Annotated in this window: 63 protein-coding genes and 1 riboswitch (2 of these 64 only partly in view); of the genes, 34 read left to right on the top strand and 29 right to left on the bottom strand. The window is 65.0% G+C overall.

Annotation, left to right across the window (positions count from 1 at the left end):
- From KQ305_RS02930 to KQ305_RS02920, 3 genes are all read right to left on the bottom strand, one after another.
- A protein-coding gene (locus KQ305_RS02930) for a histone deacetylase (protein ID WP_259723950.1) crosses the window boundary here: on the bottom strand, positions 1-80 show its 5' portion. It extends 916 nt beyond the left edge of the window; 80 of the gene's 996 nt are visible here — the first part of the coding sequence; the start codon lies at positions 78-80; its stop codon lies off the left edge, out of view.
- The gene (locus KQ305_RS02925; protein WP_399230401.1) at positions 62-337 is read right to left on the bottom strand and encodes a DUF1830 domain-containing protein; all 276 of its coding nucleotides are present in this window, start codon (positions 335-337) and stop codon (positions 62-64) included. Before KQ305_RS02925 ends, KQ305_RS02930 begins: the two co-directional genes overlap by 19 nt.
- Positions 338-486: 149 nt before the next feature.
- On the bottom strand, positions 487-762 hold the full coding sequence (locus KQ305_RS02920) for a hypothetical protein (RefSeq protein ID WP_259723949.1): 276 nt from the start codon (positions 760-762) through the stop codon (positions 487-489).
- 276 nt (positions 763-1,038) lie between these two features.
- Here KQ305_RS02920 and KQ305_RS02915 point away from each other — a divergent pair, with 276 nt between their 5' ends.
- Entirely contained in the window at positions 1,039-1,410 is a 372-nt protein-coding gene (locus tag KQ305_RS02915; protein WP_259723958.1) for a DUF393 domain-containing protein, read from the top strand.
- Between the two features lie 34 nt (positions 1,411-1,444).
- On the opposite strand, the gene KQ305_RS02910 is transcribed toward KQ305_RS02915, so the two are convergent.
- The 3 genes from KQ305_RS02910 to KQ305_RS02900 all read right to left on the bottom strand — a co-directional run bounded on the left by KQ305_RS02910 (position 1,445) and on the right by KQ305_RS02900 (position 3,386).
- Complete coding sequence (locus tag KQ305_RS02910) at positions 1,445-2,071, bottom strand: M23 family metallopeptidase (protein ID WP_259723948.1); 627 nt, start codon at positions 2,069-2,071, stop codon at positions 1,445-1,447.
- Between the two features lie 138 nt (positions 2,072-2,209).
- On the bottom strand, positions 2,210-2,917 hold the full coding sequence (locus KQ305_RS02905; RefSeq protein WP_259723947.1) for a hypothetical protein: 708 nt from the start codon (positions 2,915-2,917) through the stop codon (positions 2,210-2,212).
- Between the two features lie 46 nt (positions 2,918-2,963).
- A complete protein-coding gene (locus KQ305_RS02900) occupies positions 2,964-3,386 on the bottom strand; it encodes an RDD family protein (protein ID WP_259723946.1) in 423 nt (140 codons plus the stop codon).
- A gap of 109 nt (positions 3,387-3,495) precedes the next feature.
- On the opposite strand from KQ305_RS02900, the gene KQ305_RS02895 reads away from it, so the two are divergent.
- Both KQ305_RS02895 and KQ305_RS02890 read left to right on the top strand, forming a co-directional pair.
- Positions 3,496-3,738 (top strand): hypothetical protein, encoded by a 243-nt coding sequence (locus KQ305_RS02895; protein WP_259723945.1) that lies wholly within the window; start codon positions 3,496-3,498, stop codon positions 3,736-3,738.
- A 46-nt stretch (positions 3,739-3,784) separates the two neighbouring features.
- The gene (locus KQ305_RS02890; RefSeq protein WP_259723944.1) at positions 3,785-4,189 is read left to right on the top strand and encodes a molecular chaperone DnaJ; all 405 of its coding nucleotides are present in this window, start codon (positions 3,785-3,787) and stop codon (positions 4,187-4,189) included.
- A 5-nt stretch (positions 4,190-4,194) separates the two neighbouring features.
- Here the strand turns inward: KQ305_RS02890 and KQ305_RS02885 are convergent, their stop codons facing one another.
- From KQ305_RS02885 to KQ305_RS02855, 7 genes are all read right to left on the bottom strand, one after another.
- Positions 4,195-4,821 carry an isoprenylcysteine carboxylmethyltransferase family protein gene (locus KQ305_RS02885; RefSeq protein ID WP_259723943.1) on the bottom strand — a complete coding sequence of 209 codons (627 nt, stop codon included), beginning with the start codon at positions 4,819-4,821 and terminating at the stop codon, positions 4,195-4,197.
- Between the two features lie 42 nt (positions 4,822-4,863).
- Positions 4,864-5,889 (bottom strand): lytic transglycosylase domain-containing protein, encoded by a 1,026-nt coding sequence (locus tag KQ305_RS02880; protein WP_259723942.1) that lies wholly within the window; start codon positions 5,887-5,889, stop codon positions 4,864-4,866.
- Between the two features lie 74 nt (positions 5,890-5,963).
- Positions 5,964-7,916 (bottom strand): amylosucrase, encoded by a 1,953-nt coding sequence (locus KQ305_RS02875; RefSeq protein WP_259723941.1) that lies wholly within the window; start codon positions 7,914-7,916, stop codon positions 5,964-5,966.
- A 4-nt stretch (positions 7,917-7,920) separates the two neighbouring features.
- Complete coding sequence (locus KQ305_RS02870) at positions 7,921-8,820, bottom strand: PfkB family carbohydrate kinase (protein ID WP_259723940.1); 900 nt, start codon at positions 8,818-8,820, stop codon at positions 7,921-7,923.
- Positions 8,821-8,830: 10 nt separating this feature from the next.
- Complete coding sequence (locus KQ305_RS02865) at positions 8,831-9,709, bottom strand: HAD family hydrolase (RefSeq protein WP_259723939.1); 879 nt, start codon at positions 9,707-9,709, stop codon at positions 8,831-8,833.
- Complete coding sequence (locus KQ305_RS02860; RefSeq protein ID WP_259723938.1) at positions 9,693-11,834, bottom strand: HAD family hydrolase; 2,142 nt, start codon at positions 11,832-11,834, stop codon at positions 9,693-9,695. The genes KQ305_RS02865 and KQ305_RS02860 overlap by 17 nt, the downstream gene beginning before the upstream one ends.
- Positions 11,835-11,989: 155 nt before the next feature.
- Positions 11,990-12,247 carry a chlorophyll a/b-binding protein gene (locus KQ305_RS02855; protein WP_259723937.1) on the bottom strand — a complete coding sequence of 86 codons (258 nt, stop codon included), beginning with the start codon at positions 12,245-12,247 and terminating at the stop codon, positions 11,990-11,992.
- Positions 12,248-12,372: 125 nt separating this feature from the next.
- Here KQ305_RS02855 and KQ305_RS02850 point away from each other — a divergent pair, with 125 nt between their 5' ends.
- The gene (locus KQ305_RS02850; RefSeq protein ID WP_259723936.1) at positions 12,373-12,645 is read left to right on the top strand and encodes a hypothetical protein; all 273 of its coding nucleotides are present in this window, start codon (positions 12,373-12,375) and stop codon (positions 12,643-12,645) included.
- On the opposite strand, the gene KQ305_RS02845 is transcribed toward KQ305_RS02850, so the two are convergent.
- Both KQ305_RS02845 and KQ305_RS02840 read right to left on the bottom strand, forming a co-directional pair.
- A complete protein-coding gene (locus KQ305_RS02845; RefSeq protein ID WP_259723935.1) occupies positions 12,599-13,582 on the bottom strand; it encodes an isopenicillin N synthase family oxygenase in 984 nt (327 codons plus the stop codon). The two genes, KQ305_RS02850 and KQ305_RS02845, sit on opposite strands and share 47 nt — an antisense overlap.
- An 11-nt stretch (positions 13,583-13,593) precedes the next feature.
- The gene (locus KQ305_RS02840; protein WP_399230389.1) at positions 13,594-14,397 is read right to left on the bottom strand and encodes a prohibitin family protein; all 804 of its coding nucleotides are present in this window, start codon (positions 14,395-14,397) and stop codon (positions 13,594-13,596) included.
- 82 nt (positions 14,398-14,479) lie between these two features.
- On the opposite strand from KQ305_RS02840, the gene KQ305_RS02835 reads away from it, so the two are divergent.
- From KQ305_RS02835 to KQ305_RS02825, 3 genes are read left to right on the top strand one after another with little or no spacing between them, the layout of a single operon-like run.
- On the top strand, positions 14,480-15,430 hold the full coding sequence (locus KQ305_RS02835; protein ID WP_259723933.1) for a malate transporter: 951 nt from the start codon (positions 14,480-14,482) through the stop codon (positions 15,428-15,430).
- Positions 15,431-15,467: 37 nt separating this feature from the next.
- Complete coding sequence (locus KQ305_RS02830; RefSeq protein WP_259723932.1) at positions 15,468-16,049, top strand: rhomboid family intramembrane serine protease; 582 nt, start codon at positions 15,468-15,470, stop codon at positions 16,047-16,049.
- A gap of 7 nt (positions 16,050-16,056) precedes the next feature.
- Positions 16,057-18,441, top strand: coding sequence for a type II CAAX prenyl endopeptidase Rce1 family protein (locus KQ305_RS02825; RefSeq protein WP_259723931.1), 2,385 nt, complete (start codon positions 16,057-16,059; stop codon positions 18,439-18,441).
- Here KQ305_RS02825 and ppk2 read toward each other — a convergent pair.
- The 3 genes from ppk2 to KQ305_RS02810 all read right to left on the bottom strand — a co-directional run bounded on the left by ppk2 (position 18,432) and on the right by KQ305_RS02810 (position 19,884).
- A complete protein-coding gene (gene ppk2 / locus KQ305_RS02820; protein WP_259723930.1) occupies positions 18,432-19,394 on the bottom strand; it encodes a polyphosphate kinase 2 in 963 nt (320 codons plus the stop codon). The genes KQ305_RS02825 and ppk2 overlap by 10 nt on opposite strands.
- A gap of 102 nt (positions 19,395-19,496) precedes the next feature.
- Entirely contained in the window at positions 19,497-19,655 is a 159-nt protein-coding gene (locus KQ305_RS02815) for a hypothetical protein (RefSeq protein ID WP_259723929.1), read from the bottom strand.
- Positions 19,656-19,725: 70 nt separating this feature from the next.
- On the bottom strand, positions 19,726-19,884 hold the full coding sequence (locus KQ305_RS02810) for a hypothetical protein (protein WP_259723928.1): 159 nt from the start codon (positions 19,882-19,884) through the stop codon (positions 19,726-19,728).
- Positions 19,885-20,110: 226 nt separating this feature from the next.
- Here KQ305_RS02810 and KQ305_RS02805 point away from each other — a divergent pair, with 226 nt between their 5' ends.
- From KQ305_RS02805 to KQ305_RS02765, 9 genes are all read left to right on the top strand, one after another.
- Positions 20,111-20,389 (top strand): DUF3136 domain-containing protein, encoded by a 279-nt coding sequence (locus KQ305_RS02805; protein WP_254958104.1) that lies wholly within the window; start codon positions 20,111-20,113, stop codon positions 20,387-20,389.
- Positions 20,390-20,457: 68 nt separating this feature from the next.
- Positions 20,458-20,603: riboswitch (guanidine-I (ykkC/yxkD leader) on the top strand.
- Positions 20,604-20,634: 31 nt separating this feature from the next.
- Positions 20,635-21,849 carry an agmatinase gene (speB, locus tag KQ305_RS02800; RefSeq protein ID WP_259723927.1) on the top strand — a complete coding sequence of 405 codons (1,215 nt, stop codon included), beginning with the start codon at positions 20,635-20,637 and terminating at the stop codon, positions 21,847-21,849.
- 19 nt (positions 21,850-21,868) lie between these two features.
- Entirely contained in the window at positions 21,869-22,255 is a 387-nt protein-coding gene (locus KQ305_RS02795) for a hydrogenase maturation nickel metallochaperone HypA (protein ID WP_399230382.1), read from the top strand.
- A 6-nt stretch (positions 22,256-22,261) separates the two neighbouring features.
- Positions 22,262-22,963: a hydrogenase nickel incorporation protein HypB gene (gene hypB / locus KQ305_RS02790; protein WP_259723925.1), complete on the top strand. Its 702-nt coding sequence runs from the start codon at positions 22,262-22,264 to the stop codon at positions 22,961-22,963.
- Complete coding sequence (gene glnT, locus KQ305_RS02785; protein ID WP_259723924.1) at positions 22,963-24,327, top strand: type III glutamate--ammonia ligase; 1,365 nt, start codon at positions 22,963-22,965, stop codon at positions 24,325-24,327. The genes hypB and glnT (KQ305_RS02785) overlap by 1 nt, the downstream gene beginning before the upstream one ends.
- A 126-nt stretch (positions 24,328-24,453) precedes the next feature.
- The gene (locus KQ305_RS02780; protein ID WP_259723923.1) at positions 24,454-25,464 is read left to right on the top strand and encodes an ABC transporter substrate-binding protein; all 1,011 of its coding nucleotides are present in this window, start codon (positions 24,454-24,456) and stop codon (positions 25,462-25,464) included.
- A 5-nt stretch (positions 25,465-25,469) separates the two neighbouring features.
- Positions 25,470-26,246 (top strand): ABC transporter permease, encoded by a 777-nt coding sequence (locus tag KQ305_RS02775; protein WP_259723957.1) that lies wholly within the window; start codon positions 25,470-25,472, stop codon positions 26,244-26,246.
- A 6-nt stretch (positions 26,247-26,252) separates the two neighbouring features.
- Positions 26,253-27,020 (top strand): ABC transporter ATP-binding protein, encoded by a 768-nt coding sequence (locus tag KQ305_RS02770; RefSeq protein ID WP_259723922.1) that lies wholly within the window; start codon positions 26,253-26,255, stop codon positions 27,018-27,020.
- A gap of 10 nt (positions 27,021-27,030) precedes the next feature.
- Complete coding sequence (locus KQ305_RS02765; RefSeq protein WP_259723921.1) at positions 27,031-28,101, top strand: aromatic ring-hydroxylating dioxygenase subunit alpha; 1,071 nt, start codon at positions 27,031-27,033, stop codon at positions 28,099-28,101.
- Here KQ305_RS02765 and KQ305_RS02760 read toward each other — a convergent pair.
- Together KQ305_RS02760 and KQ305_RS02755 are read right to left on the bottom strand one after the other, a co-directional pair.
- A complete protein-coding gene (locus tag KQ305_RS02760; RefSeq protein ID WP_259723920.1) occupies positions 28,050-28,259 on the bottom strand; it encodes a hypothetical protein in 210 nt (69 codons plus the stop codon). The genes KQ305_RS02765 and KQ305_RS02760 overlap by 52 nt on opposite strands.
- Before the next feature lie 22 nt (positions 28,260-28,281).
- On the bottom strand, positions 28,282-29,136 hold the full coding sequence (locus KQ305_RS02755) for a sugar phosphate isomerase/epimerase (protein WP_259723919.1): 855 nt from the start codon (positions 29,134-29,136) through the stop codon (positions 28,282-28,284).
- Between the two features lie 171 nt (positions 29,137-29,307).
- On the opposite strand from KQ305_RS02755, the gene KQ305_RS02750 reads away from it, so the two are divergent.
- The 4 genes from KQ305_RS02750 to KQ305_RS02735 all read left to right on the top strand — a co-directional run bounded on the left by KQ305_RS02750 (position 29,308) and on the right by KQ305_RS02735 (position 35,279).
- Positions 29,308-30,279, top strand: a complete 972-nt coding sequence (locus KQ305_RS02750) for a fatty acid desaturase (protein ID WP_259723918.1) — start codon at positions 29,308-29,310, stop codon at positions 30,277-30,279.
- Positions 30,280-30,290: 11 nt separating this feature from the next.
- Positions 30,291-31,322: an alpha/beta fold hydrolase gene (locus KQ305_RS02745; RefSeq protein ID WP_259723917.1), complete on the top strand. Its 1,032-nt coding sequence runs from the start codon at positions 30,291-30,293 to the stop codon at positions 31,320-31,322.
- A gap of 46 nt (positions 31,323-31,368) precedes the next feature.
- A complete protein-coding gene (glnT, locus tag KQ305_RS02740) occupies positions 31,369-32,616 on the top strand; it encodes a type III glutamate--ammonia ligase (RefSeq protein WP_259723916.1) in 1,248 nt (415 codons plus the stop codon).
- A gap of 659 nt (positions 32,617-33,275) precedes the next feature.
- Positions 33,276-35,279, top strand: coding sequence for a glycosyltransferase (locus KQ305_RS02735; RefSeq protein ID WP_259723915.1), 2,004 nt, complete (start codon positions 33,276-33,278; stop codon positions 35,277-35,279).
- On the opposite strand, the gene KQ305_RS02730 is transcribed toward KQ305_RS02735, so the two are convergent.
- On the bottom strand, positions 35,188-35,544 hold the full coding sequence (locus KQ305_RS02730; RefSeq protein ID WP_259723914.1) for a helix-turn-helix domain-containing protein: 357 nt from the start codon (positions 35,542-35,544) through the stop codon (positions 35,188-35,190). The two genes, KQ305_RS02735 and KQ305_RS02730, sit on opposite strands and share 92 nt — an antisense overlap.
- Before the next feature lie 146 nt (positions 35,545-35,690).
- On the opposite strand from KQ305_RS02730, the gene KQ305_RS02725 reads away from it, so the two are divergent.
- From KQ305_RS02725 to KQ305_RS02680, 10 genes are all read left to right on the top strand, one after another.
- Positions 35,691-36,758 (top strand): alkene reductase, encoded by a 1,068-nt coding sequence (locus KQ305_RS02725; protein ID WP_259723913.1) that lies wholly within the window; start codon positions 35,691-35,693, stop codon positions 36,756-36,758.
- A gap of 1 nt (position 36,759) precedes the next feature.
- Positions 36,760-37,278, top strand: a complete 519-nt coding sequence (locus tag KQ305_RS02720; protein WP_259723912.1) for an NAD(P)H-dependent oxidoreductase — start codon at positions 36,760-36,762, stop codon at positions 37,276-37,278.
- 13 nt (positions 37,279-37,291) lie between these two features.
- Complete coding sequence (locus KQ305_RS02715) at positions 37,292-37,984, top strand: pirin family protein (RefSeq protein WP_259723911.1); 693 nt, start codon at positions 37,292-37,294, stop codon at positions 37,982-37,984.
- 70 nt (positions 37,985-38,054) lie between these two features.
- Positions 38,055-38,420 (top strand): hypothetical protein, encoded by a 366-nt coding sequence (locus tag KQ305_RS02710; protein WP_259723910.1) that lies wholly within the window; start codon positions 38,055-38,057, stop codon positions 38,418-38,420.
- A 13-nt stretch (positions 38,421-38,433) separates the two neighbouring features.
- Positions 38,434-38,862, top strand: coding sequence for a Hepatitis C virus core protein (locus KQ305_RS02705; protein ID WP_259723909.1), 429 nt, complete (start codon positions 38,434-38,436; stop codon positions 38,860-38,862).
- A gap of 106 nt (positions 38,863-38,968) precedes the next feature.
- Positions 38,969-41,137 (top strand): glutamine synthetase III, encoded by a 2,169-nt coding sequence (locus KQ305_RS02700; RefSeq protein WP_259723908.1) that lies wholly within the window; start codon positions 38,969-38,971, stop codon positions 41,135-41,137.
- 140 nt (positions 41,138-41,277) lie between these two features.
- On the top strand, positions 41,278-41,544 hold the full coding sequence (locus KQ305_RS02695; RefSeq protein WP_259723907.1) for a DUF3136 domain-containing protein: 267 nt from the start codon (positions 41,278-41,280) through the stop codon (positions 41,542-41,544).
- A 110-nt stretch (positions 41,545-41,654) separates the two neighbouring features.
- A complete protein-coding gene (locus tag KQ305_RS02690) occupies positions 41,655-42,074 on the top strand; it encodes a tellurite resistance TerB family protein (RefSeq protein ID WP_259723906.1) in 420 nt (139 codons plus the stop codon).
- Positions 42,071-43,231, top strand: a complete 1,161-nt coding sequence (locus KQ305_RS02685) for an NAD(P)/FAD-dependent oxidoreductase (RefSeq protein WP_259723905.1) — start codon at positions 42,071-42,073, stop codon at positions 43,229-43,231. Before KQ305_RS02690 ends, KQ305_RS02685 begins: the two co-directional genes overlap by 4 nt.
- Before the next feature lie 60 nt (positions 43,232-43,291).
- On the top strand, positions 43,292-43,543 hold the full coding sequence (locus tag KQ305_RS02680; RefSeq protein WP_311134310.1) for a hypothetical protein: 252 nt from the start codon (positions 43,292-43,294) through the stop codon (positions 43,541-43,543).
- Positions 43,544-43,548: 5 nt separating this feature from the next.
- On the opposite strand, the gene KQ305_RS02675 is transcribed toward KQ305_RS02680, so the two are convergent.
- From KQ305_RS02675 to KQ305_RS02665, 3 genes are read right to left on the bottom strand one after another with little or no spacing between them, the layout of a single operon-like run.
- Positions 43,549-43,827, bottom strand: coding sequence for a DUF427 domain-containing protein (locus KQ305_RS02675; protein ID WP_259723903.1), 279 nt, complete (start codon positions 43,825-43,827; stop codon positions 43,549-43,551).
- Positions 43,828-43,873: 46 nt separating this feature from the next.
- Positions 43,874-44,449: a DUF2808 domain-containing protein gene (locus KQ305_RS02670; RefSeq protein WP_259723902.1), complete on the bottom strand. Its 576-nt coding sequence runs from the start codon at positions 44,447-44,449 to the stop codon at positions 43,874-43,876.
- A 26-nt stretch (positions 44,450-44,475) separates the two neighbouring features.
- Positions 44,476-45,771: a glutathione S-transferase family protein gene (locus KQ305_RS02665; RefSeq protein ID WP_259723901.1), complete on the bottom strand. Its 1,296-nt coding sequence runs from the start codon at positions 45,769-45,771 to the stop codon at positions 44,476-44,478.
- 120 nt (positions 45,772-45,891) lie between these two features.
- Between KQ305_RS02665 and KQ305_RS02660 the strand changes: the two genes are divergently transcribed.
- The 3 genes from KQ305_RS02660 to KQ305_RS02650 all read left to right on the top strand — a co-directional run bounded on the left by KQ305_RS02660 (position 45,892) and on the right by KQ305_RS02650 (position 48,382).
- Positions 45,892-46,410: a phycocyanin subunit beta gene (locus KQ305_RS02660; RefSeq protein ID WP_259723900.1), complete on the top strand. Its 519-nt coding sequence runs from the start codon at positions 45,892-45,894 to the stop codon at positions 46,408-46,410.
- Positions 46,411-46,581: 171 nt separating this feature from the next.
- A complete protein-coding gene (locus KQ305_RS02655; protein WP_259723899.1) occupies positions 46,582-48,030 on the top strand; it encodes an ammonium transporter in 1,449 nt (482 codons plus the stop codon).
- A gap of 13 nt (positions 48,031-48,043) precedes the next feature.
- The gene (locus tag KQ305_RS02650) at positions 48,044-48,382 is read left to right on the top strand and encodes a P-II family nitrogen regulator (protein ID WP_259723898.1); all 339 of its coding nucleotides are present in this window, start codon (positions 48,044-48,046) and stop codon (positions 48,380-48,382) included.
- Positions 48,383-48,576: 194 nt separating this feature from the next.
- On the opposite strand, the gene hemN is transcribed toward KQ305_RS02650, so the two are convergent.
- The 5 genes from hemN to KQ305_RS02625 all read right to left on the bottom strand — a co-directional run bounded on the left by hemN (position 48,577) and on the right by KQ305_RS02625 (position 53,310).
- Positions 48,577-49,947, bottom strand: coding sequence for an oxygen-independent coproporphyrinogen III oxidase (gene hemN / locus KQ305_RS02645; RefSeq protein ID WP_259723897.1), 1,371 nt, complete (start codon positions 49,945-49,947; stop codon positions 48,577-48,579).
- A 45-nt stretch (positions 49,948-49,992) separates the two neighbouring features.
- Positions 49,993-50,682 (bottom strand): biliverdin-producing heme oxygenase, encoded by a 690-nt coding sequence (locus KQ305_RS02640; protein ID WP_259723896.1) that lies wholly within the window; start codon positions 50,680-50,682, stop codon positions 49,993-49,995.
- 160 nt (positions 50,683-50,842) lie between these two features.
- Complete coding sequence (locus tag KQ305_RS15400; protein WP_399230365.1) at positions 50,843-51,082, bottom strand: hypothetical protein; 240 nt, start codon at positions 51,080-51,082, stop codon at positions 50,843-50,845.
- A gap of 571 nt (positions 51,083-51,653) precedes the next feature.
- On the bottom strand, positions 51,654-52,934 hold the full coding sequence (locus KQ305_RS02630) for a hypothetical protein (RefSeq protein WP_259723895.1): 1,281 nt from the start codon (positions 52,932-52,934) through the stop codon (positions 51,654-51,656).
- A gap of 172 nt (positions 52,935-53,106) precedes the next feature.
- Complete coding sequence (locus tag KQ305_RS02625; RefSeq protein WP_259723894.1) at positions 53,107-53,310, bottom strand: hypothetical protein; 204 nt, start codon at positions 53,308-53,310, stop codon at positions 53,107-53,109.
- Between the two features lie 554 nt (positions 53,311-53,864).
- Here KQ305_RS02625 and KQ305_RS02620 point away from each other — a divergent pair.
- On the top strand, positions 53,865-54,075 hold the 5' portion of the coding sequence (locus tag KQ305_RS02620; RefSeq protein WP_259723893.1) for a hypothetical protein. 86 nt of this gene lie beyond the right edge of the window; only the first 211 of its 297 coding nucleotides appear in the window; its start codon is at positions 53,865-53,867; the stop codon falls past the right edge of the window.

The raw sequence follows: 54,075 nt of genomic DNA, 5'->3' as shown, positions 1-54,075 counted from the left end.
TCCCGGTAGGCGGCGCTGCAGACAATCCCTGTCGCATGGACAGGCGTCTGCGGGGCTGGCTTCAGCGGGGCAGCAGGCACACCGAGCTGGCGTTTCCCCTGACCCCCACCGCTCGGCTCGGGACCTGGGGCAACCATTCCGGACGGGGCGACAGCTCACTCTGCTGCATGGCCATGGCGTCGGCAGACAGGAGCTCGGTAAGCACAACGCCCAACGAATCCCTTGCCCAGACCTCTACGTCACTGGCTGGGGGACAATAGAACGTGAGAATCTCGAACGGGAAAACCACCCGCTCAAGGAAGAAACCACCCGGTCCGCAGCAGCGGATGATCCGCATGCGTTCCGAACAGTTGCGATAACTACAAAGCAAAGCATCCATGACAACCTCCATCCCGTCCCGCTTATCCAGGCATGGGCCGCCGTGGTTGTCAGTTACCGATGCGACGAAGACCCGACGATGAGTGCTTCTACTACTTCAGCAAAGGCTCAGCTCCGCTTCAGCCAACCAGGCGCTCCAGAGAACCAGTCGCCCAGATCCTCCCGGTTGGAATCAAAGCCTTTGAAATCGATGGAACCCATCAGGTCCATCTGATCCATGAACCGTTCGAGATCGGTTTCGGGCTCTCCCCGCCGTTGCTCACGCTGAGCCCGCCGCAACCAGCTCCAGACACTGGCGTCGCGGTCGGCGAACTTCTGAACATAGATGCGCTCGCGTAAACTGACGGGCCGGGAATCGGCAATTCTCCCGATGATGTCCTGCAACCGCAGGCGAGTGTTGGGTGTAAGCATCTCTTTCATCACCAATGGTGGAAGATCTAGCGGTTCTGAGAAATCGAATGGTGCCGAGGATCACAGAATCCTGCCGCCTGTCAGGACATGCCGAAATGAAACCTCGGGGTCCCCGACCCGTTGAGCGTTCTGCGGCGACAGAATCGAGATCTTGATCCATAGAGCCGATTCCCAGGCTTTCGTCCCGTGCTCTCCCCTTCCGCAGCAGGCGGGACCGCCGCCCGATCGGCCGATCCGGACCACCAGCCGCTGCTGCTCGTCTACGACGGCGGCTGCCCGTTCTGCCGCCATTTCGCCTTGAGCAGTGAAGTGCGGGGCGGGATTCCAAACCTGCGCATCGTGGATGGGCGGGCCGACGCGGGTCTGCGCCGGGATCTGCGGAAGCGGGGCCTGGTGCTGGCGGAAGGGGCGGTTCTGCTCCAGGGGGACAGGGCCTGGCACGGTGCTGAGGCGGTGCGGCACCTGTGCGGCCTGATGCACCCGAGTGATCCCCTGCTGCAGCTGCTGGTGCCCCTGTTCGATGGGCCGTCCCGCAGCGCTCGGCTCTACCCGCTGCTCCTTGGGGCACGGCGAATGGCCCTTGCTCTGAAAGGTTTGCCGTTGGATCCGGACAGGCCCTGAGCGGCAAAAGCCCCAGAGGGTCCGGCGCGTTGGCTCAAGGGAGCGGCGGCAGGGGCGCCCGCCCCGCCAGCGCGGGGGACGTCCCCGTCGGCTGAAGCAGGGGTGAGGGGTCCACCGCCACCAGTCGCCCCTGCCGCATCTGACGCCACTCGAAGTGCAGATGGGCGGTGCTGGCCGACCCGCTGCTGCCCACCCGACCGAGGCTCTGCCCCGCAGCAAGACTCTCCCCGGGCAGCACCGCCACATCCAGCAGGTGGGCATACAGACTCTGCCAACCCAGACCATGGTCAACCACCACGGTCAGTCCGTAGCCACCCACCTCATCCACCAGGCGCACGGTGCCCGGCAGTACTGAAAACACAGGCGATCCTTCCGGGACGATCAGGTCAAGGCCGGTGTGCATCCGCCAGGCGTTGCGGGAGTCGGCCAGCCGCCATCCGAAGGAGGCCTGTTCCGTGGGCCGCTGCCCGAGGGGATACCCCAGGGCACCGGCCTGCAGGGCCGGGGCTGCCCCGGCCGCAACCGGCAGATAGCGGGAGCGCAGCGACTCCGGCAGCCGTTCGTTCTGTCCGAGATCCCCTACCGGCACCTCAAGGGGAACCTCGGACGGCCGGGGCGGGAGCTCGCCGGTCGCCAGCACGGGCAGCGGTACCAGTGACAACGGCAGCAGCCATGGCAGCGCCAGAACCGTCAGGGACCATCGGAACCGGGATGCCATCCGTCTGCTGCTTGGGCCGTGCAGACCTTGGTAACGCCCCGGGGCGTGACTGCCAAGGCGCCAGCGCCGGTGGCGAGCCGCTCATGTCCCAGCGGCAGACTCCTGGCTCTCCGGAAGGATCACCATGGCGTTGGCGATGGCGGTGTCCATCACGATGCGGAGGCCCAGACAGGGATCAATCACCTCCCGGCCCATGGTGATGACCTTCTGGGTCAGCAGACCAAACAGGATCGGCCACTCCTCCGGGTCTGGGCAGAACCGCAGCACCATCGGCAGCAGGGCCGGCCAGAGGGTTGGCAGCGACTGGAGGGACTCCGGCGAAGGCTGGTGCCGGCTGGGCACCTGCGGCACGCCGAAGGCCTCCTGGCCCAGGCTGTCCATCCCGTGACGCCACAACGCCATCGGGTCAGGCAGAGCCATGCAGCCCGCCTGCTGGGCGGCGGCGGCGGCCAGGCCCCAGGTGGAGTACCGATCATGGAACAACCCATGGGCCAGACCTTCACCGACCAGATAGGCCGCCCCGTTCTGGGTGCCGACAACGTGCAGTCCCACAGGCTCCGTCTGGCCGGCCGCCCGGGCGCGGGCCCTCAGGCAAGCCTGCCAGGCGTGGCCCGCCAGGGAGCCGCACACCGCCAGGAGTGATTCGACATGCACGCCTTTGTCCGTGGCCATGGCCTGGAGCAGACGGCGGCTGACCTCTTCGGCGCCGATCTTGGCGCCGACCAGGGGGTCCTGGGCCCGGCGAGCGGCAATGGCCTCATCCAGGGGATCTAGGGGGTGAGCTGTCATGGCCGGTGACGGGGGAGTCAGGGGATCCCTTACCAGCATTCCCGGATTACGTCCTGGAGGCGGTGATCGGGGATTCCCTGCGGGTGGGATGGATCACCACCGTGCCGGCGAGCTTGTCGTGCCAGCCCTGGCCACGGGGATCCCAGAGCACCCAGAAGAAACCCAGCAGCAAAGGCAGGCTGGAGAGGACATAACCGATGTAGCGCAGGCACCACTGGCGCAGGCAAGGTTCACCTCCGGAGTCGGCATCCACGATCCTCAGGCGCAGCATCAACTTGCCGGGGGTGCCCTGTTTCCAGCGCCAGAAGAAGATCACCAGCAGGGCCGAGATCGCCGTGCTCAGGATCAGAACAGCCGTTTCGCTGGGGAGGATGAAAAGAAGCAGCGGTAACGGTGCCGTGACGAGCAGCAGCAACACCGAATCAATCAGAGAGGCTGCCGTGCGGACCCAGAATCCCGCGTAAGCCATGCCCGGGGCTGGGGGAGGAACGGGTCTGGGCATGGAGGCATCCTTGCGTGCCGACAGCGCAATCGACCAGAGCAGTGTTAGGACAGTGGCGCTTTGCTCTGAGTGTCCGATGCGAGCCCTTTCCTTCCTGTTCGCCCTGATGGTGGGTCTGGCCCTGGCCTGTATCGCCCCCGCGATGGCTGGCGGCCGTGGCCTGGCACCCGAGGCGATGATGGCTCCTGAAGTCGCCGAGATCAGCACAGAATCCGCCGATCTCCTGGCTTCGGACGTTGCAACCACCGATCTGCTGACCGCCGATCTTCTCGCCGAACTGAGCATCGACATGGCCCCCAGCCTCGACGCTTCGGTCTGAGACACGATCACCCTCTGACGCACCGGCCGAGCTGGCACCTGAACCCATGGCTCGCTCCCTGCTCGAACCGCGCCTTTCCCTGGTGTCACTGAGGCCTGCAGAAGCCAGCAGTGCCGCAGGAGAAGGGGGCCAGGAATCTGAGACCAAGGGCTTTGCCAAGTCCCGCTCTGGGGGCAAAGGCAAACCTGCGGGAACCAAGGGTCGGCGAAAGAAGGGCACAGGCCTCTCCGCCGCCGACCATGGTCCCCTCGGCCGCAGCCCCAGCCTTGAGGCGATCGAAGCTCGCTCCAGGCTTGGCTTGGCCTTGGCGGGTCGGCTGCGGGAATCGGACGTGACCCTGGCCTGGAAACGGGCCGCTGCCGAACATCACCCCGACCGTGGCGGTCGCCACGACACCATGCAGGCTGTCAATGGAGCCAGGGATGTGCTGCTTGGAAGGGGCCTCGACTGAGTTACTTACAGCAGACCGGGCAGCAGCCACCAACTGGTCTGGCGATAGGCCTCGAAACCGGGGTAGCGGTTTGCCATGGAGGCTTCCTTCTGGATCATGCGAGGCAGGTACAGCGCCAGCACCGAAGCGGGCAGCAACCAGGCCCACGGCGAACCGGCGATCACCGCAAAGCTGCTGTAGCGGAGCAGGTCGCCCAGGTAATTCACATGGCGGACCCGGCGCCAGGCACCATCCGCCACCAGGGTGGCCCCGAGCTCTTTGGCCGTTCCCTTCTGCACGTCAGCCGCCGTGTTCAGAAGCGATCCGAAGATGTAGAGGGTGAGCCCCAGGGCGATCGTCAGCGGCCTCAGGGGCTGGTCATTGGCCATCGCGAGCCACCCCGGCAGGGCATAGAACACGCCGACATAGAGCACCACTGCGACGGCCTGCAGGGGCTTGACCACGTCGGTGAAAAGCTGACGCGACCGCCAGGGGAACAGCACCTCTTCAAGCAGCCACCAGAGGCAGTAGGTGAGATGCAGAGAGAGGTAAATCACCACCCGAGGTGAATCGAGCCCCAGCACCAGGGCAGGGACCAGCAGGGCCACCATGGTGGTCACCTTGGCGATGTTGATCGCTTGCAACTGGGTCATCCAGGGCCGCGGACGAGGGGGCTTTCATGCTGGCAGGGTGCTTCAGCGTCCGGGAGGAGCCGAGATGGGGAAGCGTTCCAGGTAGGTGGTGACCGCCAGCGGCCTGGGCTGGTTGTATCCCACCGGCAGCCAGAGGTCGCCGGCGGCGGAGACGTAGTGGATTTCCCAGTGGTAAAAGCCTGTGAACGCCTGGGGATCCATGCGGAGCAGTTCCGCGTAGTGCAGAACGGCCCTGACATAGCGGTTGCTGTTGTTATATCCCCAGAGCCCTTTGCGGATGTCCTTGAGGCCGCCCCGACGCACCAGATAGCGGGCAGCGGCATGGATCGCATCCTCTGGATCACGGATGTCTCCTTGTCCGATGCCTCGCTGGGCCCAGGTGCTGGGAAGGAACTGCATCGGTCCCCTGGCATCGGCAACGGAAACACCATCGATGCGGCCCATACCCGTTTCCACCAGATTCACAGCGGCCAGGACCTCCCAGGGGATGCCCGTGGCAGCGGCCGCCTCGCGGTAATAGCGCAGCAGGTTGGCGGCTGGTTCCGGAGGGATGATCCGCCAGGCGGGAACGACTGCGGAGCGAGGCCCACCCCGATGCATGGCCAGGAACTCCCGGCGGGCCCCCAGGTGATGGTCCATGACCCCTTGCCAGCGGACGGGGAGGTACCCCCGCACCCGAGCGGCCAGGGACGGATCGAGGGCAAGCCGGCGATAGATCACCTGCTGGCGGTGGCCCAGGTCGGGCAGCTGATCGGCCGGCGTGGCCGTTGCGCGCAGGGCCGGCTCCAGGACCGCAAGCTGGGCGGCGATGGCCGCAGGATCCCGCGGCAAGCGTGGGTAGGACCGGGGAGCCCCATCGGCGGTACCGGTCGGCGCGGTCAGCGGGGGCGTCAGCGGGGGCGACGACGGCTGGGACGGTGGCTGGGAAGGCGGTGGCTGGGACGGTTCGGCAGCGGCACTGGCACCGGGGGGCCGCTCCGCCGTCACGGTGGTCACCGCCACGGCGGTGGAGGCCAACAGCAGAACCAGCAGAACCGGGGTGACCACGCGCATGGGCAAGGGAGCCATCAACCGAAGGGGACAAGAACGCTGAGGGAAAGGAGGCCGGATCCGGTGCGTTAGGCAGGACGACCTGCTGGGCATCAGGTTTTGGTCAGCCAATAGAACTGGTAAGCCTGAAGCACGATGCGGCTGGAGGACTGGGATGGACTGCGGCCCGAATGGAGATCGATGAGGCGGTCGTGACTGCTGAAGACCGAAGGCGTCAATCCGTCGAGATCGAAGAATCTCGGCTGGTCGTTGAAGTTGGCCACCACCAGGACCAGCTCCGAAGGCCGCAGATGGTTAAAGCGCACGAAGGCCAGAAGATGCTCACTCTCCAGTTGCAGGATTTCACGGTTATTGAAATCAGCAAAAGCAGAGATTTCCTTGCGGATGGAAATCATCTTCCTCATCGCCGTGAAAATGGTGTTCTCAACCGTTCCCTGCTTTCTTCTGAGCTCTGCCTTGTCCCAATTGATCTTCGGACGATGCACCCAGCGATTATCAATGCACTTACTAGGATCTTCATAGAAGCTGTAATCATTCAAAACCCCAAGAGCGTCACCGTTATAGATGAGCGGAATGCCGCCGAAGGAAAGAATGATGCCGTGCATCAGCAGAATGCGGCTGATCGCCGTGGCGATGAGTTTCTGATCCTTCGATTCCAGCGCCGTCTCCAGACCGACCAGGGAGGCGAGCGAGCCACAGACCCGCGCATCACCAGTGGTGTCGTTGGGCATGAACGCGAGGCCCCGCGGAATCGCGTCAAACGTACCCTTGAAGTAGTCGATCAAAAAGCGGCGATGGGCCCGTGGTTCATAACCCACTTGCTCGATGTCCTTGTCGTCAAAGCCAAAGCCGATATCATCGTGACAGCGCACATAGTTGAGCCAGGTGGCCCGCTCAAGTTTGCTCGGCAGACTCTTGAGGCCCTGCAAGAGCAGCTTGGTGTTTCTGGTGGCCACGCTGTCCCACAGCAAAGCCATCAAAGTGGCGTTGTAGGCGATTTCACACTCCTTAGCCACGATGGCATCTTCGCCAAAGTATTTAGTGATTTCGGTGGGTGCCACGATGGCCTCGGCAATGAACAGCACGCCAGGCGCCGTCACCTGGCAGCAATCCTTCATCAGCTGCAGGATCAGATGGGCCTTGCGCTCGTTCTGGCATGTGGTGCCGAGCTTCTTCCAGAGAAAGGCCACGGCGTCAAGACGCAGAACGTCCACACCCTGGTCGGCCCAGAACAGCAACACATCCAGCATTTCAATAAAAACGGCTGGATTCGAATAGTTCAGATCCCACTGATAGTCATGAAACACCGTCATGACCCATTGCCCCATCGCCTCATTCCAGGTAAAGTTGCCCGGGTCTGATTCAGGAAAGACTTCGGGCATACTCTGCTCAAAGACATCAGGAATATCCCTGTTCTCATAAACATAGTAATAATCCCGATAATGCTGCTCTCCCGCAATCGCCCGCTGGGCCCATTCGTGCTCATCGGACGTATGATTCAAGACAATATCGAGAACTAGCAGGATGTCTCGCTTCCTGAACTCGTCCGCTATTCGGCGCAGATCATCGATGGTACCAACTCTTTCGTCAATCTGGCGAAAGTCACTGATCGCATAGCCGCCATCACTCTTGCCGGCTGGACATCTCAAAATGGGCAGGATATGCACCATGTTGATACCAAGCTCCTGAAAATAGCCAATCTTGGTCTCTAAATCAGGCAGGTTCTCCGCAAAGCCATTGGAGTACACAGCCATTCCCACCCACTTCTGGGAGAGAAACCAATTATAGTCATCCTCCCTCTGGATATCGAGTGATTCGAGTTCAGGCGATCGATCGATATAGCCACGGGCCATGGTCTCAACGAGGCGCAGCAGCTGGAACTTGAAATCGTCCCGGTGACCATACAGGGTGACAAACAGGGAATGGATGGCGTAAAAGTTGGCACCCAGCCTGGTATAGAAGTGACGCAGATCCTGGCGACGAATCTCCGGACGAAGATCATCGAGAATGGAGTTCAGCAGAGAGTGGGAAATTTGCTCGTACATCGACTCAGTTCAAACTCCATGACGCCAGAAACGCCTTGTAAACATGGGCGTCATCGATGGTCGCACCCCTGCGCGACACCAGCTCAGCAGCGAAGTCTCTGGAATGTTCCAGGCTCTCCTGCGGAGGCCACTGCTGGCTGAGCCCGAGCAGGTAGGCGGCGGCAAATCCATCCCCTGCACCCACCGTATCGACGACGTGGGTATCGGCAGCAGGGCCGACGGCCAGAATCTCGCCACAGTTCCATAACATGGCTCCCAAGGCGCCGCGGGTGACGATCAAAGACTCCAGTTGGTAGCGATTGGAAAAGTGGTGCATTGATGCCGCAAGACTGGCATCGTCTGCCCTATCGGACAGGTCCGTCGCCAGCAGGCCGAGCTCCGCTGCGTTGAGCTTGACATGGTCAGCATCCTCCACCAACGGGAGGACCGTTTCCGGCGACCACCAGGGACTGCGCAGGTTCACGTCCAGAAAGATCTTGCCTCGATGCCGGGCCTTGAGGGCTGCCAATGCCGCGGCAGAAGCGGCATGGCGCAGGGCCAGGGAGCCGTGGTAGAGAAGTCCCGTGGCCGGAAGCCGCTCATCATCTGTCGGCAGAATGAAGTCATAGGCACTTTCCGGCACAATCTCATAGTGGGGTTCGTCATCCTCAAGGGTGACGCTCACCTTGCCTGTGGGATGGCAAGGATCGGTCTGCAGAAATGAATGATCAAGGCCCCATGACTGCATGGAGGAACAAATAGCTTCGCCGAGAGCATCTGTGCCAACCCTGCTGATGAAACTGGGAGACAGGCCAAAACCTCTCAGATGCCAGGCCACGTTGAAAGGGGCGCCACCAAGAACCACCGCGCCATCAGGAAAGCAATCGAAAAGAACTTCTCCAAAGATGGTGATCGGACAGCACATCTGCATCAGCTCAATCCATCCCCCTTAGGACATCGGCATGGAAGTGGCCCATCCCTTCCAGGATGCCCGCACTGTAGTTGCCATTCATGCCCAGAAACCCACCTCTGGCGAGATATAAGCGATCCGCCGTACCGTTTTGCCTAGCCTCCGCAGTAGCCTGCTCGACCACAGCAGGATGGGCATTGGCCACCAGCACCGCAGGCAGCGAACTGGTGAGCACGGAAAGATCATTGCCGCTGTCACCGGCAAACAACGTCTGGTCAGCGTTAAATCCCTGCTTCCGCATGAGGAATTCGATCGCATGGAGCTTGCTGGCCCGCTGCGGCAGAATGTCAAGCAGCCCGATCGCTCCTTGCTCATCCACGCTGTGGATCAGGTTGGCCGCAAGAGCCCCTTCATCCAGCCGGCTGTTGATGGCCCGCATCAAGGCCGGCAGATCAACATCCAGGGAAACGAAGTAACTCAACTTATGCGTGTTCTGCCTGTCTTCCGGCTGCAACGTCATGCCCTGGAGTCCTGAGAGAAGAACGGCCAGATCTTTTGCTGCGAGCCCCCGCCAATCGGAAGCGATGTGCCGTGACCATCGGTCCAGCAGGGACCAGCCATGGGTGCCTCGTTGAACAATGGAGCTGCCGACATCCCCAAGGATCCAGTCAGGTTCCGGAAGTCGATACACCCGAATCGACTCTTCAACCAACGCCAGATGCCGGCCACTGACATAGGCCAGAGAAATGCCTTGCTGAGCAACCACACGAGCGAACATCGCTCGGGCTCCTTCGGATTCCAGAGCCTCACCGTTGGGGAGAAGGGTGCGATCCAGATCCGTGCAGAGGAGCAGCCGTTGCTTCAACGTTGGCGTGAGATCCGGGTGATCAGCGGAAAAAGTCATAGTGTTCAATCGCCTCCAGGATACCGGAGGCTTGGGATGCGGAGGAGAAATACACGCGTTCGGATTCGCTGAGCTGGGCCAGTTCCTCACGGTGTCGACTGTCCACCACCACGCCCAGGGTTTGGCCCCGCAACATATCCTCATCACCGCGGGACTCGCCGTTAACCAGAACACGCTCCAGGGGGATCTTCCACCTATTGGCGACATAGCGCAGGGCCTGCCCTTTGGAGGCACGGGCGGGGATGAAATCAAGGAAGTGCCCGAAGGAAACGCTGGTATGGGCAGAAAGCTCGTGCTGACGCAACAGCGTGAGAATCTCATCCATTGAAGGTGCCTGTTGCTCGTCGTAGAAGTAGGACAGCTTGAAACGGCTCTGATGTTCCTTCGGCTGCAAGGTCAGTCCCGGCAGTGAATCCATGTAGCGCTTGATCACCTGCGGGGTCCACAGATGGTCGATGTGATAAGTCCAGGAGATATCTGTTGTCAGTTGGGGTGGCGTATAGATTTCCGTCCCCAGGCTGGTGATCAGCACATCTGGCATCGGGATGGAATGAACCTTCAGAATCTTGAGAACTGAGTTCAGGCGTCGGCCTGTGGCAATGCCAAAGAGGACCCTGCGATGCTGCTGCCGCATCACTGTCACAAACTGGGCAAGAGCTTCAGCATCGCCAAGCAGGGTGTTATCGATAGCGGTGAAGATCGCACAGGTTCGAGTCTGGACAGCCGGGGGGTTGGACAGGCGTGACGGTCGGGAAACGTCCCGGCGCTGAAATACCAGAGTCTGCAATCTCTCAAGATACCTTTGGGCATGGGCTTCCCAGGAATAGAACCTGGCGACATTCTTGAGTCCATTGGCCGAAAACCTCGACCAAAGTGCCTGATCTTCCAGTATCTGGAGCAAGGCGCTGGTGATCGAAGCTTCATCAAGAGGATCAATCAGCAATCCATTTCTGCAATTACCGATGATGTCCACGGGTCCGCCGACCTCCGTCGCCACGAGCGGCAGTCCACTGGCCGCCGCTTCAAGCAGGGTCAGACCGAAGGGTTCGGTGAGGGCAGGATTGACGAACACACCCTTCGAAAAGGCTGCCAACCGATAAATCTCCGCCACATCACTGGAGGAATGGTGCTTGGGCAAAGCCACAAGCCCGTTCAACTCGTGGCAGTCAATGACAAGAAGAAGCTCCGTCAGGACAGCCTGAGCGCCCTCATTAAGTTCACGGATATCGTTTCGATTGCCTGCCACAATCACAAGATTGGCTATCTTCTGGAGATGCTGTGACTGCCCGTAGGCTTCCAGGAGTGAAACGATATTCTTGCGTTGATCTGGCCTTGAGAGTGCCAGAATCATCGGCTTGTCAGGCTCCCTTAGGTGCTTGCTGAGGGTGCTGGAAAACGCGACAGGTTCATCCCTGGAGGCAGGAGGATGGAATTGATTTAGATCGGTTCCCGGTGGGATGACCGACATCTTGTCTGGTGTATAGCAGTCATAAAGCTCATATTGATCCTCGATCTCATTGTGAGTGCTGGTGATCACGAGATTGGCGCAGTTCAGCACATCTTCTTCCGCACTGATCCGCTCGGACATCTTGTAGCGCTGCTGGATCTCTTCGACGGACAAGCCGAGGGCAAGCAGGCGGCGAACCTTGTCCCGACCGAGGGAGTGGCCGGTGTGGATGAGGGGCAACCCCGTGAGGTGGGAGAGGCGAACGCCCACGTAGCCGGCGTCGGCGTAGTGGCTATGCAGCACATCCGGCAGACTGGGCTGGCGATGGAGCCAGGCGAACAGCTCGTCGGTGAAGGTATCGAGATGGCTCCAGAGCTCTTCCTTGGGGATATAGCCGTCTGGTCCGGCAGTGATGCGAATCAGGCGTGCCTTGCGGTCCAGCACCTCCATCGGCGTCGCGTAATCCGTTGAAACACCAGCATCCCTGACGCATCGGGTGACCAGATCCACTTGACGAACGGCTGACTGGCGAGCCAGGGCCCTGGTCAGTTCCACAACATATTTGGTCTGGCCACCGGTATCAGCATCACGACCCAGCTCAAGATCTTCTCCCCGGATCAGGCCATGAATGCTGATCATCAAGATGTAGAGAGAATGCTTCTTGGCTCCCGTCGTCATGGATCGCGTTGCCGTCCTTCTCCCTTCCAGTGTGACCACGGGACTCTTCATTGAGCCTTTCCATGGAGACTCCCGTGCCATTTGTGGTGGTGGGTTTCAACAGGAGCGGGTCGCCGGGCCAGGGGCCAGCGGTCGATCGCCCAGCGATTGGGCCCTCAGCCCAGCAGCCAGCGCAGCATCAGGGCCAGCTGGCCGAGGGCTCCTTTGCCAGTGAGCTCCTCGCCAATCAGGGCCGCCACGAACCCCAGCATCGCCACACGCCCGTTGAGCCGCTCCACCCCCGCCAGGGCGGCCAGATTCCAGGGGCGGGACGTGGTGAGCCCCTCCCCGAAACGCTCCACGGGCTCGTAGCGGAAGGCCTGATCACCACCTTTCTTGGTGCCTTCGCCCATGGCATTGGTGCCTTCGCCCATGGCTTTCTCCCCGTGTCCAGCTCAGCCTATGCGCCATTCAGCCGCCACTGGCACTTCAACGCGCCGCAGCTACAGTACGGATGTACCAGAGCTCAGCCATGGCGCCCGGTCAGATCGATCCTGCGTTGGCCCCCCTCAGGCGGGCCAACCCCCAGCGCTTCCGGGACGCCCGCCCGGGCCACCTGGCCGTGGTGGCCATGGCCGGCAAGCCTTGGTTCATCGGTCGGATCTGCGACCTCAGCGGCCCTGCCCCAACGGACTTCGCCAGGGTGCTGAACATCGACACTGGCGATATCGAGCGGATCCCGGCCCCATGGATCGTTGAACTGATGGGCGACGGTGGACTCGTGATTAGCCAGTTGTCCCGCCGGGCACCGGTTCGTTCTCCAGCAGGTTGATGCGGTACAGCACCTCCTCAAGGGCATCGGCGGCACGGATGGCGCTGAAGCGCTGCGGGTGATCGGGCCCGCAGCAGGACGGCACGGGCGCCAGGATCGTCCAGGGCCTGGCATGGCAGAACTGGACGACGCTGAAGCGCTCACCGCAGGCCCCGGCGGGAGCCACCACCCGGTGCCAGCCGGTGGGGATGCGGCCGTTGCTGAGACGTTCCAGCATCAAGCCGGTGTTGATGATCACCCGTCCCTCCGGCGGTGTGGCCTCCAGCCATTCCCCGGCCACACGCACCTGCAGTCCTGGTCCCGTGGCTCGCGGCAGGGCGGTGATGAGGTTGATGTCCCCATGGGCCGCCGCCCAGAGATGGCCCCCCGCCGGGGCCTGGGCCATGGGCGGGTAGCGCAGGGCCCGGGTGAGGGTGGGGGCCTCACTCACCATCTCCTCGAAGAACTCTTCGGCGCAGCCCATGGCTAGGGCGATCACCCGCAGAAAGCGTCGCTGCAGATCGGCGATCGCCCGGTGGAACTCCGCCAGCAGGGCCGTGATGCCCGGTATCACCGCTTCCGGCAGGATCGGTTCGGGATAGAACTCCGGGAACCGACGCCGCAGGGGATGGCCCAGGGGCAGAGGGGCCGACCAGTTCAGCATCTCCTTCCAGTCGGGATGCGCGCTGCCGGCGGCGGTCTCCACCAGCAGGTCCGTGTAGCCGGTCTGGCCGCTGGCGCCGGGGGCGCCGAAACGCCGTTTGACCTCAATCTCCAGGGCGAAGAACCGCTGCAGGAGGCCGTAGGCCGAATCCAGCAGATCGACGGGGAGATCGCAGCTGGTGTAGACGAAACCGGTGGCCAGACTGCGCTTGACGCCATCCACCACGGCGTCCCTGGCCCGTTGGCTGCCCCGCTCGAAGGCCAGCAGATCCACATCAAGAATGCCGGGAGCCATGGGCCGTCAGTTCAGCGGCGACCGTTGACGATCACCGGGTTGCCGCCCCCCGCCGCTCCTGGCAGGGCGGGCACCACCGACGTCTGACCATCCCACTTATCCAGGAACAGCTTGTAGAGGACCTGGTCGTCGAGGCTGGAGTTGAGGGTCTGGTAGCGCTTGGCCTCCTGCTCGGCGATCAGCACCTCCGTCTGAGCTCGCAGCAGTTGTTGCTCGGCGATCTGCTTCTGTTCAATGGCGGCGCGGTACTCCTCGGCGATCTGCAGGCCCGTGAGATCCAGACCCTGGACGGTCACGTAGTCGAACTTGCGCAGCTCCTCCGCCACCTTCTCCTGCACCAGCTCAGAGATGGAGTTCCACTCGGTCGCGATGGTCACCAGTTCGTACTGGGAGAACACCGACTTGAGGGCCTTGAGCAGGGACGGCTGGATCACCCGCGGATAGATCTGCTGGTCGTCGGTGGCGATCGTTTCGTAGATGCGGCCAGCCTCGGCGGGCTTCATGGCGTACTTCACCGTGGCGGTGGCCTGGATCACCTGCAGGTCCTTGGTGAGGGTGGAGAACTGCTCCGGACGCACCTGGGTGCGCACATCGAAGAGGGAGGTGTTCTGGGCCAGGGGGACCTTGAAGTTGGCCCCCGGCTGGCGCGGTGCGCCGGTGACCTTGCCCAGGGTGGTGACCACGGCGACGCTGCCCGCCGGCACGATGAACACCGTCTGGGTCAGCAACACCAGTCCTCCCAGCGCGGCCGCGAAGATCAGCTGCCAGAGGCCACTGAAGCCGTTGTCTGCGCCGGAGCGCATGGGGGATTGCATCGGAAGCCTGGACACCATGGGAGTGCGACGACCCTAGGCAGCGCCGGTGGCCCGGGGCCGTCATCGTGGGGGCGCCCCACGGATGGGAGGAGGGCTGGTGCTGCGGTTCCTGCTCGAACTGGTTCCCGCCCTGGGGATTGGGCTGCTGCTCGGGATGCGCTTCCCAGGGCTGCCTGGAAAGCTGGCCCCACCGTTGATCTCCTGGGGCATTCCCATCGGGCTGGTAGCCCTGCTGCTGCGCGCGGGCTTCCAGCCCAACCTGCTCACCGCGGCGCTGATGGCCGCGGCCGCCTCGGGCCTGGGCCTGCTGCTGTTGCGCCTGCCGGCCCTGCGCCGCCAGATCCCCGGCGGCGGCCTGCAGCTGGGCTGCATTGTGGGGAACACAAGCTATTGGGGGCTGCCGGTGGCCCTGGCCCTGCTCCCCTCTGGGGCCATCGGCTTCACGATCGCCTTCGATCTGATGGCCACGCTGATCACCTGGAGCCTCGGCCCGCTGCTGGTGGACCGGCACGCCGGCAGCGTCAACCAGCTGCTGCGGGGCCTGGCCACCAGCCCGGCCATCCGGGGCCTGGGGCTCGCCGTGCTCGTGTACCAGACCCCCTGGAGCGCCACGCTGGCCCAGTGGCTGTGGTGGCCGGCACGCCTGGTGGTCCTGGTGGCCCTGTCCATCGTTGGGATGCGGCTGGGTCTGATGCTCAGGAGCCGCCATCCCAGCCCTGTCAGGGCACCGGGGCTGACGCTGGCCTTGGTGGGCAAGCTGCTGGGGCTGCCACTGGCCATGCTGCTGCTCGCCAGCCTGCTGGGATTACCCACCCTGCTGCGGAATGCGGTGGTGCTGCAGGCGGCGGCACCCACCGCCATCTCGGTGTTGCTGCTCACGGAAGCCGCCGGAGCCGGGCCGGAGGGGGCAGCCGCTGCCGGGCAGCAGGAGGCCGCCGAAGCAGTGGCAACTCTGGTGTTGTGGAGCACGGGGCTGGCCCTGGTCTCGGTTCCGCTGTGGTGGTGGCTGCTGAGCGGCCCGCTGGGGAGCTAGGACAGCCCCGGAACGCTCTGCCCACCCATCGGCGGCCATGGCCGGAACCCTTGCCCAGCGGCTCGACCGCAGCCTGTCCCGTCTCAAGGGAGTGGCCCTGCTGCCCCTGCTGATCCTGGCGGTGCCCTGGGTTCAGGAGATCGTTGACCAGCTGGTCTTCGGGGGGCGCTGGAATCTGCCGATGGTGCCCGGGGGGCCTTTCCTCGGCGTCCTCACCGCCCCCTTCAGCCACGGAGGCTTCGGGCACCTGATCAGCAACAGCCTCTGGTTCCTGCCCCTGTCCTGGCTGGTGCTGGCCAAAAGCCGGGGCGACTACCTAGCCGTGTGGCTCGGGGTCTATGCCACGGCCATTCCGGTCTGGTTGTTCTGGCACCAGGCCAGCCACGGCCTTTCCGGGGTGATCTACGGACTGCTGGGCTACCTTCTGCTGATCGGCTGGCTGGAGCGGCGTCCGCTCTCGATTCTGTTGTCCCTCACAGCCCTGTTCGCCTACGGAGGTGCCCTTCCCAGCCTGTTGCCCTTCCTGAGTCCCCCAGGTGTGAGCTGGATCGGCCATGCCTCCGGTTTTGCCGGTGGCGTTCTGGCTGCTCTGGCGATCCAACGCGATCGGGGGGCCTAAGCCTCTGATGCCCCTGCAACGGCCAGTGCCGATGTGGCGTCCACGCCAGCGCCGCCACTGGCTTGCCGGCCTGATGGCCTTCGGCGTCATGGCACTGCTGACCCTGCCGCTGGGGCGGGCGGTGACGGCCCCGCTTGGCGGCACACCGCCCACCAGCTACGACCTGGCCTGGCGGGCCCCCTTCAACCGTCCAGAGCACTATCCCCTGGAGCGTCGGCCGGATCCGGCCCTCTACCGGCCCCATGGCGAGTGGTTCGGACGGCTGATCCTTCCGGCAGCGGCGGAGATGGCCACAGGCAGCGGCGACTGGGTATGGCTGGAGGTGGAGCAGGCCCCGGCTGGCCAGGAGGACCTGATCGGCCGGCGTCTGCGCCTGGGCTGGCAGGACGCGCCGAGGCTCCGGGCCCTCGTGGGGAAAGTGCGAACACCGGTGCGCCTCGGGGCCGAGTCCCGCCTTGCGGCTCAGCAGGGCAATGTGGTGCCCACCCGCCTCGACGGTCGCGATGACGTGGGGCCGCTGCAGACCCTGGCCGGGGCCCATCCCCACGACGACATCACCGTGGCGCTTGAGGAGGTGGAACGTGAGCAATGGGATGGGGAACCCATGCTCCGCATCGGCCGTCCACCCCTGCAGAGCACCGGCCGCTGGGTGGGGCTGGTGCGGCTGCTTTCCCGCGATCCTGCGGATCCGGAACGCTTCCAGGTGCAGCACTACGACCGACGCCAGGAGGGATTCAGCGGCGCGATCGAGAACGTGCGGCTGCCCCGCCAGCCTCCCGATCGCCACGGCCGGAGCTTTTTCGACCCGGAGGGACTGCTGGCGACGCCAGCAGGCGCCGACGGCTGGTACCTCTACGGCGCCCCGGATGGCGACGGGACCTTCACCGCCCAGGCCCTGGAGCCCCGCCTGCTCACGTCCCTGGCCAGCGACCGGCTCCTGAGCGGCACCACCGCCGGCTTGAACGAGATCAGCCGGGTCAACTGGAGCGACGGCCAGACCCGGCGCGGACATGTCAGCCGAGTGGGTCTGAGTCCCGACGGCGCAGACGCCCCATGGCAACCCGATGACCGGTCCCTGGTGATCCACAACTTCGGCGGCATCGGTGGCCCCGATGGTGAAGCGATCAGCGCCTTCACGGTCACCGGCCATTTCGCCTTCGGGGACGCCCGGGTGGTGATCGATCCCTTTACGGATCAGCCCCGTTTCGACCTGCGCTACCACCAGATCTACGCCAACAATCCCAACGGCATCGTCTCCGGCAGCCAGGACTGGAGCGCCTACACCGGCAACCTGCAGCGGGGCTGGCTGGGAACGCGGCCCATCTCCGACGTGCTGGTGCGGACCGACCCCCTACTGCTGGAGGAACTGGCGATCCAGGCGGAGGTGCTGATGGCTCGCTATCGCAGCGGCGACGGCGTCGGGGTGTCCCTGGTCAGCCCGGCCATCTCCTGCGTGCAGGACTCCAGCCAGGCCCTCTGGATTGCCATCGACCAACTGCGTCGCCGTCGCCGGGAGCTGGACGGCAGCGAGCTGCCCCGGCTGGCCTCACTGGCCCAGGCCCTTGATTCCCTGCTGACCCCCTTTGGAATGGTGCGCGGCGACTGGCGCCACAACGCCTCCCTGATGGACAGTCCAGGCGATAGCCCCGACCGCTTCAAGGCCAGCCGGAGACTGTGGGATGGGGTGCTCAGCTGGCGTTCCATGTTGCCCCGCCGGGCCCATGACGAGATGGCCGGGGTGTTCCTGCGCCACGGTGACCGCCTGCATCTGGTGCGCACCAACCAACTTCCTGGAGCTGACCAGCGCCTGGCCCCCCTGGCGCCGACCCAGCTGCTGGGCCAACTCCCCTTGGTGGGAGTGGTCCTCCCCCGCCTGATGGATGCCGTCTTCACACCGCTCACCGGCCGTGGGCTGGCCCTGGTCGCCCTGTTGCTGGGGGGCTACACCGCCATGGCCCTGGCGCTGGGGCGCTGGACAGGCTTCCTGCCGCTGCAACGGCCACGGGTGCGGCCCCTGGTACTGGTGCGCCAGGCGGTGATCCTGCTGCTGACGCCGTCCCTGATCGAAGAAACCCTGTTCCGGGCCGCCCTGCTGCCCCACCCACTCGATGGGTTGGGCGGATGGGAGAGCGCTGCCTGGGGGGCCCTGAGCGTGGGGCTGTTCGTGGTCTGGCATCCACTGGCCGGACGGCTCTGGTATCCCCAGGGACGGCGCCTGTTCGACGACGGCCGCTTCCTGCTCCTGGCCAGCCTGCTGGGGGTGGTCTGTGTGATCGCCTACCAGGCCACCGGTTCCCTTTGGCCGCCGGTGCTGATCCACTGGCTGGTGGTGCTGATCTGGCTGGAGCTGCTGGGGGGCCGCTGGCGGCTCGGCCAGGGGTCTCAGAGATAGGCGTTGGGGACGAAGAACTGCTCGTTCATCGGGGGGCGCTGGTAATCGCCACCGCTCTTGCGGGGGGGCAATTCGATCGCCGCCGGGGTCATGTCCTCGTAGGGGACCTTGCTGAGCAGGTGACGGATGCAGTTGAGCCTGGCCCGCCGCTTGTCATTGGCCTCCACCGTGAACCAGGGAGCTTCCGGGATGTTGGTGTGGGCAAACATCTCGTCCTTGGCACGGGAGAACTCCACCCAGCGATCGCGGGATTCCAGGTCCATCGGGCTGAGCTTCCAGCGCCGGGCGGGATCCTCGAGGCGGGAGCGGAACCGGATCTCCTGCTCGTCGTCGCTGACCGAGAACCAGTACTTGATCAGGGTGATGCCGCTGCGCACGAGCATGCGCTCGAATTCCGGACAGGACAGCATGAACTCCTCCACCTGCTCCGGCGCGCAGAACCCCATCACCTTCTCGACACCGGCCCGGTTGTACCAGCTCCGGTCGAACAGAACGATCTCCCCGGCCGAAGGGAAATTCTCGACGTAGCGCTGGAAGTACCACTGGGACTTCTGCTGGTCGGAGGGGGTGCCCAGGGCGACCACGTTGCAGCCGCGGGGGTTGAGGGGCTCGGTGATGCGCTTGATGGTGCCGCCCTTGCCGGCGGCGTCACGGCCTTCAAACAGCAGGATCATGCGGTAGCCCACATGCTTCACCCAGTACTGCATCTTCACCAGTTCCACCTGCAGCCGGGCCAGTTCCTTCTCGTAGAACTTCCGATCCAGCTTGGTGGGACGTCCTTCTGGATGGGTGGCGAGGTCGTCGAAAAAGGGTGAGGGGTGGTAGAGATCCGACTCACTGATCCCCCCGGATCGGTGGCCATTGCCCGATTTTTTTTCGGACTTAACCTTGCCGCTCAGCGCCTTGGACGTGTCGGCCTTGACCTTGGCACCACTTTTGTCTTTCTTACCCATGCCAGTGTGGAAGGTGAGCTGTTGACGGAATAGCCCATCCACGGCCGAGAGACGGCAACAATGGTCACCCTGAGACAAATGGGCAACGTCGCTGACTCACCCTCAGGTGGGAAAATCGGAGGTCTGGACCCACTGGGCGATCAACTGCTCCTGTCGTACCAGCCGATAGCGGCTTGTCTCGCAGGGATTGCGCCGGTACTGATCCTTGAGGCTCTCAAGCCTGGAGACCAGCGAGTGGTAGACGGGATGATTTTTGTTCATGGCCTCGCCAGAGAAGTATCGATATCTTATTGGAAATTAATCAATGCAGGGATTGTGGGCTGTGGGCCGCTCAGGCAGCAACGCTGAAGCCTGGGGCCCACTGGGCGATCAGCTGCTCTTGCCGCACAACCCTGTAGCGGTTGATCTCGTTGGGGAGACAGGTGTATTGCTCATTGAGGGAGCGGAGCTGCTCCAGCAGCGCATTCAGAACGGGATGGTCTGCGTTCATGCCGAGTGTTGATCCGTTGCCAAAACCTTAACTGAATCGGAAGGGACGCAGCACCGGCGCGGCGTTCTGGTCAGCGAAACCCCACGGTCAGACCATCGGCACAGCCGACAGCAGCGGTCCCCTAGCGGTGCGTCCAGCGGCAATGTCCCCGTTTGGGGGGCGCGCGATGGCCGGCCATGAACGAGAGTGAAACGATCTCTGCGGGGCCTGCCCCGAAGGATGGCCGATGAGCGCCCGATCGCTTCCAGCGTCCCTGCCGAAGGCCACGATTCCGAAAGTCACCATCGGTGAACTGGAGGCCAACTATTCGATGTACTGCAAGGCCCTGCGCCTTCTGGTCCGCGAAGGACGAACCCTGAAGAAGATCCAGCGCACGGTCTGCTGGCACCGCCTCGAGCAATTGCACCAATGCCTGCCGAGCCAGTACAAGGACCCCGACTACCTCTTTCTGTTGCTGCGGCGCGAAACCAACCGCAAGGCGGCCGGTCTCCCCTGCCCCACCTGAGCCGATCGGATTGATCCGGTAGCAACCGTCACAACAGTTAGTCCCAAGGGGCTTCAGCATCCGAAAGCGGAAGTTGCTTCTAGGGTTCCGGTCCACCAACGCTGGCACTGCCGGCAATGGAATGGATGTCTGGTCCGAGAGGAGCGCATTCGCTGTTCCGGGGACATCACGTCCTCAGCAGTGAATGGCACGGAGGGATAAAAGCCCGGGAGACCGCCCCATTCCCACCGTGCCCAGAGGTCTGCATGATCGAACCGTCCAGCGGCAGCGCGGCCGATGCGGCCGACGCCTTTGATCGGGGTATTCACCCGGCTGGCAGTGAAGGGGCCAGGGCCCTGGAGAAGGAAGCGGCCCTCCCCCTGACGGGCTGGCAGCAGGAGGTCGACCAGGGCCTTCGCTATGGACTGGAGGCTGCCAGCAGCATCGTCGACCGGCGCATCTCCACCTTCTCCCGCGGCGAGCTGCCCCACTACGCCGGCATCAACACCTTCATGAAGGCTCCCTACCTCGAGGACGTGAACCGGGTCGGGGAATTCGACGTGGCGGTGGTGGGCGTTCCCCACGACAGCGGCACCACCTACCGCCCCGGCACGCGCTTCGGCCCCCAGGGCATTCGGCGCATTTCGGCCCTGTACACCCCCTACAACTACGAAATGGGGGTCGACCTACGGGAGCAGATCACCCTCTGCGACGTGGGTGACATCTTCACCATCCCCGCCAACAACGAAAAGAGCTTCGACCAGATCTCCAAGGGCATCGCCCACGTCTTCGCCAGCGGGGCCTTCCCGATCATCCTGGGCGGCGACCACTCGATCGGCTTCCCCACCGTCCGGGGCGTCTGCCGCCATCTCGGCGACAAGAAGGTGGGCATCATTCACTTCGATCGCCACGTCGACACCCAGGAGACCGACCTCGACGAACGCATGCACACCACCCCGTGGTTCCATGCGACCAACATGGACAATGCCCCGGCCCAGAACCTGGTGCAGCTGGGCATCGGCGGCTGGCAGGTGCCGCGCGAAGGGGTGAAGGTCTGCCGTGAGCGGGGCACCAACGTGCTCACCGTCACCGACATCTGCGACATGGGTCTGGAGGCGGCGGCCAAGTTCGCCATCGAACGGGCCACCGACGGCACCGACTGCGTCTACATCTCCTTCGACATCGACTGCATCGATGCCGGTTTCGTGCCGGGAACCGGCTGGCCCGAGCCGGGGGGGCTGCTACCACGTGAAGCCCTCAAGCTGCTGGAGCTGATCGTGCGCAACGTGCCGGTCTGCGGCCTTGAGGTGGTGGAGGTCTCCCCCCCCTACGACGTCAGCGACATGACCTCCCTGATGGCCACCCGGGTCATCTGCGACACCATGGCCCACCTCGTGGTGAGCGGCCAGCTGCCCCGCAAGGCGGTCCCTGCCTGGCTGCACAGCGACTGCAACATGCAGGTCGACCGCGCCTGGAGATAGGGGCGTGCACGAAGTCGACATGACCCGCTGCCTGCTCCTTTCCATGCACGAATGGAAGCAGCAGCACGCCCCCCGGCTGCCCCGGGTGGATCGGGTCCACCTCGAGGTGGGCACCTTCACCTGCGTCGAACCCGACCAGCTGGTGGTCACCTGGTCCGATGCCGTCAAGGGCACCTGGCTCGACGGGTCCGAACTGGTGATCGAGTCGGTGCTCCTGGTGGGGCGCTGCGTCCGTTGCCAGGCCACCTACAGCCCCGAGCCAACCGACGGTTTCCGCTCCCCCTGCTGCCGGCACCCGATGGAGGAGATCGTCAGCGGCCGCGAGCTGCGGATCCGCTCCGTCGCCTACGGCTTCGAGACCGCCACCACACCGCCCACCGCACCCTGCCCCACCCCCGCCTGCTGATCCGCCATGCACATGCCCCTAGAAGACAGCCTCGGCCTCAACCTGCTGGCGGCCAACCAGCACCGGGCCGACCACAACCGCGCGCACTTCGACGCCTGGAACCTGCTCTGCCTCAACGTGATGAGCAGCCCAGGCGCCGGCAAGACCTCGCTCCTTGAGCGCAGCCTCGCTGCCCTCTCCAGCCGCTGGGCCATGGCCGTGCTCGAAGGCGACATGACCACCCTGCTCGATGCCGAGCGGCTGGAGGCCGTGGGGATTCCGGTGGTGCCGATCACCACCGGCCGGGCCTGCCACCTCGATGCCGCCATGGTGAGCGGCGGATTGAAACTGCTGCTGCAGCGGCTGGATCCGGCCGGACTGGATCTGCTCTGGGTGGAGAACGTGGGAAACCTGGTCTGCCCCGCCGAATTCGCCATCGGTGAGCATCGCAAGGTGGCGCTCCTGAGCGTCACCGAGGGCGACGACAAGCCGCTCAAGTACCCGGTCATGTTCCGGGAAGCCGACTGCGTGCTGATCACCAAGGTCGATCTGCTGCCCCACCTGCCGGTGGATGTGGAGCGGATCGAAGCCCACATCCGCCTAGTGAACCCCCACACCGCCGTGTTCCGCCTCTCCGCGACCAGCGGCGAGGGCTTCGACGCCTGGCACGACTGGCTCGGCGCCCAGCTGAACACCATTCAATCCACCCCCGCCCTGATCCACGCCTGATGAGCCACCAGCATCCAGCCTCCGACCCGACCGCAGCCCTGCAGGCCGACCTGCGGGCCAAAGGCGTCCGCTACGCCCTGGCGAGCTTCGTCGATCTGCACGGGGTGAGCAAGGCCAAGGCCGTGCCCCTGGAGCATCTGGCCCAGATGATGGCCGGCTCCGAATTGTTCACCGGGGCGGCCCTCGACGGCGTTCCCCAGGAGGTGAGCGATGACGAGGTGGCCGCCGTCCCCGATCCCGCCAGTGTCACGGTGCTGCCCTGGCAGCGGGAGGTGGCCTGGTTCGCCAGTGACCTGCACCTGCACGGCCAGCCCTTCGACGCCTGCAGCCGCCACATCCTCGGCCGTGTCCGCCAGGAAGCCGCCGCCATGGGCTTCCGCTTCAACCTAGGCATCGAGACCGAGTTCTTCGTGCTCAAGAAGGGGGCGGCGGGTGGCTGGGTTCCCTACAGCGATCGCGACACCCTCGACAAACCGGCCTACGACGTGCGCGGCCTGCTTGACAACCTGCCCTGGCTGGACGAACTGGTGCAGGCGATGAACGATCTGGGCTGGGGGGTCTATTCCTTCGATCATGAAGATGGCCCTGGCCAGTTCGAAACCGACTTCGATTACGCCGAAGTTCTCACCATGGCCGATCGGCTGACCTTCTTCAAGCTCATGGCCAAGGAGATCGCCCATCGCCATGGCCTGCTGGCCACGTTCATGCCCAAACCCTTCGGCGATCGCACCGGCAGCGGCGCCCACTTCAACATGTCCCTGGCGGATGGGCAGACGGGTGCCAACCTGTTCGCCACCCCCGAGGCCACCCCGGGGAAGGTCACACGGCTGGCAGAGCACTTCATCGCCGGCGTGCTCCGCCACGCGCCTGCCATTTGTGCGGTGATCGCGCCCACGGTCAACAGCTACAAGCGGCTGGTGGCCCAGGGGAGCATGTCAGGATTCACCTGGGCACCGATCTTCGTTTGCTACGGGAACAACAATCGCACCAATATGCTGCGCATTCCCTCACCCGGAGGAAGGGTGGAATGCCGAGCTGCCGACATTTCCTGCAACCCCTATCTTGGCGCCGCCCTGATGCTCGCGGCCGGGCTGGAAGGGATCCGCGAAGAACTCGATCCCGGCGCGCCCAATCTGGTCAATGCCTACACACTCAGCGCAGCGGAACGGGCCGAACGCGGCCTGACCATGCTGCCGCGAACCCTCGGTGAGGCCGTCGAGGCATTCGCCCGGGATCCACTTGCCGAAAGCGTATTCGGTGATGCCATGTTCAAGGCGTTTATCACCTACAAACGTGAAGAGTGGGAGTCCTACCACTCCGCCGTTTCCGAATGGGAACAGCAACGTTATCTGGAGTTCTTCTGACCCCCTCTCAAAGGCGCTTCAACAATCACCACCCCCGCGAACACCATCGCTCGGAGTGATTGGCCAAAACGCCGAAGTCAGCCCTGAGCCCCATCTCCAGACGCCATCCTTTCCCCGAATCTCCTGATGTTGAAACCCTCCTTCTTCCGTCGTCAACGCCGGGCCATTTCCCTGGTCCTTATGGCCACCCTCGGGGGAGGATTGCTGGCCGGTTGCCAGCAACCGGTGAGCCAGGAAGCGCCCGTGAAAATCGGCTACAGCGCCTGGCCGGGCTGGTTCCCCTGGAAGGTCACCGAGGTCAAGGAGCTGTTCAAGGCCGAAGGCGTGGCGGCCTCGATGCAGTGGTTTGATGGCTACCTCGACTCGATCAACGCCCTCAACGCCGGCCAGCTCGACTGCAACAGCCAGACCTTGAACGACACCATCAGTTCCGTGGCTGGCGGTGCCGACCTGCAGGTGGTGCTGCAGAACGATTTCTCCACGGGCAATGACCAGATCATCGCCGCGGCGGAAATCACCTCGATTCCAGGCCTGAAGGGCAAGAAGGTCGCCGCCGAAGAAGGCACGGTCGACCACTTCCTGTTGTTGAAGGTGCTCAAGGACGCGGGTCTTTCCGCCAAGGACATCACCTTCGTCCCCCTGGAAACCGGCGCCGCCGCAGCGGCCTTCTCCGCCGGCAGGGTGGATGCGGCGGGCGTCTACGCCCCTTTCACCACCCAGGCCCTGAAGCGACCGGGCAGCAGGGCCCTCGCCACTTCCAAGGACCATCCAGGCGCGATCAGCGATCTGCTCGTCTGCCGCACGGAGTTCGTCGCCAAGAATCCCGAGAAAGTCCAGAAGATCGTCAACGCCTGGTTCGCCACGCTCAAGACCATCAAGGACGATCCAACCGGCACCCTGCCGATCCTGGTGGAGCGCTCCGGTGTCAGCGAGGCTGAGTTCAAGGAATACAACGCCGGCACCACGATTCAGACCCTCGAGGAGAACCGCAGCAACTTCAAACAGGGGACCACAATGCTGTCGCTGCCCTACGCCGCCGAGCAGATCAGCGTCTTCCTGGTGGAGACGGGCCTGGCCAAGGGCAAACCTGACCTGACCAACCTGCTGAATTCCCAGTTTGTCAACAACGCTCCTTGACCACCATGGCCTGGTCTTCCGCCCTGCGCCGCATTTTCTCCCACCCCTGGGTTCTGGGAGTATTGGGCATCCTCACGGTTTTTGGAGTGTGGCTTCTGGTCACCTCCAGCGGCTTGGTCGACAAGCTTTTCCTGCCGGGGCCTGGTGCAGTTTGGTTGGCGGGGACTGAGCAGTTTCAGCGAGGGATTCTGGTGGCGGACGCCGTTGCCAGTATCAGGAGGGTGTTTCTGGGTTTCATGATCTCCGCCGGTCTGGCCTTGCCGATCGGCATTGCCATGGGCACGAATCGCACGATCTGCAACTTTCTAGAGCCCCTCATGGCTCTGATCCGCTACATGCCGGCACCAGCCTTCATCCCTCTACTGATCATCTATTTCGGTTTGGAAGAGCTCCCGAAGGTGATGCTCATTTTCATCGGCACCTTCTTCTTTAACACCTTGATGATCATGGATGCGGTGAAGTTTGTTCCCTCCGAACTGGTGGAAACGGCCCTCACTCTCGGGGGCCGTGGCTTGCCGATCCTTACAAGGGTGGTGGCGCCCTTCGTCGCCCCGCAGGTACTCGACACCTACCGGATCAACATGGCGTCGGCCTGGAATCTCGTGATCGTTGCTGAACTGGTGGCGGCCAACGAGGGCCTGGGTAAGCGCATCAGCCTGGCCCAGAGATTCCTGCGCACCGATGAGATCTTCGTGGGCCTGATCGTGATCGGACTGATCGGTCTACTCATCGATCTCGGCTTCCGGTTTCTGATGCGACGGGCCTGTTCCTGGGCTAACTGAAATTCCATGCATCTACAGGTTTCCAACGTCTCCAAGAGCTTCGGCGAGGGGCGAGATTGCAAGCTCGTGCTCCAGGACATCAGTTTCGAATTGGTTTCGGGCCAGTTCATGGCCTTGGTGGGGAGCTCTGGATCCGGCAAATCCACCGTCATGCGTCTGATCGCCGGTCTGGAGCGGCCCAGCGCGGGCAGCATCCATCTCGACGGCGAGCTGGTGCGGCGCCCTGGCTCCGACCGGGGCATGGTGTTCCAGAAATACAGCCTCTATCCCTGGCTCACGGCCGCCCAGAACGTCGCCTTCGGGCTGTCGCTCCAGGGCAGGGGCAAGGCGGAGATCCGGGAGCGGACCGCCTACTTCCTCGACGTGGTGGGCCTGGCCGATGCGGCCCGCCTGCTGCCGAGGGAACTCTCCGGAGGCATGCAGCAGCGGGTGGCCATCGCCCGGGCCCTGGCCACCGAGCCGAAGGTGCTGCTGCTGGATGAACCGTTCGGGGCCCTGGATTTGCAGATCAGGGAATCGATGCAGGAATTCCTCCACGACCTCTGGAAGACCACAGGACTCACGGCCCTGCTGATCACCCACGACATCGAGGAAGCCCTGCTCCTCGCCGGCACGGTACACATCATGGCGCCGCGGCCGGGCAGGATCGTTCATACCGTTGATGTGCGGCTGGACCGTTCCGATCTGCGCCACCTGAGGGTGTCCCAACCCTTTCTTGAGTTGCGTGAGGAGCTGGCAGGCCGTCTGCGCAGCCTGGATGGCTCCCTGCTCTGAGCGCCCTGTCATGGAGTCGACCGCCACAGCCGCCTTTCTGCCCACGGAGCTCTACCGCTCCGAGGCCGTCGCCGCACTGGAGAGGGAGCACTACGCCTCCCGGTTCTGGCATCCCGTCGCCGCCGCCGCCGATCTGCCCCCGGGCCATGTCCGGGCGGTGGAGCTGCTGGGGATGCCTGTGCTGCTCTGCCACAGCGGCAGTGGTGTCGTCAGGGCCTTCCGCAACCGTTGCCCCCACCGGGCCGTGGCCTTCCGCGAGCCGTCCGAAGGGACCGTGGCTTGCCGAAGGCTGGTGTGCCCTTACCACGGCTGGACCTATGACCTGGACGGCGCGCTGCTCGCGGCCGCCCGGGAAGCGGAGTTCGTCGAGCCGTTCGATCGTGGCGCCTGGCCGCTCGAGGGCCTTGGCTGCCAGGTGCGGGCCTCCCTGATCTGGGTGGCGCCCGGGGCCGATCCGATCCCGCTGGACGAGCAGCTCGACCTACCGCTTCGGGAAGCCGCTGCTGCCCTGGCCCAGCCCCTGGTACCCCTGGCCTTTCACGGCCAGAACCTTGCCTGCAACTGGAAGATCGCCCACGACAACACCCTCGACGATTACCACGTCGCCATCGCGCATCCCACCACCCTGCACAGGATGCAGGGCCCCGTGCGCGGCTACAGCCATCGCTTTGGCACCTGGGCCAATGTGCTCTCCACCCCTTGGCTGGAGACGGCAGCCGACTCGGCGAGGGTGGACGCCGAATTCCTCACCTTCGGACTGCCACCCTGGAACCACCTGCTGGTGTGGCCCGACGGGCGGCTGGCCATGATCCAGTTCCTGCCCAAGGAACTGAACAGCTGCACCATGCAGGTATGGCTGCTGGGTCCTGAAGCGCGCAGAGTTGAGGGGGAGGCCCTGATGGCGGAGATGGTCCGCTTTCTCAACGAAGACCGCGCCTTGGTGGAATCCGCCCAACAGGGATACGGGGAAGGGTTCCGCACCGGACCTCCCCACCGACTGGAGGCCCGGATCCTGCACCAACAGGCGATCTACGCGGCGCTGCTGGGGCCCTGGTACGCGTCAGGACGGATGCCCAGGTAGGCGGCTTCCTTGAACAAGGCCCGCTTGGCGTCCGCATCCTGGCGCTGATCCGCGATGGCGTAGCGGGCGCGCAGGGAGGCAACCAGCACGGCCTGGCGGGGATCGGACCCTTCGGAGGCAGGGGTGGCTGCCGGGGTCGGGGCTTCGATCAGATCCATCACGGTTTGACTCTTTTCTCTATCAACACATGCTATCGCCGACGGCGGCAGGGAACCGGCGGCGCAACCACTGCGCCATCGCCGTGTTGATCGTCAGCAGATCGGCCACCGGCTGGTCGGTGAAGGGAAGGGTGGGCATGTAGCCGTCCGGGCCGAATTCGGGCGTGAAGCTCGGCGGCGGCGCCCCCCGCCCCAACGCCCGTTCGGTGAACAGTTGCCAGCAGGCCAGGTGGGCCGCGAGCGCCTCAGCATGCTCAGGAGCGAAGGGGTGGGACACCTGCGGACCCTGGGCATGGCCCACCCGGGCGTGGATGTGATCCACCCGATCGGCCATCGCCTGAACTGGGTCCAGCTCGGGGGTCATCAGCCGTTCAGCGACAACGCACCAGTGGCTCAGATCCGCCGTGAGCCGCAGCCCGGGCAGGGCGTCCAACAGGGGGGCGATGCTCCACGGCATGCCCAGGCAACGGGATCGGTGGGTTTCGAAGCTCACCGCCAGGCCGGTGGCCTCAGCCACCGCCAGCGCCGCGGCCAGGAAGGAGCGTTGCCGCTCGAGCGGCCAGGCATCGCTGCCGGTGAGCACGGTCACCCGCTGGGGCCGCAGCCCGACGCAGCCGTGCAGCAACTCCGCCAGTTCCGCGAGGTGCTGCTCCGGCGTGCACCCCAGCTCCGGCACGTAGCCGCCGCCGGTGACCACCTCCAGCACCACGGGCCTGCCACAGTCCAGTAGGCGGGCGGGGCTGTCTGGGTCAGCCAGCAGACAGGGATGGCGGATGTTCAGCTCCAAGCCGTCGAAGCCGCCACGCCCGGCGGTCTCCAGGGCCAGGTCCAGGGAGCCCTGGAAACCCCACAGGGAAAAGAACTGAAGGGACGTCACCGGATCCGCCTCAAGCGAGACCCACTCTTCCCTGCCGCAGATCGGGGACGGGTAACCAGATGCACCAGACGCCACACCCGATTCAACTGTCCACCACGAACGGTGTCGGGTCGACCGCGAGCGGGACAGTGGGGTTCGGTGTTCCCATTCGGCAAGCCAGCTGCCCCCCTCGTGACCGCTTCACCCTCCTCCGCACCACCGGCAACCGGCCCGGAAACCGCCTCTCCGTTGCTCTCAGGCCCCCTGCTGCAGCGTCTCAACGAACGCAGCGATGGTCCCGCTTGGCGGCAGCTGGCCTTCCATCTCACACTGCTGGCGGTTGGTGCCCTGCTCTGGAGCTGCCCTGCGTTTCCCGCGCTGCCCACCGCTGTCCTCTGGGCCTTGCGGCTGGTGGGTCTGCTGCTGCTCGGCTGGGGGCTGGCCTTCGGCTTCTGCGCCATGCACGAGTGCGGTCACCGCACCGCCTTTGCCAGCAAGGGCGCCAACGACATCGTGGCCTGGTGGGCCGGTGTACTGAGCTTCTACAACGCCGACTACTACCGCCGCTACCACCAGTGGCACCATCGCTTCACCCACCAGCCGGGCCTCGATCCCGAGCTTGAGCAAGCGCCCCCCAGCTCCCTGGGTGGTTATCTGCTGGAGCTCAGCGGCCTGCCCTGGTGGATCGGCAAGATCCAGGGTCACGCCGCGGGCCTGCGCGGTGACTTCGGCGGCAGGCCCTACATCCCCGCCGAGGCCACGGCGGCCGTCACCCGTTCCATCCGGCTTCAGTTCGCCGTCTACGCCGTGCTGCTGGCGGCCTCCCTGTGGCAGGCCAACGGCGCCCTGTTCTGGTTCTGGCTGCTGCCCCTCGCCGTCGGCCAGCCCCTGCTGCGTTTCGTGCTGATGGCCGAGCACGGCGGCTGCAGCACCGGCACCGACGGCCTCAGCAACACCCGCACCACCATTACCCTGCCGCCCCTGCGCGGGCTGATGTGGGAGATGCCGTTCCACGTCGAGCACCACCTCTACCCCTCGTTGCCCTTTCACGCCCTGGCCGAGGCCCACGGCCATCTGGCCCCCCATGAGGTGCATCTCGATCCTGGTTATCTGGCCGTGCATCGCGGCTTCCTGAGCGATCCCGCCCGGCTCGCCCTCCCCTGAGTCCTGATCCCTTGCCACCCTCCCTCGCTCCCCCGCGCCGCTTCGCGCTTGGGGATGTTCCCCTCGCCGGTGGGGGATTGCTTCCCGCCGCTTCGCTCGACTACCGGGTCTACGGAACCCTGGCCGAGGACCGCTCCAACCTGGTGCTCTACCCCAGTTCCTATGGCGCCTGGCCCGAGGACATCGACTGGGTGGTGGGTCCGATCCTGGATCCGGAGCGCTGGTGCGTGGTGCTGGTGAGCCAGTTCGGTAACGGCCGCTCCAGCAGCCCGAGCACCGGTGCTCCAGGACTGGCCGGCGGCCGCTGGCCCGTCGATCACCGCGACAACGTGGCCGCCCAGCGCAGGCTGCTGGAGGAGGAGTTCGCCGTGCGTTCACCGGCCCTGATCTACGGCTGGTCGATGGGCGCCCAGCAGGCCTACCACTGGGCCGTGCTGGAGCCGGAGCGGACCCAGAGGATCTGCTGTGTTTGCGGCACGGCGCGCACCACCCCCCACAACCGGGTGTTCCTGCTCAGCCTGCGCCAGGCCCTCACCGCCGATCCCAGCTGGGATGGGCTCCGCTTCCGGGGCGTGCCGGAGCAAGGGTTGCGCACCTTTGCCCTCATCTACGCCAGCTGGGCCGCCAGCCAGCCCTTCTACCGCCGTGGCGCCCATCAACAGCTGGGCTACGCCAGCGTCGAGGCCTACGTCGAGGAGGCCTGGCTGCCGGCCTACCGCCGCCACGACCCCCATGACCTGCTGGCGATGCTGGACGTCTGGCTGGCGAACGACGTGGCCGCCGCCGCCGGAATCGCCACGGCGGACGCCGCCGCCGACCTGGCCGCAGCCCTGGGCCGGATCCGGGCCCGCACGGCCGTGATCGCTGGCCGCCACGACCTCTATTTCACCCCCGAGGACTGTGGGGCCGAAGCCGCCCTGATCAGCGGTGCCCACTTCGAGGTCCTCGAATCCGACCTGGGCCACCGGGCCGGCAATCCCCGCGACGCCCCGGCCGAACAGCGCCAGCTGCGGGCCGCCGTGGACCGGCTCTGCGCCGGCTGACAGCCTCCAGGCCCCTTGGCCCCCAATCTCCTCTCACCACTTCCCGATGACCGACCTGGCCCGCTTTGCCGCCACCCATGGCATCCGGCACTTCCTCTTCTCCTTCTGCGATCTCTTCGGGGTGCAGCGGGCCAAGCTGGTACCGGCGGCCGCGGCCGCCGAACTGGCCCGTTCCGGAGCCGGCTTCGCCGGTTTCGCCGCCTGGCTCGACATGACGCCGGCGGACCCGGACGTACTGGCGCTCCCCGACCCCACCAGCCTGATGGTGCTCCCCTGGCAGCCCGAGGTGGCCTGGGTGGCCACCGATCTGCAGGTGGAAGGGCTGGCGCTGGAGCAGTCCCCCCGGCGTGTGCTGCAGCGCCAGATTGCCCGGGCGGCCGCCCTGGGCCTGCAGTTCCGCAGTGGCGTGGAGGCGGAGTTCTTCCTGATGGACCCGGAGAGGGACGCCATCGCCGATGGCCTCGACCGGCAGTCGAAGCCCTGCTACGACCAGCTGGCCCTGATGCGGCACTACCCCCTGATCAGTGAGCTGCTGGAGGGCATGGAGACCCTTGGCTGGGGGCCGTACCAGGCTGATCACGAAGACGCCAACGGCCAGTTCGAACTCAACTGGACCTATGCCGAATCGCTGCTGACCGCCGATCGCCATGCCTTCTTCCGGGTCATGGCGGCCTCCCTGGCCGAACGCCATGGGGCGCGGGTGAGCTTCCAGCCCAAGCCGATTGCGGCCCTCACCGGCAACGGCGCCCACCTGCATGCCTCCCTCTGGGACGAAGCCGGGCACAACGTGTTTCACGACCCGGCGGGGGAGAAGGGTCTGTCGGAACTCGCCTATCAGTTTGTCGCTGGCCTGCTGGTCCATGCTCCGGCCCTTTGCGCCCTCACCAATCCGGTGGCCGGCAGCTACCGGCGGCTGGCCAGGTCCGTCACCAGCTCCGGCGCCACCTGGTCGCCCTCCTGGATCAGCTACGGCGGCAACAATCGCACCCACATGGTGCGCATCCCCGACGACCAGCGGATCGAACTGCGCCTGGGTGACGGCGCCGCGAACCCCTACCTGCTCCAGGCCGCCGTGCTGGCGGCGGGGCTCGACGGCATTGAGCGCCGCCTCGAACCCGGCCCCCGCAGCGATCTGAACACCTACGTGCAGGCACCGGACGGTGCTCCCTCCCTGCCCACCTGTCAGGCCGATGCCCTGGAGGCGTTCCGCCACGACGGACCGCTGCGGGACTCCCTGGGCGAGGCGTTCTGCTCGGCCTACGAAGCCCTCGTGGCCCAGCGCAGCGATGGCTGAGATCGCCAGGGGTACGTCATCCCGAGGCCGGTGGAAGATCAGCAGAACTGCCTATAGCCAGGGAAGGCCAGAAGGGAGAGAGTAAGTGCATCAACCAGGAGGCTCCAGCGATGGAAGAGACACCACCCGGTCAGATTTCAGGAGTTCGTTGACGGCAGGCCCCTGCTCCAACAGTCTTGTTCCCACAACAGGTTTCCCGTTCTCTTGCAGATCACCCGATGCATCGTTCAGGTGCCCACGGGTCTACGGAAACCAGCCCCTGGATGCCTCGGCCCCAGGTGCCACCACCAGCAGCTCCGACTCCGAAAACCACCCCCCGGGGACTCCTACGGATCCCCAGCCCAGCTGACCTCTTTTCGATGGCGCGTTCATAACGAAGTTGGCATCCTCGGCCCCCTTCGTCATCACCCATCAACGGTCCCCAAGGACCTGATCGTCAGCCCTTCTGATCGTCCAATCACACACCGACATCATCAGACTCAACAACACAAGACAGGAACGATCGCCGTTCCACCCAAGCCCGGCTCCCATGAATGCCGGGCTTTTTCATGGGCTCCGCTGGCATCGAGGGGGGAGTTCTGACCCTGGAACGTGGCCAACGGCCCTGGCCCGTGGTCCGTGGAAACCACCTAGGTTTGCTTAACAATTGGTCAGGGTTGATGACGCGCTTGCCCTGGGCCGTGTTGTTGCTGACGCTGCTGGGGGCCCGCTACCTGAGCTGGCGCCTGAGCGCGAGCCTGAACCTGGCCACCCCCCTGGCTGCCAGCTTGAGCCTGCTGACGCTGGCGGCTGAGCTGGTGCTGCTGGCCGGCTTCTTCCTGCAACTCTGGTTCACCCTGCTACCCGAGCGGCCCGCGCCTGAGGCGACCCCGGTCCCCCTGCCGTCCCCGGCGGTCGATGTGCTGGTGCCCAGCTGCGGTGAACCGGCCGACCTGGTGGAGCGTTGCCTGCGGGGCTGCCTGGCGATGGACTACCCGGAGCTCACGGTCTGGCTGCTCGATGACGCCGGGCGGCCGGAGCTGGCGGAGCTCTGTGACCGCCTTGGCTGCCGCTATCTCGCCCGGGAAGACCACCGTCATGCCAAAGCCGGCAACCTCAACCACGGTCTGCGCCACTGCCAGGGCGATCTGGTGGCGGTGTTCGACGCCGATGTGGTGCCCCTGCGGCCGTTCCTGAGCCGCACGGTCGGCCTGTTTACAGATCCGTCCGTGGGCTTCGTGCAGACCCCCCAGAGCTACATGAACGCCGATCCGGTGATGCGCAACCTGCGCCTGGAGCGCTGGCTGCTGCCGGATGAGGAAAGCTTTTACCGCTGGATCCAGCCCACCCGTCAGAACCTCAATGCGGTGGTCTGCGCCGGCACCTCGTTCGTGATGCGGCGCGATGCCCTGGATCGGGTGGGGGGCTTCGAAACGGCCACCCCCTCGGAGGATCTCGCCACCGGTATCCGGATCACCGCCGCGGGCTACCGCAACCACTACCTCTCGGAGAAACTCAGCGCCGGCCTGGCCCCCTTCACGGCGGCGGCCATGGCCCGGCAACGCTGCCGCTGGGGCAGCGGTTCGCTGCAGACCCTGCGCACGGGCGCCGACCCGCTGCGCATCCCAGGGCTCAGTCCGCTGCAACGGCTGGCCTACGGCGAAGGCATCCTGCACTGGTTCAGTTTCCCGGCCCAGCTGGTGCTGCTCTGCACACCGCTCAGCCTGGGCCTGCTGGGGATTGCGCCGATCCTCATCGGCAGGGAAGCGCTGGTCAGCGTTGCCCTGCCGTTCTTCCTCTGTCAATTGCTGCTCACCCGCTGGCTGAGCGGCCACGCCCGTGCAGCGATCCTGCCGGAGCTCTACCGCTGGATCTTCCTGCTGCCCATCTGCGCCGCCGTGGTGTCCACGGCCCTGGGGCGGCCGCGCCGGTTCAGGGTCACCCCGAAGGCGGTGACCGGCATCGGAGCCACCGGCCCCGATATGGGCCTGCTGCTGCCGCTGCTGGTGCTGCTCGGTCTGCAACTTCTTGCCCTGGGCAACCTGGCGTCCGGTCGGCAGCCGCTGCTGGTGAGCCAGGGGGCGGCGCTGCCGGTCTCGGCCGCCACCCTCGGGGTGCTGCTGGGCTGGAGCCTGCTCAACGGTCTGCTGCTGCTGCTGGCGATCCGGAGCTGCTGGGATCGGCCCCGGAGTGATGGGGTGCCCTGGTTCGCCCTGTGCCTCCCGGTCCGCCTGCACCACCAGGGGGAGATGGTGCCGGGACGGCTTCAGGCGATCAGCGCCACGGGCGCCGAACTCAGCCTGGAGAGCGGAGTTGATTCCAGGCGTCTGGAGGCGAGAGGCCCCCTGACCCTGGAGGGCCTGCTGCCGGGCCGAACACTGCCGTTCGTGCCGGTGGCCCAGCGCGCCGCTGCCATCGGCGGAACCTGGGGACCGCTCACGCCCTTCGAGCGGGATCAGCTCGAGACCTTGCTCTACCGACGCGAGGGACTCTGGCCCACCCTGCGGGCGCCCTTTGAGCTGCGCACCCTGCCGCTGGTGCTGCTGCGGATGCTGGAGCGGATCGGTCCGGAGAGCTGGTTCCGCCGCAGCCTCATTCCCCAGCTTCCACCGCAGGGGGCACTGCCGCTCCCCAGGCATGCAGACCTTCCAGCACGGGCAGCAGCGCCTGACCCCGTTCGGTGAGTCCGTACTCCACCCGGGGCGGCACCTCGCTGAAGACGCGACGCCACACCACGGCATCAGCCTCCAGTTCCCGCAGCTGGGCCGTCAGCACCTTGTGGCTCACGCCCACAAGCGACCGCTGCAAGGCCGAGAAGCGCCGCACACCGCCGCTGAGCTCACGCACGATCATCAACTTCCAGCGGCCACGCATCACCCGCAAAGCGAGTTCGGCCGGACAAGGCTGGTGGTCTCCGGTGCCCTCGGGATCGTCGAGAAACGTCGTCACGGGTACGGGGGTTACCAGCGGGTGACCCAGGCACCATTCGGTGCGTTCTTGTCAGGCACGGTACGCGTCCGCCAAAGTCGCTGCATGAACTTATCAATCCTGCCCGGCCCAGGGCCTTCCCACTCCCCCCTGCTGGTCTCCACACGATGAGCGACCTGTTCACCCCTCTGACGGTGGGTCCGCTGGAGCTGCCCAATCGGGTGCTGATGGCCCCCCTCACCCGCGCTCGCGCCGAACCTGGCCATGTCCCTGGCCTGCTGATGGCCACCTACTACCAGCAGCGAGCCAGTGCCGGCCTGGTGATTGCCGAGGCCACCATGGCGATGGAGGGCAACTCCGCCTTCTGGCACGAGCCCGGTATCCATTCACCGGCCCAGGTGGAGGGGTGGCGGCTCAGTACCGAAGCGGTGCACGCCGCCGGTGGGCGGATCGTGTTGCAGATCTGGCATGGCGGTCGGGCCTGCCACCCCCTGCTCAACGAGGGCCGTCAGCCGGTGGCGCCGAGCCCGATCGCCATCACCGGCGACGAGGTTCACACCCCCGAAGGGAAGCAGCCCTATGTCGTCCCCCGGGAGCTGGCCGATGACGAACTGCCGGCGATCGTGGCCGGGTTCCGGCAGGCCGCTCGCAATGCCACCGCCGCCGGCTTCGACGGGGTGGAAGTGCATGGCGCCAACGGCTATCTGCTCGATCAGTTCCTGCGGGACGGCAGCAACCGGCGCAGCGGTCCCTACGGAGGACCGATCGGCAACCGGGCCCGGCTGCTGCTGGAGGTGCTGGAGGCCGTTCAAAGCGAATCACCCCTGGTGGGCCTGCGGATCTCGCCCCTCAATGGGTACAACGCCATGGTGGACAGCGACCCCATCGGACTCTCCAGCTGGCTGGCCGAGCGGCTGAATGCCACCGGACTGGACTACCTGCACGTGATGCGGAGTGACTTCCTCGGCCAGCAGACGGGCGACGTGCTCACCCCGATCCGCGCAGGGTTTGGTGGGGTGCTGGTGGGCAACATGGGCTATAGCGCCGAGGAAGCCAACGCGGCCATCGCCGCCGGCCAGCTTGATGCGGTGGCCTTCGGCAATGCCTTCCTGGCCAACCCCGACCTGCCTGAACGGTTCCGCCGCGGAGCCCCACTGCAGGACCCCGATCCAGCCACGTTTTACACCGCCGGTCCAGCCGGCTACACCGACTACCCCTTCCTGGAGGCCGCCTGAGATGCCCCCCGATCTTCTGGTGCTCAGTGCCAGTAACGGCAACAACCTGACACTCTCGCAACGGTTTGCCGCCGCAGCTCACGCCCGCGGCATGGGGGCCGAGGTGCTCGATCTCACGGGCCTCTCCCTGCCGCTCTACAACCCGCGCGTCCACGCCGAAGCCGGTCTTCCCGCTGAGGTGGGCACGCTCAGCGAACAGCTCGGGGCCGCCCCCCGCTGGGTGATCTGCGCCCCTGAATACAACGGCTCGCTACCCCCGGTGCTGACCAGTGCCATCGCCTGGCTCTCGGTGCAGGGGGAAGGGTTCCGGACCCTGTTCAATGGCCGCCCGATCGCGATCGCCACCCATTCCGGCGGCCCGGGGGTGGAGGTGCTGGCCGTGCTGCGCATCCAGCTGGCCCACCTCGGGGCCCATGTGGTGGGTCGCCAGCTCTCCAGCAGCCACCACAACCCCGCCAAGGACAGCAGCATCGACGACATCGTGCACCGCCTCCAGCGGATGGACCTGATCCAACCCTGACGACCCTCCCCCCATGACTCTTGTCTTCCGTCCTGCCGGAGAACGGTTCCATAGCCAGCTGGACTGGCTGGACAGTTGGCACAGTTTCTCCTTCTCCCACCACCACGACCCGGCCTGGATGGGCTTCGGGCCGCTGCGGGTGATCAACGACGACACGATCGCCGCCGGCCGCGGCTTCGGCATGCACCCCCACCGGGACATGGAGATCGTCACGGTGATGGTGGAGGGCCAGCTCAACCATCGCGATTCCATGGGTCACAGCGAGGTGCTGCGGGCCGGAGAGGTGCAGGCGATGAGCGCCGGCACCGGCGTGGTGCACAGCGAAATGAACCAGGGCGAGCGCGCCTGCCGTCTGCTGCAGATCTGGATCGAACCGAACCGCGAGGGCCATGCCCCCGCCTACCGCCAGGAGCCGTTCCAGCTCCGCCCAGGCTGGACCCCACTCCTGGATCCGGATGGGCGGCAGGAGGCCCTCGCCATCAACCGGGACGTGCGTTTATGGCGGGCACGACCTGCTGCGGGGGATCGGCTGACGCTGGCCATCGCTGCGGATGCCACAGGCTGGCTGCAGGTGATCGATGGCCAGGGGACGGCCTTCGGCCGGCCGCTGCAGCGGGGTGACGGCTTGGGCTTCGCTGCGCTCCCCCCGGACAGCTTCGAGGCCGGTGCCGATGGGGCGGATCTGCTGCTGTTCGAACTGCGCTGAGTGGAGCTGGCGGGCCCGGGTGGTGCACAACCTCGACACGGCTTCAGGATGGGGGGAACAGTTGGAAGCCATGGCCCGTTTTCTGCTCCTCTTCAGGCCACAGCTGCCGCTGCCGGCAACGGAGCTCATTGCTCGGCTCGATCCCCTGATCCTCCGGTTCCACGCCGACGTGGAGCATCGCTCGCCGGCCCATCTCAGCGCCATGGTCCGGGGGGAGTACGAAATGCTGCGATTGCAGCTGATCGCCGATGTGCAGGCCAAGGCGGACGGTCCTGTGCTGGAACTGGTGCTGATGAGCCGGGAGGCCATGGGGGCCGGCGCGCCCCACACCAAGCAGCTGTTCGAGAACCTGGTGGCGATTGCGGCCCAGGTCATGCCGGACCTTGACCTGGTGTTTCGATCCGACCGGGACGGCGCCCTGCCTGACCGCAACTGAGAGAATCAACCGGATGCAGACGCTCTCGACGACCCCTGGCGCCCTTGCGGAGCTGCAGCCGCCCCGCGGCTACCGCGTGCTGGCCTGGCTCGGACTCGTGGCCAACGTGCTGGTCCTGCCCCTGGGCCTGGCGGCGATCCTTCTCACCAGTGTCTGGAGAACGGCCAACATCACCGTCTACACCAGTGCCGTGCTGCCTGCTGTGGCCCTGGGGGTGGTGGCCTGTGTCGCGTTGCTCAAGTGGCGGCTGTGGGGCCAGGTGCTGGCGATCGTGGCGCTGTCGCTCGATCTGGCGATCGAGATGGCCTACGGCATTGTGCGCCTGGCGCTTCTGGGTGAAGAGCGCCTCCTGTTGGCCGTGGCCGCTCCCCTGGCCTGGGCCCTGACCCTGGCGGCACTGGTGTTCTGGTGCCGGCCGTCGATCCGCTCCTACCTCAGCTGAGGGCCGCCCCGGGCCGCCGGGCAACCTGCCGTTCTGTATCAACGGCACCACCGATGGCCCCCGGCACAAGGATTGGATACCCCTCAGCCGAATCCAAGCTTCTCCGATGCCCAGTCCCCAACGCTTCGCCGCCCTGCAGGAGATTCACAGTCGTCTTCCGGTGGTGACGCCTCCCATCGAGTCCCTCGATGATCTCTGGGCCAGCGACGTGTTCAGCTTGGCCAAGATGAAGGCAGCGCTGCCCAAGGACATCTTCAAGTCGGTGCAGCGCACCATCCGAGAGAGCGGCAAGCTCGACGTCTCGGTGGCCAACGTGGTGGCCCAGGCGATGAAGGAATGGGCCACCGGTCGCGGCGCCCTTTACTACGCCCACGTCTTCTACCCGCTCACGAACGCCACGGCCGAGAAGCACGACGGCTTCATCTCGGTGCAGGGCGATGGCTCGGTGATCACCGAATTCACCGGCAAGGTGCTGGTGCAGGGCGAACCCGACGGCTCCTCTTTCCCGAGCGGTGGCATCCGCACCACCTTCGAGGCCCGCGGCTACACCGCCTGGGACATCACCAGCCCCGCCTTCCTGATGGAGACCCCCAACGGTCTCACCCTCTGCATTCCCACCGTCTTCATCTCCTGGACCGGCGAGGCCCTCGACAAGAAGACCCCCCTGCTGCGCTCCAACGCCGCGATGAACAAGCAGGCCCAGCGCCTGCTGCGGCTGCTCGGTGAAACCGACGTGGCTCCGGTCAACTCCAGCTGCGGTGCCGAGCAGGAGTACTTCCTGATCGACAGCGCCTACGTGCCCCTGCGTCCCGACCTGCTGCTGGCCGGCCGCACCCTCTTCGGCAAGCCCTCCGCCAAGGGCCAGCAGTTCGACGACCACTACTTCGGCGCCATCCCCCAGCGGGTTCAGGTGTTCATGCAGGACGTGGAACGCCAGATGTACAAGCTGGGAATCCCCGCCAAGACGCGCCACAACGAAGTGGCTCCCGGCCAGTTCGAGCTCGCCCCGTTCTTCGAGGCGGCCAACGTGGCCACGGACCACCAGCAGCTCACGATGACGATCCTCAAGAGCACGGCACGGCGCCACGGCATGAACTGCCTGCTCCACGAGAAACCCTTCGAGGGCATCAACGGTTCCGGCAAGCACGTCAACTGGTCGGTGGGCAATCCCACCCAGGGCAACCTGCTGGATCCGGGCAGCACCCCCCACGAGAACATGCAGTTCCTGCTGTTCTGCGGCGCCGTCATCCGCGGGGTTCACAAATTCGGCCCCCTGCTGCGGGCCGTGGTGGCCACCGCCGGCAACGATCACCGCCTCGGCGCCAACGAAGCCCCGCCGGCGATCATCTCGATGTACCTCGGCAGCCAGCTCGAGGATGTGTTCCGCCAGATCAAGGACGGCGACGTGACCGGCTCTACCCACGCCGGCGTCATGCAACTCGGCGTCGACACCCTGCCGGAGTTCCCCAAGGATCCCGGCGACCGTAACCGCACCTCCCCCTTCGCCTTCACAGGCAACCGCTTTGAGTTCCGTGCCGTCGGCTCCAACCAGTCGGTGGCGGGGCCCCTGGTGGCCATGAACACGATCCTGGCCGACTCGCTCGCCTACATGAGCGATCAGCTGGAGCAGAAGATGGCCGCGGGCGAAAGCCTGCCGGGTGCCGCCTTCTCCGTGCTCAAGCAGATCATGAACGACCACGGCAATGTGGTCTTCGGCGGCGATGGCTACTCCAGCGACTGGCACCGCATGGCCGTGGAGGAGCGGGGCCTGGAGAACCTGCCCACCACAGCCGATTCCCTGCCGGTGCTGCAACGTCCTGAAATCCGCGACCTCTTTGCCAGTCAGGGCGTCCTCAGCCCCCTGGAGCTGGAAAGCCGCTTCGAGGTCTATGCCGAGCAGTACGTGCTGGCCATCGACGTGGAGGCCAAGCTGGCCGTGCAGATCGCCCAGACCCAGATCTACCCGGCCGCCATGCGCTATTTGGGTGAACTGGCCGGTTCCCTCCAACTGCAGACCGCCATGGGCCTCCAGGTGTCCCCGGAAACCCAGCACAAGGTCGCGTCCCTCAGCGCCAAGCTGATGGAGTTCAGCAGTGCGCTCGAAACTGCCATCAGCCAGGCCCCCCACGGCACCATGGCGCACATGCGCTATTCCGCCGACACCCTGATGCCCCTGATGCACCAGCTGCGGGAAGCGGTCGATGGACTCGAGGCCCTGGTCGACGACAACCTCTGGCCTCTGCCCTCCTACCAGGAGATGCTGTTCATCCGCTGAACGCCCCAAACGTGGCAATAGGGAGGGCCTTGCGGGGCCCTCCTTTTTTGTTTGGACCTCAAGCCGGAGAGACCTCACGATCTGCAGCTTGGTTCCCTTCGGCACAGTCGACCCGCGGCCGGAGGTGCTGGAGTCGTTGCATGAGTCTTCCTGCCGACCAGCTCCCCGCCGCCGACGGATCCCCCGAACTCCGGGATCTGGAAGATCACTACGGCTCCTACTGCCGGGCCATGAGGATGCTGGTGCGGGAAGGGAAGAGCCTCAAGAACGTGCAGCGGACCGTGTGCTGGCAGCAGCTGGCCCGCCTGCACGACTGTCGCCCGGCCCGCTACCAGGAACCCGATGCCCTCTACCTGAAGCTCTGCCGGGAGGGCGGGACCGGCGGGGGTGCGGTCTCCAAACGTTGAGGATCGGCCGGCCGCGCCGGGGACTCTTTCCCGGATTCGGTCGCATCGGCCACTGACAGGCACCCCTGGAGAGAACGATGACAGGTGTTCCCCTGCTTTCGACGTTGTTCATGGACGCACCTACGGCCTTCGCCGCGGTCGCTCTCGCCGCCGTCTCCTGGGATGGGGCGCTCACCATGGCGGGCACACGGGCCCTGCGCCACGCCCTTGATTACCGCGCCCCCTTCAAGGGTCGCAGTGACAAGGAGATGATCACCCTGATGGACACCCTGCTTCAGGGCCTGCGGGCCAAGGGATCGATCGGTCTGATGGAAGAAGCAGCCGCGGTGCTCGATGATCGCCAGCGGCACACGGCCTACGCGGTGGCGGCGGAGATCATGCGCTCCGACGGCCCCCTGCAGGAGCAGGAGCAGAAAATCCTCGCCGATCTGGCCACCACCCTGCGCCTGGATCCGGAGGAAACCAACAAGGTCATGGAGGTGATGGACGTCCTCCATGCCAGCATCCTGGAGCCTGCCGTGAGCGCATGAGTTCCGCCTCCACCGGCCTGCGCATCGCCGTGGTGGGGGCCGGCAGCTCGGGCTTGCTGCTCGCTTTGATGCTGCAGCGCCAGGGCCACATGGTCTCCCTGTTCGAGCGCTCACCACGGCTGCGCACCGAGGGCTGCGGCATTCTGTTGGTGAAGAGCGGCGTCGAGGCGGTGGCGGCGGCCGCCATCCCAGGTCTGCTCGACGACGTTCTGGCCGGCGGCCATCCCGTGCAGCGGTTCGTCTTCCGCAATCTCAGGGGTGATCTGATCGAAGCCAGCCCGGCCGAACGGGAGTCCGGGGAGCTGCCGTCGCTGCTGATTCACCGCAGCGCCATCCTCGACGCCCTCTGGGGCCATCTCGATCCCGCCTGTTTCCATGGCGGGCGATCGCTTGTCAGCTGGATCCAGAGCAAGGAGGGAGTCGAGGTGCAGTTCGCCAAGGGCCCGCCCTGGACGGGCGATCTGCTGATCGGGGCCGACGGGATCTTCTCCAAGGTGGCCACCCTGCTCTGCCCCGAACGACGCCTGCAATACCTAGGGGATCGGGTCTGGCGTGGGGTCGTGACGGACGAGACCTTCTGCGCCGGCGGGGATTTCTTCGTCTATGCCCGCGGCCGGGGCATCTATGCCAACTTCTTCGATCTCGGCCCCGACGGGGAGGGACGGGGGCGAACCCACTGGGGCTTCTTCCAGGAGGAGGAGCTCCCCAGCGACCGTGCGACACGGCAGCGGCTGCTGGAGGAGGGGGTGCCGGCAGCAGCTCTCGCCAAGCTTCCCGTCGATGCGGCCGCGATCATCAGGGCCACGGCACCGGAAGGGGTGGTCGCGAACTGGTCGTTCGACATCGATCCCCTACCAGCGCTCGTTGCAGGGCGGGTGGCCCTGATCGGCGACGCCGCCCATGCCATGAGTTCCTCCCAGGCCCGGGGGATGACGGCGGGACTGGAGGATGCGGTAGCCCTGGCCTCACGACTCGCACCGGGTGTTTCCCCCAGCCCCGTGCTGGCCCTGCAGGCCTACCAGGAGGAGAGGCTGCCGGTGGTGCACCGCTACCAGGAGCGCAGCCGCCAGGTCAGCCATCGCACGGGACGGAAACGCCCTCCCAGCCGGGACGCCGCCGGGGCCCATCCGCCGGAGCAACACCGAAAGATGTTGTGAAGGTGACAGTTCTGATCTGGCACAGGGGGCAGAATGCTAATCCAGTTTACGAGGCAAGACGTGGCGATCTCCTTACCTCAGACCCGTCTGCGCAGCAACTCCCAGACCTGTCGCACCTACAGGCTGGTGGATCAACAGGGTGAACCCCATCCCATCCTCGACGACCTCTACGAGTCCTTGGATGCGGCCTGGAGCGAGGCGCTCCACTGGTGGCAGGAGGAGTTTGGGCCCGTGCAGGGGCCGGTGGGGATCGGTGTGGAGGTCAGCACCCTCAGCGGCGAATGGCGCACCCTGCGCTACCCGGGCACCTGAGGGCCTCAGGCCACCGTCACCCCTTTCCAGAAGGCGACCCGGCCACGGATGTTGCTGGCCGCTTCCTTCGGCTCCGGGTAGTACCAGACAGCATTGGCATTCTCCTTGCCGTCCACGACTAGGTCGTAATAGTGGGCTTCCCCCTTCCAGCCGCAGATCGAGCGATGGCTGGAGGGCCGGATGCAGGCGCCATCCAGGGATTCCGACGGGAAGTAGGCATTGCCGTCCACCGTCACGATGTCGTCGCTGCTGGCGATCACCTTTCCGTTCCAGCTGGCCTGCATGGTGTCGCCGATCGAAGTGGTTTCATTCTGGCGCCTTGCTAACGACCTACCAGTCGTTGGGCTGGTAGATGCGCAGGGTTCCGACCCCCACGGGGCTGGTCATTGGGTTGGGGCCGGCAGGACTCGCTGTCACCTGGAACAGGTACGTGTCGGCCTGGATGGGGTTGAACCAGGGCCGCAGGGACACGGTGACGGTTGCGCCGGGGGGGACGGGTTCGGGGAAACTGAGGGTGAAGCGGCGAGCGGCAGGCTCAAAGCTGGCCTGCACAGGGATCGGCCGCTCCTCGCGGCGGGGGACGCCGAGGAACGCACGGGTCCGCTCGACCGCGAAGGGGAACTGCCAGTCGGCACCACGGGTCTGCTGGATGGTCAGGCCGCCGAGGGAGGCACCCGCCTGCTCATCCAGGCGGAGGGTGAAGAAGTACTCGGCCGGGGATTGGCCCACATTGGTGGTGTAGCTGGTAAGAACCACCTTCCAGGGGGCTCGAACGAACTGGGTGCGGCCTCCCAGCTCCAGGGCATGGACGCCGGGATGGGCGGAAACGAGCAGGAGGGAAAGGGCTGCCAGCGGCAGGATTCCGGCACAGTCCCCGAGGGGATGACGCCACGAAAGACCTGCCATGGCCACCGCAACCAGAGGAGCTAAGGCTAAAGGGACACTCCGGCGGAGCGATGCGCACCGGCCAGAAACGGAGACGGATCCTGGTCGCGGCGATGCTGGACCGGAATCGGCTCCCCCGCTGCCGAGGGGTCGGCCGGATCCAGGCAGGCGGTGGCCTCCAGGGAACGGCGCAGCAGACGGGCGGCGTGCAGGGGCATGTCCCTCGGCACACTGATGCGATCACGCAGATAGCGCAGACCCCTGGCCGATCCCGGCGGCGGTGGGCACTCCTGGCCGGTGATCAGGCGGGTGAGCGCGCAGCGCAAGGGCCGATCCAGCCCGTCCGGGCCGAGGGGGTTGCGCACCAGCAGGGTGTTCCGGTGCCGCAGGACCCTGGCCAGGGCAATAGTGGCCGCATCGGCCGGCTCGCCCTGGCTGGTTTCGGGGTCGGAGCCGGGGGGTGCCACCAGCGGCCAGGGGCCGACATCGATGCGCTGCGCCAGGTCCTTCTGCTGCGGCGTACCGCTGGCGTAACAGCCCCCCATCTGGGGAGGCAGATCGTGGGCGTGGGTGTGGAAATCGCTCTGGGTGCCCAGGTAGGTGGAGCGCTGCTCGAGGGCGCGGAACCAGCGGTCGATGGCGGGGTGACGCTCCCGCAGCAGATAGCCCTTGTAGTAGGCCAGGCTGGCGTTCATGCGTTCGAGGTAGGGCACGAAGATCAGATCCACCGTGCCCAGCTCCCCCAGCAGAAACGGCCCCGGGTCGGCAGCGAGGGCGATCGCCAAGCGCTCGGCAAAGCGATCGAAGCCTTGCTGGCCCCGGGCCTCCTCAGCGGCCCCACAGCTCGGGACACAGAGCCACTGGCACCAGGCCCGGAACAACTGACGCTCCAGTTGCCGCAGGGGAAGCGCTTCGCGAGAATTCATCCCCAGGCCCATAGGACCGAAGGCCACCTCCAGGGCCTCCAGGATGCGATCGCTTTCTGTGATCAGACGGCCATCCAGCTCAAGGGCCGGCAGCATGCCGCCCCGCACCAGATCGGTGTACCAGGGTTCCTTCTGCCCGTAGCAGAACATCGTCACCTTTCGGATCCGATAAGGAATCTGCTTCTCCTCCAGCCACAGCCAGACCTTCTGGCAGTAGGGGCACCAGGCGTGGTGGTCCCGGTACAGCGTCACCCGGACCTCCCCTTCCGGACGGCCGAACAGACGCCACAGGGCCTGGGCACTGGTGGGACCTGTGGCGGGATCCCTGAAGGCCAGCGACGCCAGGGCTGGCGCCGCTTCAGAGGTCAGCGCCTCCCAGTCCAACGGCTCGAAACGCTCGGATGCGACGCCGGCCATGAGGGGCAAAAGGGCAGGTCAGCCTAGACACGCCATCGGGAGGTTTCTCTGCCCGGGCCCTCGCACCCCCACGGAGAACGAACCTAAAGTCGCTCTACCCACGCTCCCCAGCCACACCCCATGTTCGACGCCTTCACCAAGCTCGTGGCCCAGGCTGACGCCCGCGGCGAATTCCTCAGCCCCGGTCAGATTGATGCGCTGGCGGCCATGGTGGCCGAGAGCAACAAGCGAATGGACACCGTCAACCGCATCACCTCCAACGCCTCCAAGATCGTCACCAACGCGGCCCGCGACCTGTTTGATCAGCAGCCCGCCCTGATCGCCCCCGGTGGTAACGCCTACACCCATCGCCGCATGGCCGCCTGCCTGCGCGACATGGAGATCGTTCTGCGCTACATCACTTACGCGATCTTCACGGGCGATGCCTCCGTTCTTGAGGATCGCTGCCTCAACGGTCTGCGCGAGACCTACCTGGCTCTCGGCGTCCCCGGCGCTTCCGTGGCCGAAGGCATCCGCAAAATGAAGGAGGCCGCCATCGCCATCGCCAGCGATCGCAACGGCATCACCCAGGGGGACTGCGCCGCCCTGATGTCCGAAGTGGGCACCTACTTCGACCGGGCCGCCGCTGCTGTCTCCTGATCCGCTCAGGGATCTTTCACCAAGAGAATCAAGGCCGGGGCCAGCGTCCCGGCCTTTTTTTGTGACCGTTCGCTTGCCAACGGGAAACTTTGTTCGTTTCGCTACATAGCGATGCAACGTCGCAGCGGATCGTGTTCCCATGAACTTTTCATAGGTTCCCCCCCCTCCACCATGACCCTGTCTTCCACAGGTCGAGGTCTGTCCGCAGAGGCAGCCTTCGACCGCTTCCGCACCCGGGTTCTGGTCAGATTCCAGGATCCCCAACTCCGTCGTGCCGCCTTCTGTCTGCTGGCCCTTGGAGCTGGAATCGGCCCGTTGCTGGCGGGTTCTGCCAAGGCCGCGCTGGCCGCGGCACCCACCGATGGGGCCGACACCCTGCTGATGCTGGTGGGCTCGGCCATGGTCCTGCTGATGACCCCCGGCCTGGCCTTCTTCTACGGCGGCTTCACCCGTTCCAAGAACGTGCTGAACTGCATGATGATGAGCTTCTTCCTGATGGGGCTCATCGGTGTTCTCTGGGTGGTGATCGGCTACAGCCTGGCCTTCGACACCGGCTTCGGCAGCCCCTTCATCGGCGGCCTCGGCACGATGTTCCTGAATGGGCTCGGAGGCGAACTGGGAGACAAGGCGCTGGCCCCGGGATTCCCGATCAGCGCTACCTCCTTCGCACTGTTTCAGTGCATGTTCGCCATCATCACCCCGGCACTGATCTCCGGTGCCCTGGTGGAGAGGATCAGCTTCAAGGCCTGGTTCTGGTTCTGTCTGTTGTGGAGCCTGCTGATCTACTCCCCCATGTGCAAGATGGTCTGGGGTGGAGGCTTCATCGGTCCCTTCGGTACCATTGGCGCGATTGATTTCGCCGGCGGCACTGTTGTGCACATTGCCTCTGGGGTCGCGGCATTGGTGGCTGCGGCGATCATCGGCCCCCGCACCACCTGGCCCAACAGCAAGCGCCCGCCCCACAACGTGCCCTTCATCCTCCTGGGTGCAGGTCTGCTCTGGTTCGGCTGGTTCGGCTTCAACGGCGCCAGCATGTTCGCCTCCAAAACCGCCGGCTTCCCATTCCTCACCACCACCACTTCGGCTTCGGCCGGCCTTCTCACCTGGTGCATGATTGAGTGGTTCAAGGATGGCAAACCCACAGCCGTGGGCGCGGCCACCGGAGCTGTGGCGGGTCTTGTGGGCATCACTCCCGCCGCCGGTTTTGTTTACATGCCACAGTCCATTCTGATCGGCATCCTTACCTCAGCAGCCTGTCTGATTGCCGTGAGGATCAAGGCGGCCATCCAGTTCGATGATTCTCTCGACACCTTCATGGTTCATGGGGTGGGAGGCACCTTGGGCGCCCTGCTCACAGGAATCCTTGCCTCGAAAACTCTCGTGCCTGCGGATTACTTCCCACTCTCGGCGAAAATCATGGAGGAGTCCGGTAACTTCGGCCTCTTCATCGCCCAGCTCAAGGCCACACTCTTCACCTACGGCTTCGTGGCCCTCGGCACAGCCATTATTCTCTGGGTTCTCGGCGCCCTGATGCCTCTCCGGGTCAGTGCCGAAGACGAAGAGCGCGGTCTCGACTTCGTGGCTCACGGCGAAGAGGCGTACGATCCCATGACCAACTGATTTAAAATCCTCCATGAAAATGATCACGGCCATGGTCCGCCCCTCCAAGGTGGACGCCATCAAGACAGCCCTCCTCGCCCTCGAAATCATCGGCATGACGGTGACCGACTCCCGGGGATTCGGTCGCCAGAAAGGCCAAATTGAGCGCTACCGCGGCACCGAGTTCACCGTCGAGTTCCTTCCCAAGTCCAAGATCGAGATCGTCGTCCCCACTGAAAAGTTGGAAGCGGCAATCACTGCCATCACCGAGGCTGCCCATACCGGCGAAATCGGCGACGGCAAGATCTTCGTCTCCCCAGTGGAAAACGTGATCCGTATCCGCACCGGAGAGACCGGCAAAGCCACCCTCTGATCACCGGTTGCCGGCGCCTGCGAGCGCGTTCCGAGGAGCTGCCCACCAGGGTCAGCTCCTTTTTTGTTGTGGAGCCGCGGAGCCGGGAGGGGCCTGGACGAAGGCCAACGGCTCAGCCTCGGGGTGCGTGAAGCCTCCCAGCGCCGTGCCCTTCGAACTGAAGATCATCGGCCTGCTGGAGGGCTGAGGCCGGCTCATATCAGGCGCGATCCCGAAGCTGCCTGGCGCTGGGAGGGGTCGAACACGGCCGCCACGGTGCGAATCAGCCAACGGCCCGACGCGGTGACCTCCACCAGGCCCTGGCCATCGGCCTGGCTGAGCCGCACCAGTCCGTCATCGGCAAGAAGCGTCAGATCGTCCCATTCGCGGCTGAAGCGCTGCGGATCGATCGCCACCCGGAACTGGCACATCACCTCCCGGATCAGTTCCCGCCGCTCCAGCACCTCCGGATCGCTGACCAGCAAGCCCCGCTCCACCGGCAACTGGCCGGCGGCGATGCTGGCCCCATAGGCTTTCAGATCCCGCTGGTTCTGGCTGAACAGCCCGGGAAACTGGCTGATGGCCGTGGGCCCCACCCCCAGCAGCTCCAGCTCTCCGCCGGTGGTGTAGCCCTGGAAGTTGCGGTGCAGGCGCCCCTGCCGCGCCGCGACGGCCAGGCTGTCGCCGGAGAGGGCGTAGTGATCCATGCCGATGGCGTCATAGCCGCACCCCCCCAGCCGGGAGGCGGCGCTCTCCAGCATCTGCAGCCGCTGCCGCTGGGAAGGAAGATCGTCCCGGGCGATCTTGCGCTGCAGGGGCAGCTGGTCGGGGAGGTAGGCGAAGGAGAACAGGGACACCCGATCGGGGCGCAGGTCCTCCACCAGGGCCAGGGTGGCGTCGAAACGCTCCGGGGTCTGGAGTGGCAGACCGCAGATCAGATCCACGTTGACGCTGTCGAAGCCAGCCTCCCGCATCCAGACCATGGCCAAGCGGAGCTGGTCCACCGGGACCACCCGGTTCACCGCCTGCTGCACCTGGGGGTCGGCATCCTGAATACCGAAGCTGATCCGGGTGAAGCCCAGGCGACGCAGGGCGACCACATCCTCCCGGCTGAGGACCTCCGGATTGACCTCGATGGAGGCCTCCAGGTCGTCCTCCAGATCGAAGTGACGCTCGATCAACCGCCAGAGGCTCTCGCGCTCAGGGATCGTCAGGTAGTTGGGGGTGCCCCCGCCCCAGTGGAGCTGGGCCAGGCGCCGCCGCTGGGCGGAGTGGCGCGAGATCAGCTCCAGTTCAGCGGCCAGGGCCTCCAGGTAGGGACCCACCACCTTCGAACCGGCGCCGGTGGTGACGCGGTTGCAGCCGCAGAACCAGCAGGCGTTGCGGCAGAAGGGCACATGCACATAGAGCGACAGAGGCTCGCCGGTGGGGAGGGCCAGCTGGGCCCCCAGATCGGCCGCCGTGACACCCCCGTGAAAGGCCGCGGCCGTGGGGTAGCTCGTGTAGCGGGGCACGGGCCGGTCGTGCTTGAGCAGCAGATCGATCGTGGTGGCGCTGGGCGATGAGGCAGTGGCCGCTGGGGTCATGGGAGGGGGGAGGGGGCAAGGGGTAGAGGGGTTCAGGCGGGGCGGCTAGGCGGCGAGGTCCCCGAGCTCCGCCAGCAACCGCTGGGTGTCGAGGAAGGCGACCACCGATTCCTCCAGCAGCTCGCGCTCCTCGTCTTCGCTGAGCTCCATCCGTTCGATGGCGTCGTGCAGCACCTGCTTCAGCTCGGGGATGGGGCGCTGGAACTCCCAGAACTGCAGGGGCGGCAAGCCCTGGCCCGCGAGGATGGCCTTGGCCTGCTCTGCCAGCTGCTGGCCACCGGAGAGATCGCCGCCGTAGCGCACGTAGATGTGGGTCATGAACCGGTGCGGGGCCTGCTGGGCCAGGCGCTGCAGATGCTCCAACCAGATCCCGGCCGCCGCAGAAGCGGGCGTGGCCGGGACAACGGCGAGCCTGGCGATGTCCTGGCGCAGGGCCTGGCTGCGGGCCAGGTCGGCCCAGGGGAAGCCCTCGGCCCCAAGGGCGGCAGCCAGCAGGGGGCCCTGGACCTCGATCAGTTCGTAAGCAGGGGCGAGGGCACGGACCAGGGCCGCCAGCTGGCGGGGGTGGGCCTGGCCCGCCAGCAGCGACCGGGAGAAGGACATGCCCTCGGCCTGGTGGTGGGCGGCACCGATGCGGGCATGGAGCCGGCGCACCCGGGGGCCGAAACCCTTGCGAGCCAGCACATCGGCAGGCCTGGCGTGATCGGAGATGGCGGCAGGGATGGCAGTGGTCATGGGGAACGGTGCCAAGGGGAAATCGGGGCCCAGGGGGCACGTCTTCATACGTTATAACGCTACTGTTGTTACATGCTGCAATTGCAGTAAATTTGTTGCACCCCCCGCATCCGCACCCGGCACCCCTTGGTGCCCTCTCCTTTCCGGTGGGTCCCCTGCGTCAGCTCAGCGAGGACGGCCAGTTCTGCATCTCGCCGCGGAACGCCCGCACCAGCAGCCGGCACGAGTACCCCTGGGTGAGCACCGCCAGGTGCATCCGCATCCGCTCGCTGCCGATCCTCACCATGCACTGGCCAAAGCCGGCCTGCAGCTGCCGGCCCGGTGGCGTCTCAAATCGCACCGTCGCCAGGGCCGCGTTGGGCAGTTCCTTGCCGATCTGCCGCCGGCCCCAGGCTGCCAAGGAGAGCTGTCGAATCGTCCCACTTCCAAATGGGTCTGCACAGCTGTGTTCCCCTCAGGCACATTGGCAGCAGTCCTGACAAAAGAGTGCACCAAGTCAGATGCAGCATCAACCTCGATATGGCAATGCATCCAAAAGACAAAGCCTTATGCGCAGCAGTGGAAGCAATGACGGAAGGCCAGATCATGATGTTATCCAGAATCTGGCCTACGCTCCTATCCATACTGGGTATAACAACGGAAGCTAGCCTTTCTCGATCAGCATCTCCTGCATCAGTGGGTCCTAGAGGGTGAACCATGGCTGCAGCAGGTGGATCTGCGGCATCACCTCCAAAGGAAACGGAGACGACCTTCTTTGACGATCACCTGGTGAGAAGTGGACGAGATCAGGGGCAGAAGCGTGTCCCATGGAAGGAATGATTCCGAACCGAACAGAATCGCTGGCGCCCTCCTTGCTTCTTGGCGTCTGACCGCATCCAGTCCGTAACGCGCAGCTGGAGCAGGGAAGTCACAGTAAAAGCCTCAGCCTTGAATGCGGAACAGCTTGAATACGAAACACTATTGGCGGTTATTTAATGTCTTTTTAATTGTAGCCAGGAGAAAAAGAATGCCAAGGGCAGGATATAGGCCAGACTTAGGCGGCCAGCCTCTTGCCCGCCATTGCCCACAATCGTAAAGAGGAGAGGAGCGAAGCAGGCTAACGCCGAGAATGCCAATCCCCTTTTGCTCACGCTTTTCCAGAGATTGGCAAGAATCATGCGCAGAAGAGGGTAGTAGAGAAAAATGCAAAGAGCTACCCACATAAGCCATTGCAGCGCCTCCTCAAGCCTGGCTGGACTGGGAAGCCGGATGTACTTCCATGGTGAAAAGGGCGCCGGAAAAACAATTCGTGCCAAGCGCTGAGGCTCCAGAACATCCCTCATGGCGCTCAGTGGATCAGACAGGATATAGCTCTTGATGATATGCTGGTTTTCATTGCAATACTCTGCCACCTCAATTCCGCTGTGCATCGACATATCGATGCCGACTTTAATGTTCGGTGCATAAATGAAGACCTCAGCAAGATTGCAGCCCGTGTAGTTTGTAAGTGTGAATGTATTAATCAGGCGATACTGGTTGACATGGTAGGGCGATGCCAGAAGAAGTCCAAGCAGAAGCCCTGAAGTCACCAATAATTTTCTATTCAGCATCGAAGACAAGAGAATTAATGCCAGGACATAGGGAGCGTAGGGCCTCGACATGTCTGCAGAATATGTGAAGAACAAGGCAAGCAAGCAGGCCGAAGCACCAACCGAAACGCTGACACGTTTTCCGCCGTCCAAGTGAATCAAGGCAAGCAGACCTATGATTGACGCAGGATATAAGGCATCGACAAATGACCCGCCTGAAAACAATATAATGTAGACGGGTAGAATGAAGAGAATCCATCGGGCCCAGCGCTGCTCGTGTGGGAGTTGCGTTGGCGCTTGAAGGATGCGAAAAAGGGTTCTCGATAACAGCAGAACACCAAAAAGTAACGCCGAAAAATAAGCCAGGTCATAGTAGAGATTCAAGCATGATTCACCACAGGCCTTTCCGAGCTCCTTCTCGATATGGAGAGATGGGCGCATGACTGAGGTAACAGTCTGAAAGGCGAGTTCAGCATGGGATTTCAACAGCAGAGCCCGAAGGTCTGGGATGCTCCTGCACCACCCATAGTTAGGGGTGTGATTCTTCAAAAATGCACCGGCGGAAGCCACCACCAGCGAATAGACCATGGATTTAGTTACCACCATTGCTCTCGGCATAGGCAGTGGCATCAGCAGCGATTTCACTCCTGAAGCTAAGGCCAAGCTCGCCATGGAGGCGACCATGTGGCGCACCCGATCCAGGTGAGCCAGTGGAAGAAGCCGCTGTCAGAGGCCGGCAGCGACCCTGTTGATGCGGGGACACTGCACAGCCCGGGGTGGCTTCAGGGCCTTGCGTGAAATGATCGAGGAGCGCCGCCCCGTCTGCGCAAGGGAGCGGCAGTGGAGCTCTGTGGCTTCAGGATCGGGCGATGGGCGTACCGGAATCGGCCCCGTCGCCGCTGAGCGGCACGAAGAGCACCACCCCCGAGCGGGCCTCCACCCGGTAGTAGGTGGCGGTGACCGCAGGCGCGCTCCCCCAGTCGCTGATGTCGAGCGGGGAGGGCAGGGCGGTGTCGATCCACAGGCGCCAGGGGATGCCGCCCCTGTAGGCAGGCGGCAATTGGAACTCCAGACCCTCCCAGTAGGCGTTGGCAATGCCAATAGTTGTAGGTGCGCTGCCCCACTGGATCCAACGCGACGAGGAGCCCAGGGACAGCGTCGTTCTCCCGATCGAACAACAGCGGTTCGACCCGGGTGGCGAACTTGGAATAGACGCAGAAGTTCATGCCTTCCGGCGTCACCGCGGCGCCCGGGTGGGCGCTGCTGCCGTTAGAAACCTGCGCCGCAGTCATCGTCAGATCCTCGCATCGGGCATCACCGAGGAGGGTGTCCCAGGCAGCTTGACGGGAGAGCTTCCATGCACTCCATAAGGGAAAAGATGCTGCTGGCAGGCGAAAGCACTGAAAGTGGAGTTTACCAAGGTTTGTGTCACAGTGGCTTCCTGATTCACAGAGGGGAGCTGCAATGCATGCAAATGATCAGGGATGCACCTTGACCCCCGCCGAGGCTTTCGCGGCCATTCCTCTGGCTGCCGTTTGCTGTGACAGCAACTTCGGACGTGAAGAGGCTCGCCTCCTCAAGGAGCAGTTGATCCATCGCTCCCCTTACAGGAGCATGACGCCGCTGGCTTTCGGCGAGCTCATTGATGGACTTCTGCACCTCTTCCGCCGCGATCACTGGCAGGAACTGATCCGCCAGGCCGTACCGGCCCTCACGGCCGCACAGCAGGAGGTGGCCTTCGGCCTGGCCGTCCAGCTGGTGCTCTGCGATCGGGTGGTGAAACCCGAGGAGGCGACCTTCCTCACCACCCTGGGCGACGAGCTTT

The organism is Synechococcus sp. CS-1332 (assembly GCF_025127995.1).
Classification (GTDB): domain Bacteria; phylum Cyanobacteriota; class Cyanobacteriia; order PCC-6307; family Cyanobiaceae; genus Cyanobium.
This window is presented reverse-complemented; position numbering and strand designations above follow the sequence as displayed.

Bases quoted from the DNA above. Each gene is read 5' to 3' on its own strand.
- KQ305_RS02925 (WP_399230401.1), bottom strand. From the start codon at position 337: ATGCGGATCATCCGCTGCTGCGGACCGGGTGGTTTCTTCCTTGAGCGG.
- KQ305_RS02905 (WP_259723947.1), bottom strand. From the start codon at position 2,917: ATGACAGCTCACCCCCTAGATCCCCTGGATGAGGCCATTGCCGCTCGC.
- KQ305_RS02900 (WP_259723946.1), bottom strand. From the start codon at position 3,386: ATGGCTTACGCGGGATTCTGGGTCCGCACGGCAGCCTCTCTGATTGAT.
- KQ305_RS02895 (WP_259723945.1), top strand. From the start codon at position 3,496: ATGCGAGCCCTTTCCTTCCTGTTCGCCCTGATGGTGGGTCTGGCCCTG.
- KQ305_RS02890 (WP_259723944.1), top strand. From the start codon at position 3,785: ATGGCTCGCTCCCTGCTCGAACCGCGCCTTTCCCTGGTGTCACTGAGG.
- KQ305_RS02885 (WP_259723943.1), bottom strand. From the start codon at position 4,821: ATGACCCAGTTGCAAGCGATCAACATCGCCAAGGTGACCACCATGGTG.
- KQ305_RS02880 (WP_259723942.1), bottom strand. From the start codon at position 5,889: ATGGCTCCCTTGCCCATGCGCGTGGTCACCCCGGTTCTGCTGGTTCTG.
- KQ305_RS02875 (WP_259723941.1), bottom strand. From the start codon at position 7,916: ATGTACGAGCAAATTTCCCACTCTCTGCTGAACTCCATTCTCGATGAT.
- KQ305_RS02870 (WP_259723940.1), bottom strand. From the start codon at position 8,820: ATGTGCTGTCCGATCACCATCTTTGGAGAAGTTCTTTTCGATTGCTTT.
- KQ305_RS02865 (WP_259723939.1), bottom strand. From the start codon at position 9,709: ATGACTTTTTCCGCTGATCACCCGGATCTCACGCCAACGTTGAAGCAA.
- KQ305_RS02860 (WP_259723938.1), bottom strand. From the start codon at position 11,834: ATGACGACGGGAGCCAAGAAGCATTCTCTCTACATCTTGATGATCAGC.
- KQ305_RS02855 (WP_259723937.1), bottom strand. From the start codon at position 12,247: ATGGGCGAAGGCACCAATGCCATGGGCGAAGGCACCAAGAAAGGTGGT.
- KQ305_RS02845 (WP_259723935.1), bottom strand. From the start codon at position 13,582: ATGGCTCCCGGCATTCTTGATGTGGATCTGCTGGCCTTCGAGCGGGGC.
- KQ305_RS02840 (WP_399230389.1), bottom strand. From the start codon at position 14,397: ATGCAATCCCCCATGCGCTCCGGCGCAGACAACGGCTTCAGTGGCCTC.
- KQ305_RS02835 (WP_259723933.1), top strand. From the start codon at position 14,480: ATGGGAGGAGGGCTGGTGCTGCGGTTCCTGCTCGAACTGGTTCCCGCC.
- KQ305_RS02830 (WP_259723932.1), top strand. From the start codon at position 15,468: ATGGCCGGAACCCTTGCCCAGCGGCTCGACCGCAGCCTGTCCCGTCTC.
- KQ305_RS02825 (WP_259723931.1), top strand. From the start codon at position 16,057: ATGCCCCTGCAACGGCCAGTGCCGATGTGGCGTCCACGCCAGCGCCGC.
- ppk2 (WP_259723930.1), bottom strand. From the start codon at position 19,394: ATGGGTAAGAAAGACAAAAGTGGTGCCAAGGTCAAGGCCGACACGTCC.
- KQ305_RS02815 (WP_259723929.1), bottom strand. From the start codon at position 19,655: ATGAACAAAAATCATCCCGTCTACCACTCGCTGGTCTCCAGGCTTGAG.
- KQ305_RS02810 (WP_259723928.1), bottom strand. From the start codon at position 19,884: ATGAACGCAGACCATCCCGTTCTGAATGCGCTGCTGGAGCAGCTCCGC.
- KQ305_RS02805 (WP_254958104.1), top strand. From the start codon at position 20,111: ATGAGCGCCCGATCGCTTCCAGCGTCCCTGCCGAAGGCCACGATTCCG.
- speB (WP_259723927.1), top strand. From the start codon at position 20,635: ATGATCGAACCGTCCAGCGGCAGCGCGGCCGATGCGGCCGACGCCTTT.
- KQ305_RS02795 (WP_399230382.1), top strand. From the start codon at position 21,869: ATGACCCGCTGCCTGCTCCTTTCCATGCACGAATGGAAGCAGCAGCAC.
- hypB (WP_259723925.1), top strand. From the start codon at position 22,262: ATGCACATGCCCCTAGAAGACAGCCTCGGCCTCAACCTGCTGGCGGCC.
- glnT (WP_259723924.1), top strand. From the start codon at position 22,963: ATGAGCCACCAGCATCCAGCCTCCGACCCGACCGCAGCCCTGCAGGCC.
- KQ305_RS02780 (WP_259723923.1), top strand. From the start codon at position 24,454: ATGTTGAAACCCTCCTTCTTCCGTCGTCAACGCCGGGCCATTTCCCTG.
- KQ305_RS02775 (WP_259723957.1), top strand. From the start codon at position 25,470: ATGGCCTGGTCTTCCGCCCTGCGCCGCATTTTCTCCCACCCCTGGGTT.
- KQ305_RS02770 (WP_259723922.1), top strand. From the start codon at position 26,253: ATGCATCTACAGGTTTCCAACGTCTCCAAGAGCTTCGGCGAGGGGCGA.
- KQ305_RS02765 (WP_259723921.1), top strand. From the start codon at position 27,031: ATGGAGTCGACCGCCACAGCCGCCTTTCTGCCCACGGAGCTCTACCGC.
- KQ305_RS02760 (WP_259723920.1), bottom strand. From the start codon at position 28,259: ATGGATCTGATCGAAGCCCCGACCCCGGCAGCCACCCCTGCCTCCGAA.
- glnT (WP_259723916.1), top strand. From the start codon at position 31,369: ATGACCGACCTGGCCCGCTTTGCCGCCACCCATGGCATCCGGCACTTC.
- KQ305_RS02735 (WP_259723915.1), top strand. From the start codon at position 33,276: ATGACGCGCTTGCCCTGGGCCGTGTTGTTGCTGACGCTGCTGGGGGCC.
- KQ305_RS02725 (WP_259723913.1), top strand. From the start codon at position 35,691: ATGAGCGACCTGTTCACCCCTCTGACGGTGGGTCCGCTGGAGCTGCCC.
- KQ305_RS02720 (WP_259723912.1), top strand. From the start codon at position 36,760: ATGCCCCCCGATCTTCTGGTGCTCAGTGCCAGTAACGGCAACAACCTG.
- KQ305_RS02715 (WP_259723911.1), top strand. From the start codon at position 37,292: ATGACTCTTGTCTTCCGTCCTGCCGGAGAACGGTTCCATAGCCAGCTG.
- KQ305_RS02710 (WP_259723910.1), top strand. From the start codon at position 38,055: ATGGCCCGTTTTCTGCTCCTCTTCAGGCCACAGCTGCCGCTGCCGGCA.
- KQ305_RS02705 (WP_259723909.1), top strand. From the start codon at position 38,434: ATGCAGACGCTCTCGACGACCCCTGGCGCCCTTGCGGAGCTGCAGCCG.
- KQ305_RS02700 (WP_259723908.1), top strand. From the start codon at position 38,969: ATGCCCAGTCCCCAACGCTTCGCCGCCCTGCAGGAGATTCACAGTCGT.
- KQ305_RS02695 (WP_259723907.1), top strand. From the start codon at position 41,278: ATGAGTCTTCCTGCCGACCAGCTCCCCGCCGCCGACGGATCCCCCGAA.
- KQ305_RS02690 (WP_259723906.1), top strand. From the start codon at position 41,655: ATGGACGCACCTACGGCCTTCGCCGCGGTCGCTCTCGCCGCCGTCTCC.
- KQ305_RS02685 (WP_259723905.1), top strand. From the start codon at position 42,071: ATGAGTTCCGCCTCCACCGGCCTGCGCATCGCCGTGGTGGGGGCCGGC.
- KQ305_RS02675 (WP_259723903.1), bottom strand. From the start codon at position 43,827: ATGCAGGCCAGCTGGAACGGAAAGGTGATCGCCAGCAGCGACGACATC.
- KQ305_RS02670 (WP_259723902.1), bottom strand. From the start codon at position 44,449: ATGGCAGGTCTTTCGTGGCGTCATCCCCTCGGGGACTGTGCCGGAATC.
- KQ305_RS02665 (WP_259723901.1), bottom strand. From the start codon at position 45,771: ATGGCCGGCGTCGCATCCGAGCGTTTCGAGCCGTTGGACTGGGAGGCG.
- KQ305_RS02660 (WP_259723900.1), top strand. From the start codon at position 45,892: ATGTTCGACGCCTTCACCAAGCTCGTGGCCCAGGCTGACGCCCGCGGC.
- KQ305_RS02655 (WP_259723899.1), top strand. From the start codon at position 46,582: ATGACCCTGTCTTCCACAGGTCGAGGTCTGTCCGCAGAGGCAGCCTTC.
- KQ305_RS02650 (WP_259723898.1), top strand. From the start codon at position 48,044: ATGAAAATGATCACGGCCATGGTCCGCCCCTCCAAGGTGGACGCCATC.
- hemN (WP_259723897.1), bottom strand. From the start codon at position 49,947: ATGACCCCAGCGGCCACTGCCTCATCGCCCAGCGCCACCACGATCGAT.
- KQ305_RS02640 (WP_259723896.1), bottom strand. From the start codon at position 50,682: ATGACCACTGCCATCCCTGCCGCCATCTCCGATCACGCCAGGCCTGCC.
- KQ305_RS02630 (WP_259723895.1), bottom strand. From the start codon at position 52,934: ATGGTCGCCTCCATGGCGAGCTTGGCCTTAGCTTCAGGAGTGAAATCG.